The sequence below is a fragment of the Christensenella intestinihominis genome (assembly GCF_001678845.1).
Classification (GTDB): Bacteria; Bacillota; Clostridia; order Christensenellales; family Christensenellaceae; genus Christensenella; species Christensenella intestinihominis.
This window is the reverse complement of record NZ_MAIQ01000007.1, coordinates 1-57,671: the sequence shown is the minus strand read 5'-3', so window position 1 is coordinate 57,671 and position 57,671 is coordinate 1. Positions and strand designations below refer to the sequence as shown.

The following is a 57,671-nucleotide window of genomic DNA, read 5'->3' as shown; positions in this document are numbered from 1 at the left end:
CGCGCCTGCAAAACATATTTTCACACACATCGAATGGCATATGACCGGGTACCTCGTAAAGGCCGCCGCACAAACCGGCGGATTCACATGGTGCACGCTGGCCGGGCTCAAGCAATCGCACGCGCTTCCTTCCGCCTTCCGCGCCTATACAAAAATTGCGGAGCGGGAACTGAAAAGCCCGGGAAATTAATTTCCCGGGCTTCCTTACCACAGTTTCTTTATGCGCGATCCCACGCTTCCTTCACAAAGGCAAGCGAACGCCGCGCCTCTTCGTCAAAATCCGCACCCGGCATAACATCACGCCAAATCGAGCAGGCGTCGCCGATCTCCCCGCCCCTTTGCACAAGCGGTTCAAGCGTTATTTTTCCTTCGTAACCAACCTTTTTGAGCGCGCCGAAAATTTCCGCCCACGGCAGGAAACCGCGCCCCGGCGGACGGCGGTTGTTTTCCCCAAGGTGCATGTAGCCAATATGCTCTCCCGCATCGAGAATGGCCTGCGCAAAGCTGTCCTCTTCTATATTCATGTGAAAGGTATCAAACTGGATTTTAACATTCCCGCTGCCAACGGCTTCCAGGTATGCCAGCGCTTCCGCTCCCGTATTGAGCATAAAATGTTCATAGCGGTTTACCAGCTCGAGGCATATCTCCACGCCCAAGCCCTCCGCATACGGGGCCAGCGCCGCCATGCTTTCAACGGAGCGCGCGGTATGCGCTTCCTTGCTGTCTATGATTTTTGAATTCCATATGCCGTTGACAATTCCGCAGGCGGTTTTCGCGCCAAGCTCCGCCGCAATATCAAAATACCCTTTCAGGTACTCGATTGCCGCCGCCCGCGTCGCCGCATCCGGCGAAGAAATATCATATTGCGCCGGGGGATCGGACGCAAGTACAAATTCAACCTCAAGGTCCCTTCCCGTCTTTTTTAAAACCTCGCGTTCCTGCGGGTCCATCTTCCGTACGGATTCCGCAACAAGCTCCACCGCTCCAAACCCAAGCCCCGCAATTTTCTTTGTGAACGCCACATAATCCACATCAAAATCGCGCGCCCAGAACCCATAGAAAATTCCTGTTTTATTCTTCATCCTTCTGCTCTCCCGCCCCTCCGTGGGCTCCTTTATAGGAAAGCATCATCAGGTTGTCGTCAATATGCACATTTTCGATGAAAACGTCTCTTTCAAATTCAAAGAAAACCGGATTGAAATTCAGGAACATCGTTACTCCATACTCGCTGATTTTACGCGCAATCTCGCTCGTCCCTTCCGTGGGCAGCGCCAAAATTGCCGCAACGATATTTTCCGCCCCGATATATTCCCCGAGCTGGTCCATATCGAAAACCCTGATCCCGTTGATTACCGCGCCTGCCAGCTTCGGATTGATATCAAAGAACGCCTTGATTTCAAATCCGCAATTTTTGAGCTCATCATAATTGCTGAGCGACTGTCCCAGGTTCCCAGCCCCGATGATAATGGTATTTTTCTTTGTTTTCAGGTCCAGCAATTCGGTTATTTGCTCGAGGATCGCCGAAACGTTATAGCCCACGCCATGATACCCGTTGTATAAAAAACGGTTGAAATCCTGCCGCACCTGCGAGGGCGATATCCCCATCAGCGAGGCCAGTTCGTTCGATGAAATATATTCCCTGCCGAACTGTTTCTGTTCATTTAAATACCGATAATATCTGGGAAGTTTCCTGATTAAATGCTTCGGATAATCCCTGTATTGTCCCGACATACAAAACAGCTCCCTTTCTTTTGACTCACTTAAGTATCTCTTAAATCAGTTTGCCTGTCAATATAATGTCCTTGTCACCGGTTCCCAAAAAAATGAAAATATTATTTAAAAGCGTATTTCTTCATGGCCGTGTTGTTTCAAATTCTATTTTATATGAAAATATGCAATTTTACGTTATTTTTCTGATGCTTTCATGAAGGCTTTTCCAGGCGGCCTTAAGGCCGCCCTTTCCTCTTACTGCTTATTGCTTTTTTTGCGTTTTTCGCGCGTCATCAGCGACTGCAGCACCACCGCAATCACCAGCACAATCCCCTGCACCATCATTTGATAGAAGGAATCCACGTTAAGCTGTACTAGCCCGTTGTTGAGGATTCCCACAAAGATACACCCGACCACTACGCCCGGCAGGCGCCCGATCCCGCCTGAAAGCGCCGTGCCCCCGAGTACGCAGGCCGTAAACACGTCAAACAGGTAGGTGCCGCCTACTTGCGCAGAGCCCGCGTTTGTACGCGCGGCGACGATCAATCCTCCCAAGGAGGAGAACAGGCCGCCCAGGATATATACAAGAACCTGAATCCTGTTGACGCGTATCCCGGAAAGGCGCGCCGACTCCTTGTTGCCGCCAAGCGCATAACAATAGGTGCCGAATTTGGAATATTTCATGAACAGCGACATGAAAATGTAGAGCGCAGCCAAAATGATTACGGGAATTGGAATCGGCCCCAAATATCCCCTGCCAAGTTCCACAAAGCTTTCCGGGAAATTGGAAATCGGCGTTGCCTGTGTAACGACATATCCCGCTCCCTGGCAAATCTGCATCGTTCCGAGTGTCACGATGAAGGACGGAAGGTTCAGGTAGGTTGAAAGCGTGCCGTTTAAAAGGCCCGCCAGGAGTCCAACGCACATTCCGGCCGTAATAGAGAGCGGCATCGGCACATTCATGTCAATGGTCAGCTTCGCCACCACGATGCCGGTGAGCGCCGCAACATACCCGACCGAGATATCCATCCCGCCCGTCAATATAACCATAAAGCCGCCAATGGCGATAATCCCTACAATCGATACCTGGCGTATGATATTCAGTATGTTTTCCGCGTTAAGGAACGCCGGGGATGCAATCGAAAGGAATATTATCAGCGCCACCAGGGCAATATACAATCCCGCTTCCTGTTTGGATGTCGCATACCAGTTTTTGATTGAATTTAGTGCTTTAGACTGACTACCATTACTCATGACTACTTCCCCCCATCGCATATTGCATAATGACCTCTTGTCCCGCTTCTTCCTTGGTAAGCTCCGCCACAATGCGCCCGTCGCGTACAACAAGTACCCGGTCGCTCAGCTTAAGAACCTCCAGCAGCTCCGAGGAAACCACAATAATACTCTTTCCTTCTTTTACCATTTCATCCAGTATCGCATGGATTTCTTCTTTTGCGCCCACGTCCACACCGCGCGTCGGCTCGTCAACCAACAACACCTTGGGGTCGGCGCTCACGCATTTGCTGACGACGATCTTCTGCTGGTTTCCGCCGCTGAACAGCTTTGCCTTCCGCAGCACGTCCGGCGGGCTGATTTCAAATTTTTTGACCGCTTCATACGCTCTTTGCCTTACCTTTTTATAGGAAATCATACCGGCTTTATTCGTCGTCTTGAACAGGCTTGCGCACGCATTGTTATATTCCATCGTCATTTCCATCATCAGCCCTTCGGATTTCCGTTCCTCGGGCACCAGCGCGATACCTGCCTGGTACGCGTCATAGGGCGAGTCGATTTCTACCCGTTCCCCTTCGATCCATATTTCACCGGAATCCTTCCTGTCCGCACCGAATACGGCCCGTATGATCTCGCTCCTGCCCGCTCCGGCAAGACCGGCGAAGCCTAAAATTTCACCGCGTTTCAGGTTGAAATTGATATCATGGAGTTTTCCTTCCACGTTCAGGTCCTTCACTTCCAGAACCACTTCATCCGTCGCGATCGATTCCCTTGGCACGCTTTTTACCTCGCGGCCGACCACCATCTTAATCAGCGTTTTTTCATCGAGGTTTTCCCGTTCCTCCGTGCCGATATATTGCCCGTCGCGCAGCACCGACACGCGGTCCGCCAGCTCGAATACCTCTTCGAAAATATGCGTGATATAAATGATACCCACGCCCTGCTCCTTCAGGGCGTTTACAACCTGGTAGAGGTTTGCCCGTTCCTGCTGCGCAAGCGCCGCCGTCGGTTCGTCCAGTATCACCACCTTGGGATTCGTGCTGATAACCTTGGCAATTTCCACCATCTGCTGCTCGGCAAAGGACAGCATCTGCATCTTTTTGGTAACGTCGATGTCAAACTCGAGCCGTTTAAGGCTCTCCTGCGCTTTTTGTATGGAATATTTTTTATCGATTATATGCAAAAATTTCTTTGTTTTTTCCTGCCCCAGCATAAAATTGGTCGCAACGTCCAGCCACGGTACGATGTTCAGTTCCTGGTGCACCACGCTGATTCCCGCCTCCACCGCATCGGCCGGGCTTTTGACGTCGATTTTCCGGTCGCCCATAAATATCTCGCCTTCATCCGCGCGGAATACACCCGAAACAATCTTTATGAATGTGGACTTACCCGCGCCGTTCTCTCCCAGAAGGGCGTGTATTTCCCCACTTTTTACATCAAGGGATACGTCGTCAAGAGCCTTTACGCCGGGAAATGATTTGCTGATATTTTTAACGCTCAATATCGTTCCCATATGCTTATCTCCTTTTGGCTGCGGGAGGCCCGCAGGCCTCCCGCAATATTCAAGACTATTCTTCTTTCATCAACTCTTCTACCGTCGTCTTGTCACACAGCTCGAACGGCACCTTGATCTCATATTCAAACTCTTCCCCATTGACCGCTTTGAGCGCCATATCAACGGCAGTATCCGCCATCACGCGCGGCGGCAGATGCATGGTGACCTTAAACATCGATCCGTCCGCCTGGATTAATTCCATAACGTCCGGGTTGGTATAAAACGCGCACGCCACCGCGTCGTCCTGCGTCATCCCGCGCGACTCCATCGCCGCCACTCCGCCAAGGGTGCACTCGACATTCGCGCCCCACAGCATATTAATATCATCGTTTGCGGACAGGATGTTTTCCGTGACGGTCATGCCCTTTTCCGTTTCCGCCTGGCCGTTCATGATTACCGCCTTCACATTTTCTTCCCCAAGCTCGCCCTTCAGTCCTTCCAGGAAGCCGTTTTCCGCATCGAGGCACGGCTGTTCCGCCGGATAGGAGAGTACGGCGACGTTTGCTTTTCCATCAAAATGTTCTTTCGCGTAATCTGCCGCCCATTTTCCTTCCAGCTTGCCCGTTTCATAGGTTTCAATTCCAACAAGTCCGGAGGCAACGTGGTTTCCGTCCCCGTCAACAACGTCAAGGTCGCTTAAAATCACGCGTACGCCCGCGTTTTCCGCTTCCTTAATAACAACGCCCACTCCACCCGGGTCCACCGGGCAAAGGATAATCGCGTCGCAGCCCTGGGCGATCATGTCCTCCATGAGGTTCACCTGTTTTGCGGCGTCGAATTTACTATCCGCGGAGATTACCTCGAAGCCCTTTTCCTCGGCCAGCTTTTCAATCTCATCAACCCAGGATACCCAGTACGTGTGCCCAAGGTTGAAAACCGGGACGCCAATTTTAATTTTTCCATCGCCGTTGGTGTCCTCTACCGCGGCAATACTTTCCTTGGCGGATTCTTCAGGAGCCCCGCTGTCCTGAGTCCCCGCAGGCGCGCACGCAAACAGCATACCCGCCAGCATAACCACAACTACAACAAACGCAAACCGCTTCATTTTCCTCATCAAATTTTCCTCCTTGTTATTTGATTGTAGAATTGTAATCAGGTCTTTCCTTATATGAAGTTTTAAAATTCAAGAATTTTTGTCGAACCACGCAGCAGGCTTGCCGCTTCCGACCTGTTCAAAAGTTCTTTTTGCCGGATCAATTGGGTGCAAATGTTGCCGATCGCCGTCGCTTCCACGGGACCCGCGTACAGTCTGAGTCCTGTTTTTCTTTTTATCTCATTGCAAAGGTAGGCGCTGTTCGCGCCGCCGCCCAGTACGTAAATACAATCGAATTCCCTGTCGTTAAGGATGCGGACAATATCTTTTACCGTCCTCGCTGCGGTATTTGCAATCCCGTTCAATATTGCCGCATAGATTTGCGCCCTTCCGTCAGGCTTCGGCTGCCCCGTGCGTTCCATATATGCCAGGATTTTTTCCTGCATTCCGCCGGGCCTGGTAAATTCCGGGCTGTCCGGATCGATATATCCCCCGTAACGGGCTTCCTTTGCTCCCCGTTCCAGGAACCCGTAATCCATTTCCCAGCCTTCCGTTTTCCATTCCCGCGCACACTCCTGCACAATAAACAGTCCATTGGAATACCTCAGGAAATTGATCTCCCCGTCAAAGCCGTTCTCATTGCTGAGCCCCGCTTCAAAAGCCTCCCGGGTAATCACAGGCTCTTGCAGGAAGCAGCCGGTCATAACCCAGCTCCCCGTGCTCACGTAGAGGGCCTTCCCTGCATGGCAGGCGGGCACCGCCATAAGGGCCGAAGATGTATCGTGCCCGCAAATTCGCATCACCGGAATTTTCCCGCCCCCCTCGGGGACCCCCGTCATTCCCAGGATATCGTTTCGCTCCGCTGTCTGCGGCAATATGTCGGGAAGCCCGAGCCGCTCCATGATCTCCATGTTCCAATCGTCCCGCGCAAGGCTGTACATTCCGGACGGGCTGGCTAAGGTATTGTCAAAGGTCGCCTCCCCGGTAAGCAGATAACAGATCAGGTTGGCCATCAGCTGGATCGTCCGCGTCTTATTGAACCAGTCCGGCGCATATTTTTTCCAATAGCACAGGTGCACAAGCGGACAGATATCTTCTATTATGGTGCCGTTGCTTTCAAAAAGCTCATACTCTGAAATGGTGGAAAATACTTCTTCCGCAAATTCCTGGACCTGCGGGTCGCGGTAGGTCCGCGGCAGGAACAGGAGCCTCCCGTTCCCGTCCAGCATTCCGAAATCCGCGCCCCATGTGTCGATTCCCACCGAATCTATGTTTTCCGCACATCCGATCGATTCCACCGCGAACCGGTGCATCGTCCCGATATCCCAGAAAAGGTTCCCCTTCACGTGCACCAACTCGTTCCCACGGCGCAGCAGCTCCCGGCATTCAAGCCGGCCGCCGTCAAAATTCCCTTCTATGCTCCGCATACTGCCGGCGCCGTAATCAAGCGCCAGCACTTTTTTTGCCGCTGCCATCGCTTTTACAAAAGCTTTTGGAATAAACCGACCATCGCATTGACCTCCGCGTTGTCAAGAAGCGTAAACGCCTCGTCGAGGTCCTTTGCCGCAATCACGATACCGTGATTAGGAATCAGCGCGCCAACCGCCCGTTCCGGGATTTCACTGCGCCGGTTGTAAAAGTGCGCGATCACCTCTTTTGCGAGTTCAGGAGACGTACCCGCAACCTCTTTGACGCATTCCATCGGGCCGCCCGCAAAATATTCAAAATTTTCCGTGTAGACGTCCAGTCTTTTTTTCGCCGCCGCGTAAACAAGGCAATACCTCGGATGGGCATGCAGCACCGCGCCGACCTCGGGAATCGCTTCGTAAATGCCAAGATGCATCATGCTTTCGCGCGTCATCATGGTCGGGTCGTTCTCCACAACCTCCAATGTATTTTCGTCGAGCGCAATCAAATCATCCGGCTGGAGCTGCCACCGTAATTTCTCTCCCGCCATCATCGGCGTGACATAAATCAGTCCGTTATGCCGCACGCTGATATTCCCGCCGCCCGCGTCGGTGAGCTGCCTGTCGAACATCAGCCGTCCTGTATTGATGATTTTGCACCTCATATAATCATTGCCAAAATTGCACATAACCTTACCTCCAGAATATTAAGTCCCAAATAATGTTTTACATGTCTGCTCATGCGGATTTGTCACAACCGTGCCTGCTATAAACTTATTCCGCGCCCTGCACAGCAGGGAGGCTTTTTCCACCGCGGCGGCGGCTTCCGCAATACCGCCGCAAAGGATTACGATCCCTTTGCCGCCGATTCCATTCGCCAGCCGCAATTCCCGTATCCATACGCCGGATGTCTTTACCGCCTCATCCGCGGCATAGACTGCGCTTGCCGCGTCCGGCGTCTCGATTATGCCCAGCGCATCGGTGTTCGCCCCTTCCGGCCGGCGTTCCAGGATTCCGTTGCTCAGGTTTCCGATCACCACCGAGTCCCTCAATACCGGAAGATGCTTTGCGCGCAGCATATGGACCGCGCCATAAACCTCCGCATACCTTCCGCCAAAAACCAGCAGGTAACCCCCCGGGCATATCATCCCCGCACGCAGCAGGCGAATATCGTTATTTTTCACTGCATGGTCGAGGCCCGCGATTCCTTCGGCAATGCTTTGGAATTCGGCAATCCCGACCGCAACCCCCAAATTTTTCATGTCGCGTCCCCAAGCACGGATTCCGGTTCGTCAATAATGCCCACGATGGCCGCGTCTACCGGCGCGCTTTCCCGGCCGGTTCCGATGCGGGCCGCGCTCCCGAACGCCACGAGCACGACCTCGCCTTCCCCCGCTCCCACGCTGTCGATCGCCACAGCATAACGCCCGGTAAGCTGCCCGTTTTCAATCATCTGCACGACCAGCAGCTTGCAGCCCGTCAGCTTTTCATTTTTCTTCGTCGCCACGACATATTGGACAACCTTGCCAAGCTGCATAACGGCACTTCCCTTCTAACTTATTTGATTACGGGGAGTATTTTTTCCACATCGCCGTGCGGACGCGGAATTACATGCACAGCTACAAGCTCGCCAAGTGTCCCGACCGCTCCTGCGCCTGCTTCCGTAGCCGCCTTTACCGCCCCGACGTCGCCGCGTACCATCACCGATACGTAGCCCGAACCAATTTTGTCCACGCCGATAAGCTCTACATTTGCCGCTTTCACCATCGCGTCCGCCGCCTCGATCAGCGCCGTAAGCCCTCTGGTTTCAATGATTCCCAGTGCTTCTTTCGTCATGATTTTTTCCTCCGTTTTTTATCCGATTTCTTCCACTTTAATTTCTGCCGCCTGGCTCCCGGGCAATATTTTTTCCACATCCGCATGCGGACTGGGAATAATATGCGCGGCAACAAGTTCGCCGAGGCCGTTTACCGCTGCCGAGCCTGCTTCTACAGCCGCCTTTACCGCGCCTACATCGCCCGTTACCATTACGGTCACATAGCCCGAACCGATTTTTTCCATTCCCGCAAGCTTCACATTCGCCGCTTTCACCATCGCGTCCGCGACCTCGACCAACGCCGTAAGCCCCCGCGTTTCTACCATACCCAACGCTTCCTTCGCCATTTTTTCGCTCTCCTTTCTTATCCTGAAATAATTTTTACGATCTCGAATACCACATCCTCCGGCCGCGGCATCACGTGCGCCGCATAAAGCTCGCCCAGTCTCCGCGCCGTTTCGCCTCCGGCTTTTACCGCCTCCCGGACCGCGTCCACTTTCCCCGTAACAACTGTATAAATCAGGGCGTTTCCTATCTTTTGGGTCCCGATCACTTCAACATCCGCCGTTTTCACCATGCTGTCAGCCGCTTCAATTGCCGCCGTAATCCCCCGGCATTCCACAATTCCAAGCGCATCCCCCGTCTTTGCCTCCGGCGTCTTCTTCCGTTCGGCGGCGGATGTTCCTGCCCTTCCAACGCTGGTGGTCCTTTTTTTCTTTGCCATCTTCTCAGTCACTCTTCAAGTTGGTGTATTGGATCATTGGGTAAATCCCCTCCGACGGAAGCGCATTCACGTTTGAGGAAATCACGTCCCCAACCTCACGCGCCGCCAAAAGCCCGGCGTCCACCGCGCTTTTGACCGCATCCGGAATTCCCGCCAATTTCAAGGCCACGATCAGGCCTATGCCTTCTTCCCCCTTCGTACGTTCCATGCCTACCAGCCGCACATCCGCCGCTTTTACCGCCGCATCTGCGGCTGTCATTGCACATACGAAGCCATAAACCTCAATGATGCCGCAGGCTTCCCGTCCAAAGGTAATTTGTTTCCCGCGGTAGGAATTATCGAGATACATGCGCGTCTGCGAGTCGGGATTCGCCATAATCCGATACGCAATCACTTCGCCTGTTTGCTCCGCCGCGGCCGCTCCTGCCTGCACCGCCGCCGAAACCGCGCTTGTATTTCCTTCCACCACGATCGTCACAAGGCCGCCGCCCATATCCTTTTTTACATCGATCAGCAGCGTATCCGCCGCTTTCATCATTGTATCCGTTACCGTAATACTCGATGCAAGCCCCCGTACTTCGAGCAATCCAAGAGCGTTTCCCATTCCCGTCATACTCCTTCAAGATTCCTGTCCTGCCAAAAGTCCCGGCTTGTCCCCGCTGTTTCATGGCCGGTAATCCCCAATAAGCTTCATTGCAGCGCGGCAGGGTCCCGTACTGCCCGCATTGGGTAAGTTTCCCATGCTTTTTGTATATATTGTTTTAAAATCCGTTTCGTTTTCGCTGCTAAAAAGTTATTGAATTGCAACCGAATCTTTTTGTATAATAATTTGTAAAGATACGAATTTTTGAAACATGGAACCTGCCCGACGATGCGGATTTTCCTTCGCGCCTTGCCGCCCGATACCGCATATCGTATGTCGGGGGACACTCGATCCAGGCGCTTGTATTAACCGCTGCTGCGTCCCGGCTTTGACAGCCTTTTCGTTCCGATTGTAATTAAACCTCTTCGATGGAAAACGTAACATGGTTATCCGGGTCCGGGCAGCCGAGCCGGATTTTTCCCTTGACCGGTTCCCACCAGAAATCCGCATTGCAGATCATTGCATTGATATAAGGCAGCAGCCCGGAAAAGGCAGGAATGCAAATTCCTTCAGGCGTTTTATCTCCTTCCATATAAAAGGTCTCGCCTTCCGAATGGCGCGCAACGCACGTGCCCTCTACGCGCTCCACCGTGATCTTGAATTTCTTAAGCGGCGGCGGCGTTACCTTCCCAATCAAAGATTTAACCTCTCCGATTGAAGAATCGTCCGCAAATTTAGGAGTATCCGCATTGCGTACCGAGCCCGAACCAATCGCACTTTTTACCAGCTGGTCGAGTTCCGATTTGTTTACTTTCATATCAATGGCCCCCTTGTTTATTTGATACTTGTATCTTACTACTAAGTTATATTTATGTCAATATTATTTTTATAAAATATTTATTCAAACACTAAAAGTTATAATAATATCCATTATTACGGTGTTTTTATGATATTTCTAATTATTTTTCATTAAATTTTTATTTTTAACAACGTTATTATATTAACTAATTGTCGGGAATATATAGAAAAAGGCCCGCTCCCAAAAGGGAACGGGCCTTATCCGGTTATCCTAGCTAACTACAGCTTAAACGCCACCTCGATCTCTTTAACCTCTTCCGGCGTGATGGTGCCCGGTTCGCCGAGCTGCCTGGCCGCGAGTACAGACTTTGCGGAATACTCCAACACCTCGAGCCGGTCAAATACATTGAGGAGCCCGGAACCCGCGATCACCACGCAGTCATTGTCAATGATTTCCACCGGGTTTTTCATGGAAATCGTATCGACCACCTGGTTGTGCTCGAGAAGGTTGGAACCATACGGCAGGCGCTGTACCTGCTTGAGCATAATATAGCTTTCCGGGATCAGCCGCGCGTCAAATTCCGCTCCCGTGACCGCAAACGCCATAATATTGGGCGGATGGGCGATGGCAACGGCATTGATATCCGGATGCTTTTCATAAATCGCCTGGTGCATCTTCACGGCCCGCGAAGGATTTTTGCCCTGCTCCTTACGCCTATTGCGGATATTTACGATATCCTCGGGTTCGAGGTACATCCTGTCCTTATTATAGGGCGTAATGATAAACGAACCGTCGGGCAGCCTGCGCGAAAAGGTCCCCTGGGTGGAGGTGAAGAGCTGCTGGTTATAGGCCCGGCGGATAAATTTGCACATTGCCGAGCGGTAATACCGTTCTGCCGAGCCGTATTCCCCCGGGTAATAATCCTCGAGCTGCGGAAAAGACCGCATATAATACATATTCAGCTCCTCCGGCGTAAGGATACGCGGCTTTCCAAGGGGCGCGGCGTTGATCTCGATGCGCGCGCAATAGTCCAGCGTCTCAAATTTCATGAATGCGTCAAACAGGTTTTGCGCACCCACGACAACGCCGTGGCTCGCCATCATCACGATATCCGAGCCTTCCTCGAATTTCTGCGCAATAAGGTCGCCGAGCTTCTTGGAGCCCGGGAGCGCATAACCCGCCGCCTGCACATTGTTGCAGACATAATTCACGCTTGCGATCATCTCCGTCTGCGGCTTTTTATCAAGCGCGGAATAGGCCACCAGCGCCGGTGGATGCGCGTGCAGCACCGCCTTCAGGTCCGGCCGTTTCTCATACACCATTTTGTGGAACGGCAGCTCCACCGACGGCTTATGCGGGCCGATCACCGTACCGTCCGGCTTTACCTGCATAATATCCTCGCGCGTAAGCGTCCCCTTGTCGATTGATCCGGGCGTGATCCAGATATCGCCGTCCGAATCCTTAATCGAAAGGTTCCCGCCCGAAGTCGTCGTCATACCAAACGCATAAATGCGTTCCATCATCATGCAAATCTGGTCTGCGGGATGCAATAAATGAAAATTCATCAGGATTCTCCTTTTTTATACCGCGGGTGGCTTATTCCCCGCGGAAAGCATTTTGTTTGTTGGCGCGGGCCGCCGTCCCTTCATCCATTAAGCGCCCAGCGGTATACGCCGAGAATGCTTTCTTCCGTCATATCCTTGGGGTTTCCGCCCGTGCATACGTCGCAGAATGCCGATTTTGCGAGCTCTTCAAGGTCTTCCGCCCTCACGCCGATTTCGGCAAGCGTCTGCGGTATCTCCACCGCCCGCGAGAGCGCGCGCACCGCTTCCACCGCCGCCCTGCGGTATTCCTCCCGGCTCATGCCGTCCACATCGGCAACGCCCATCGCCCGGGCGATTTCACGGTATTTTTCCCCTGTCGCGTCCTGGTTATGTTCCATCACATACGGCAGCAGGACCGCATTGGCAACGCCGTGCGGCGTATCGTAAAACGCCCCCAAGGGATGCGCCATGCCGTGCACCACGCCAAGGCCCACATTGGAAAAGCCCATCCCCGCAATATACTGCGCATTCGCCATTTCCTCCCTGGCCTTCATATCGCCGTCCACCGCGTTTTTGAGGTTTTTCGCGATCATCCCGATCGCCTGCAGGTGGAACATATCCGTCATTTCCCACGCGCCCCTGGTAACATATCCCTCGATGGCATGCGTAAGCGCGTCCATCCCGGTGGAAGCCGCAAGCCCGCGCGGCATGGAGGCCGTCATTTCCGGATCGACGATTGCAACCTGCGGAATGTCATGCACATCCACACATACAAATTTCCGTTTTCTTTCCTCATCCGTAATCACATAATTGATCGTCACCTCCGCCGCCGTTCCGGCGGTTGTCGGGATGGCAATCGTCGGCACCGCCTTGTTTCGCGTATTCGCCGTTCCTTCGAGGCTCACAACATCCGCAAACTCCGGATTGCTGATAATAATCCCCACCGCCTTCGCCGTATCGATCGACGAGCCGCCGCCAATGGCGATCAGGTAATCCGCGCCGCTTGCGCAAAACGCGTTCACTCCCCTTTTGACAATTTCCACCGTTGGGTTTGCTTTTACCTGTGAAAAAATATTATATGCCATACCGTTTGCATCGAGGATATCCGTGACTTTCGCGGCAACGCCAAATTTTACCAGATCGGAATCCGTTATAACAAGCGCTTTGCGAAAGCCCCTCCTCCTGATTTCTTCCGGCAGGTTCAGGAGCGCGCCCTGCCCAAAATATGATGTTTCATTCAAAATAATTCTTTGCGCCATATTAAGTTCCTCCTTAATTGGAAATAGAGACCCATAACTCTTGCCTTTGTCCTTATTCTATTCTTTTTATACCTTGTATACAACAGGAAATCCCGCCTAATATTCATTGGGCGGGATAAAAAGTTTTTCGTGTCCTGATCGCCTGTTTTATATTGCCCTGCGGCTTTCCATTTTCCTCCGCGGACCGGCAAACAAAAACAGGGCGGCTGAAAAGCGGCGCCCTGTCCTTCGCATCTATCTTCCGGCTTATTTCCTGTACTTAAGTCCAATTTCCTTAAAATGCGCCACACGATCCTTAAGCTGCGGATACTCCCGTTTCATTTTTTCCGAATAAATGCTTTCCTCCGGGTTGAGCGTCGCCGCATTTTCATGCCCCACAAGCGCCCATGTATTATCCGAAAGGTGCCTGAACGCATCGTCGCGCTGCTTCATGCAAATAAAGCTCTGGCGCGGCTGGTTAATATCTTCCCCGGAAATTTCAAAAAAGTCGAGCTCCCTGCATTTGTCCATCACGCGCGCAAGCTGTTCCATTGTGTTGCGCGACGGCATATAGGAAAGCGCTTCAAAGCCAAGCTCCTTCACATAAGGGAAGAGGTCGTCGAGGAATTCGTCCTCAAATTTCTGCGCCTTTTTATCGCCGGTCGGCGATTCGGCCACATCCCCAAGATAACAATAGGTGGGAATCACTCCCAGGGTGCGGGCATAGTCCACCACTTTTTTCACCGGGAAGCTGTCTTCCCCCTGCGCGATAAAGAACCTCGGCACAAGCTCCGATTTCAGGACGTTCAGCACGTCGTATTCATAGGCAAAAAATTCCGTATCTTCGAGCATCTTTTTTACGTTCGGCTTAAGGCCGATTCCCATGTCGTTCTCAAGGAAACGAATCAGTTTTTCTCCCCTGCCATACTTCTCAATCAGCTTTTTCGTGAGTCCGAATAATATGTGGCGCTCCGTGACGCTTCCCCCGTCGTGCGCCATGGAAAGAGGCTCCACATCCGCTTCAAAATCAAGCACGAGGCCGTAGGGCTCCATGATTTCATTGAGCTTTTCCACTTGTTTCCGGTTCCGTTCGTTGCGTTTTATGCGTATCTGCGCAAGCAGCCCGTCCATCGCGTCGATCTGGTTATGCGGCAGTCCGTGCAGGGCAATATAGGCCACCGTCGGCTCGTCGGGGTTGTTCAGCGTACGCCCTTTAAAGGGGGTGTCCGCAAAGCTCACGCGTACTTCACAGCCGATTGTCGTGGTAATCCCCATAATTTCTCCCGCCTCGATAAATTCCCGCGCCCCGCTGATCGAATCATGGTCGATGATTCCCACCGTGCATAGTCCGCTCATATAAGCGTGATAGACCGCCGCCGCCGGCGAATAGGGCGAAAAGGAATACGTCGTATGGACGTGGTTATTGGTGTCTGCCGTACGCAGGGGCTCTTCAATTTCTCCCGCGTTAAGCAATGCGCGCAGGCCGCGCAGCGCTTCAAGCCGGTTTTCTTTTTCCGGGGCGTTCAATTCCTGTAGCAGTGTTTCCTTGTTCATTGGTTTTTCCTCCCTGTTTCGCGGTTCCTCAACATTTTGTTATTTTTTCACATTATTTTTTGTTGAAAAGCACAAAAGAATCACATATAATCAAGAAGTAGTGTGCAATTTGTTCAAATTATTTTTACTATACCATGTTTACTATGATTTTCAAAGGAAAATCTGAATAAAATTCAGGAAAAGAGGGAGCGAAATTGAATCTTACGGAACTGGTAAAACTTTCAAATGACTACGGCAGCAATGAGGACTATGTTCTCGCCGGCGGCGGCAATACTTCCCTGAAAGATGACAGCGAAATGTATATCAAGGGCTCGGGCACAACGCTTGCAACCATAACGGCGGACGGCTTTGTGGGGATGGACCGTGCAAAACTCAATGCCATGATGACGGCGGATTACCCGCAGGGCGACAAGGAACGCGAAGCGGCTTCGCTCGCGGACATGATGGCCGCACGGCTCCCCGGCTTTGAAGATAAACGGCCGAGCGTGGAGACCACGCTGCACAACCTGTTTCCCTTCCGGCTGATTTTGCACGTGCACCCCGCCCTGGTAAACGGGCTCACCTGCGGGCAGGACGGAGAAAAAATCGCGGCGGAGCTTCTGCCCGGGGAACACGTGTGGATTCCGCTTTCCCGTCCCGGCTATGTGCTTTCCCTTCTCTGCCGGGAAAAGCTTTCGGAATATAAGGCGGCGCAGGGCAAGGAAGCACAAATCCTGCTGCTCCAGAACCACGGTATTTTCATTGCGGCCGATACGCGCGAAGAAATCGACGCGCTGATGGAGCATGTAATGGAACGCTTACGCAGCAGGCTCGGCCGTACGCCGGATTTTTCGGCAGCGTCCTGTGATGCAGGTAAGGCGGAATCCCTGAAGCGGGAGCTGGCGGCGCTCTATTCCCCAAACGGAAAAGCCGACCTTTTATGCAATCAGGAAATTCTTTCCCTCGTGGCCTCAAGGCATGCGTTTTCGCCTCTTTCCGCGGCATTCACGCCCGACCATATCGTCTATTGCAAAGCGGAATTCCTGTACACGGAATCCCCGGAGCTTATGGATGTAAAATTCAAGGAATTCACGGATAAAACCGGCTATGCGCCCAAGGTTGTCTGCGTAAAAGGGTTCGGCGCTTTTATCCTCGGCGATACGGATAAGGATGTGTCGACCTCTAAAATGCTGTTCCTCGACGCGGTCAAAATTGCAGTTTATTCGGAAAGCTTCGGCGGACCGCTGCACATGACTCCTGAACTCATTGATTTTATTGCCAACTGGGAAATGGAGGCATACCGCCAGAAGGTAAACAAGGAATAAATAATGGGTAACAGGTAATAAGCGGCCGCGTTTCGCGGCGGATCATAGATTGGCAAAACAGAAAAAGAGGCGCTTCAGGAATTTTACCCCGGGCCGCCTCTTTTTGATTTTGGACGAAAAGCGCGGTATAATAAACGGGTATTTTAACAGAGAAGGACAAAGCAATGGAAAATTTACAGCAACTGGTATTAAAACTTCGCTCGCTCGTCTTATTCCGCGGGCTTCTGGAAGACCCTGCCATACAAAGGTTCATCACGCTTGCGGAGACGGCCGAGCAGGGCGATCCGCAAAAATGCGTGGAAGCCTATTCAGATTTCTGCGCACAGCTTTTCAAATTCAAGGTTAATTTCAGCGATTACATTTTAAATGCGGTTCTGGAAAGCGAAAACCTGTATGCCCTGAAAAAAGGCCGTGGGGAAAAGCTGGAGCCCCAGCTTGAAAGGTGCCTCAAAAACGAGCTTTCCGTTCTGCAGGAGCTTTCGGAGGTCTCCGCCGCACAGGCCAAACGGCTGGTCCCATATGACGGTTTCCTGCCCGACTGGGAAACGGCAAAGCATGATTTTTCCGCCGTATACAAGGACCGCATGGCGCACATCGGCACATGCGGCTACGGTCCGTTCGCAAAATACCATTTCTTTACAGTCGCGGACGGCAAGCTCGTCCCGGTAAAGTACCCGGATGAAACGCGGCTTTCCCAGCTTTCCGGCTATGAATACGAACGCGGATGCGTGGTCAAAAACACGCTCGCCCTGCTTGAAGGCAAGCCTGCCGCCAACGCGCTCCTCTATGGGGACAGCGGCACCGGAAAATCCTCCACTGTAAAAGCGGTGGTAAACGAATTTGCAGACCGGGGGCTGCGGCTGGTGGAGATTGATAAAAAGCAGCTTCGGGCGATTCCCGCGCTGGTGGGCAGCCTGGGAAAAAATCCGCTGAAATTTATTTTGTTTATCGACGACCTTTCCTTTACCCGGGACGACGACGATTTCGGGGCGCTCAAAGCGATTTTGGAAGGCTCCGTTTCCGCGCGCACGAAAAACCTTGCAGTTTATGCGACGAGCAACCGCCGTCACCTGGTACGCGAGACATTTTCCGACCGGGAGGGCGACGAGGTGCACGCAAACGATACGGTGCAGCAGCTGACTTCCCTCTCCGACCGATTCGGGCTTACGATCACATTCTCCCGGCCCAACCGGGAGCAGTACCTTAGCATCGTCGACCACCTTGCGGAACTTTACGGGGTCGGGATGGAGCGCGAAGAGCTGCACCGGCAGGCGGAAATTTATGCGCTCGAACGCGGCGGACGTTCACCGCGGGTGGCGAAGCAATTTTTGGAACAGGTGCAGTCAATCGGCGTATAGGAAGCATGAGCCCGGCGCGAAACATGCGTATTTACAGTTATAAAAAAACCGCTCAACAGAGCGGTTTTTCATTTTTCTATCCCGGGCGCACGCCGGTGCAATCAAAGGGCGGGATGAAGCTTTCGTCCGCCGCTTTTCCTTCCTGGAGAAAACCGTTTTCCACGCCAAGGGCGATTGCATAATTCACGAGCGCTTCATATTCTTCGGGGGTAACGGGCCTGCGCAATTCCGGCGGAAGGCATTCCGCATGCACAGGGGTATACTGGCTCATCAGGCTCAGCCATATCCCGTCTTCATGGGTTTCATAAAGATAACGGACCGCCGCTTTCGCGTCTTCGAGGCAGCCGGGCAGGAGCAAAAGCCGCACAATCACGCCCCGCCGCATCAGGTCTTTTTCGTCAAATTCCGCCTTCCCCGCCTGGCGCGTCATTTCATGCAGGGCGCGCTTCGCCGCACGCGGATAATCCGGCGCGTTCGAATAACGCTGCGCAAGGGCGCTGTCCATGTATTTAAAATCCGTCAGGTAAATATCGACGAGCCCGTCAAGGAGCCGGAGCGCTTCCACGCTTTCATAGCCCGAGCAATTGTATACGACAGGAAGGGAAAGGCCGCGCCCTTTGGCACGGGTAAGCGCATCTATGATGTGCGGGACATAGTGGGTGGGCGTAACGAGGTTGATGTTAGCCGCGCCCTGCCCCTGCAATTCCAAAAAAATGTCCGCAAGCCGCCCTGCGGTAATCTCTGCCCCGGCCCGTCCATCGCTGATTTCGGCATTCTGGCAATAAACGCAATGAAGCGGACAATGGGAAAAAAAGACCGTGCCCGAACCGACGGTACCCGAAATACACGGTTCCTCCCAGAAATGGAGCGCCGCGCGCGCCACGAAAAGCCGCGCGTCCGCCCCGCAGATTCCCTTTTCCCCCGCCGTCCTGTCTGCCCCGCAGGCATGCGGGCACAGGCGGCAGTGTTTCAGCAATGGTTCCATAGCAGTATTATAACATGCAAGGGCCAAAACAGCACCTTACGTCAGGAATTGAACCCGCCGGAAAAATTTTTTTGTTTTGTTGTGTTTTCCGTATATAGCGTCTATAATGAGTTATAACGAATTAAAAAGTCTTTAAAGTTTGCAGAAAGGAGACGGTATGGAAACAAACAGTGAAAGCAGGTTATGGGTCACGTTTAAGCTGAATAACGCAGATTACTGCATTACCAGCGAATATGTCGATTCCATCGTAATTCCTGAAAAAATTACGAAAATACCTGGAACCCCGCCTCACTGGATGGGCGTCATGAACTACAAGCAGCAGACGATTCCCGTAATCGAGATGCGCACGTTATTCAGGATGATGAACCTTGCGGAATATGTGGACCAATTTGCGGAAATGAAGCAGATGCATCTGGATTGGATCAAGGCGCTCGAGGAATCCGTGGAAAACCGCGTTACTTTTACAAAAGCCGTCGATCCCCACAAATGTAAATTCGGCATGTGGTATGATAATTTCCATACGGATAATATCAGCCTGAACTTTGTCCTGAAAAAAATCGAGGCGCCGCACGCGACGATTCACCTCTGCGGCGGCCAGGTGAACCAACTGATTGCAAAAAAAGACTGGGAAAACGCCGCGAAAAAATTGGAAGAAGCGAAACGAATCTGCTATAACGAGGTCATTCCGCTGCTCGACCAGTTGATCGATACCTATAAGGAAGTCAACCGCGGCGTTGTGATCGTGCTCAACCGCGGCGACAAATCCGTCGGCATTATGGTCGATGAAATTACAACGCTGATCGCCTGTTCCAAAACGGAATTGCAGGATATTCCTTCGGGAATGGATTGCAGCGAATATGTTGACGACATCGTTCTTTACGACCAAAAAACGATGATGGGCGTGAGTGCGGAACGTATTTTAGCCCTTGCCTCTGCGGCGCCCGGAAGTGAAACGGAAGCGGATTTCTTTGACGAGATCAAGTCTGCGGCCATCTGAACTTTTCATAGCCCGCAACAAAAAAATAAAACAAAACTGACCCGGTGGGCCCAAGCGCCGATATTTCCAAAACGGAACCGGGTTTTTTTGTGCCCTTTTTGCTTTTTCCAGGGAAAAAAACGCCGGTCTATGATATAATGGTGCTATTCATTTGAACTTATCATAAATAATAGGAGAAAGATTTATGAAACGGGAAACTTGGGGGTCTCGCTCTAACTTTATTTTCGCGGCAATCGGGTCTGCGGTGGGCCTTGGGAACGCATGGCGGTTCGCCGGGCAGGTATACCAGAACGGCGGCGGCGCATTTTTGCTGCCGTATATTATTGCGATCTTTGCTATCGGCATCCCGGTGCTGATGATGGAACTGGCCATCGGTAAAAAATACCGTTTGGGCGCGCCTTCCGCATTTGCGGCCATGAACAAAAAATTTGAATGGATCGGCTGGGCCGGCGTGATTATCGCCTTTATTGTCGCCGCATATTATTCGACGCTGGTCGCGTGGGTCGTGAATTACATTTTCGCTTCCTTTACGATGGCCTGGGGCGGCGACCCCGCCGGATATTTCAACAACACCGTGCTCCATCTGTCGGAAAGCCCCGGACACCTCGGCGGATTTTCCCTGCCCGTGCTGATCGGCCTTTTGATTACATGGCTGGTCGTTATTTTTGCGATGCGCAAGGGCGTGGAAAAAATGGCAAAGCTTGTAAAATGGATTGTTATTATCCCGGTGGTGATCCTGATTGTCATGTGCGTCCAGGCGGTGAGCATGCCCGGCGCGGCGGAGGGAATCCGCTATTACATTACGCCGGACTGGTCGGCGCTCGGCGACTTTGACGTGTGGCGCGCGGCCTTCGGGCAGGTCGCCTACAGCATGAGCATCCTTTTTGCGCTCATGATTACATATGGCAGCTTCCTTGAAAAAGGAAGCGATATTCCCAAGGACAGCATTGTGATCGGCCTTTCGGATATGGGAATCAGCCTGCTTGCCAGATTTGTGGTGTTCTCCACGCTCGGCTATCTCTCGTTCCAGAGCGGCGTGCCCATCGATGAAATGAATTATCAGGGCGTGATGCTGGCGTTCGTAACCTATCCGCAGGCGCTTTCCGTATTCCCGGGCGGGCAGGTTGTGGGGATTGTCTTTTCCCTGCTGTTTTTCATCATGCTGTTTGCGCTTGCCATCGACTCCCTGTTCTCCATTGTGCAGGCGGTTTCAACCGCATTTTCGGATAAATTCAAGCTTCCCCCGCGCAAGGCGCTGTACATTACGTGCGCCGCGTGCGCCGCGCTTGCGCTGTTGTTTGCGACCAATGCGGGGCTCTACTGGCTGGATATTGTCGACCACTTTGTAAACGACGGCAACCTCCTGTTTATGGGTATTTTTGAGACGATTGCCGTGGCATGGCTGTTTGGCATCGGCAAGCTGCGCGACTTTATCAATTCCACTACGACCATCAAAATCGGCAGGTGGTGGAACGTGCTGCTGAAATACATTTGCCCTGCGGCGTTCCTTGTGCTTGCCGCAAGCTTCCTGTACTCCAACATCAGGACACCATACGCCGGATATGACCAACAATATTTGTTTATTGGCGGCTGGGTGCTGGTGATCGTTACCTTTGTGCTCGCGCTTGTCATCCCCAAGATGACGGGCCGTAAAAAAGAAACGGGTAAAGCGGCTTCATGATAACGGTCCTGCAAGTCATCCTTGCCGCCGTATTGATTGCGGTGGCAGTCAATTTTGTCCTATATGCGGGGAAGAATGAGCGCGTGCTGGCAATTGATGCGCATCAGGATTTTACGGTGCGTCATCCGCGCGTATTCGTATGGCTTGCGGTTGTGTTTTTCTGTTTTCTTTGCTGTGTCTTTTTACTCCTGCTGATCTGGCACAGCCTTGACTGGATCAGCATTGTTTTGCTGGCGGTGCTGGCCGCTTGCGGCGTTTATGTACTGCTTCTGGCGCTTGTATGGCGCATCAGGGTGTTGGAGGAATATATTGTCACATACAGTGTGTTTGGTGTGAAAAAACAGGTTTATTATAAAGACATCAGGCGCGCCGTTGTGACGAAAAAGCTTTTCTTTATGGAAACGGCGCTTAAAAAATACAGGTTCAGCGCAAATGTAGTTTACCGCGAGGAATTTTTGCTTCGCCTGCGCGAAAACCATGTGGACATCGAGCGGTATTTCTAATCATCCCACGGATTCACGGGAGCCTAGCCGCCGATGGGCGGAAGGGGGTTTTCCCATGGAATTCAATGATAAAAAAATCGTAATCACCGGCGCTTCATCGGGCATTGGCTTCGAGCTTTTAAAGAGGCTTGCGGCTGTGCCGGGAACGCAGGTTGCCGGAGTGGCGCGTCATACGGACGCGATCAGCGGGCTGGGGCTGGCAAATGTGACCGCCCTTGCCTATGATATGTCCGGCCCCGGGCAGATCGACGAGATGCTTGCCGAGGCCATGCGCCTTTTGGGACGGATCGACGTATTTTTTGCCAACGCGGGGTTTGCGTATTACGGCGAAGCGGCGCAGGAAGACTGGACGAAGGCGCAGGACATTTTTGCAGTGAACACCTTTGCGCCTATCTATACCCTGCAAAAGCTGGTCGCGCTGCAAAAGGGCGCGCCCTTCCACTATGTGGTGACGGACTCCGCGCTTGCGAAAGCGGCGATTCCGGGGTTTGCGTATTACTCCGCGACAAAATACGCGCTTGACGGCTTCTTTGAGGCCTACCGCTACGAGCAGCCGGACAATATAACGCTTTCCGTTGTTTACCCGGTGGCGACCAAAACAAACTTTTTCAAACGTGCGGCAGGCGGAGCGCCCCTGCCCTTTCCCACGCAAACGCCTGAGAAGGTTGCTCGGGCGGTTATCAAAGGGGTGCGCAGGGAGAAAAGGAAAATTTATCCGTTCGCAAGCTTTGGGTTCTTCAACTGGCTGTGGAATTTCCTCCCTTTTTTAAAGACCGGATACCTTGCGCTCGAAAACAACAAATTCCAAAAGTGGCGGAAACGGCAGGAAAACAAGACTTGAGGCAGCAAAAAACGGCATGCACGCATGCCGTTTTTTTTATGAAAGAAACCGGCCCGTCGTAACCGCCGTTAAAGCCCGACCGTCTTTCCTTCCCCCATATAGTCCTGCGCCGTATAGGGCGAGCTCTTGGCTATGACCATGATGTCGATCCGCCGGTTCTGCGCGCGGCCCTCCTCCGTAGCGTTCGTGTCCATCGGGTCAAGTTCGCCCATCCCAAGCACTTTGATTTTTGATTGGTCAAGCTCAAATTCCTCCGCAAGGAAGGAGGCGACGCGCCGGGCCTGCGCCGCGGAAAGCTCCATATTATTGTTATAGTCCGCGGAAGTGGCAGGCGTACTATCCGTATAACCCCTTACCAGGATTTCTTTGGTGGCGGGCATATATTCTTTAATGATTCCGCCTATCTTCGTTAGGGTGTTTCCGGCATTTTCATCCCGCAGCTCCGCACTGCCTTTATCAAAAAGCCCGTCCGCAGGAAGATAGATGATATTGTTATAGTCCGCGCCAAACGAGCCGCAGGAGAAATTCTCCTCCCGCATTAATTCCTTGACGTCATGATACATTTTTGAGAGCGGAACGGTTGCACTTAAAAGCTGTTCCTCCGCTTCCGCGGCGGAGACGGGGTAACAGGCCGTTGTGAAGCAGCAGACGCCGAGAACGGCAACCAATACCAGGGACACGGCCTTTGCGGAAGCCTTGCTTTTCGCGGAATAAATACTTTGGATACGCTGCCGCATATTCCTCTTTCCGGAATGCGCCAGCCCCATCATAAGCTTGGTTTGCGGCCGTTCGGTGGAAAGATATACCAACGTCCGGGCGTAGCTGTTTTTGGTTTCGGGCAACAGCCCCTGCGCGACAGAATAATCGCACGCGCCTTCCATATCCGCAACCAGGCAACCGCCCGCAAGCCATACGACGGGATTGAACCAGTAGATTGCAGACAATATCTGCCAGACCAACAGCAAAATATGGTCTCCCCGTTTGTAATGCGTCAGCTCGTGAAGGAGCGCAAAATACAATTGTTCGTCGCTCATGGCGGAAACCTTCCGGGCTGGCAGTAATATTCGGGGGCATCCCGCGACCGTAAGGGCCGGGGAGGGTAAATCGTCCATCAAAACCACATCCGGTTTTTTGCGGATTCCCAGTTCTGCCATGCAGCGCCCGAGTATGCGGGATATTTTTCCGTCCATTTCTTTGGGAGGGCGCTGGCTTTGCCGTTTCAGCCGGTGGCCCGCAGCCGCAAGGACAACGCAGCAGACCCCGGCGCCGCCCAGCCAGGCCAGCACAAATATTTGCTGCCAGGTTGCCCGGAAGGGAACCGCCGCTTTCGTTTCCGCACCCGCCGCTTCCGCCCCGGGCCCTGCTGCCGGAATTACCTCCATTGACATACCTTGCACCTGCACCTCCCCCTGTCCCGGAGGCAATATGACAAAGTGCAGGCCACTGTCAAACGTCACCGGGAGGCAAAGCCTCACAACCAACACGAGCCAGAGAGCCGCCCGGAATACCGGAGACAGCTTGCCCCGAAGCAGCGTCCGGAGCAGCATAATAACAAGGAACACCAGCGCGGCATAAAACGTTATCTCCAGGAGGGTTGATACGATATGGTTCATCTGATTTACCTCGATTTCAGTTCATCAATGAGTTCCAGAAGCTCGTCCTTATCCTGATCGGTCAGCCCGGCATCTTTAATCATATGGATCAGCAATTTCTTAGTGCCTACTTTAGCCATACGCTCGCTTATGCTATTGCTTTCCGCCTGTACGCAATCGTCAATGCTTACCGCCGGGTAGTAAAGGCGCCGTTTTCCACGCTCTTTATAGGTCAGGATTCCCTTATCGCAAAGGCGGCTGATATAGGTAGCGACAGTGGAATAACTCCAATTCGTTTCCTTGCCGATTTTTCCCGCAATTTCAGAAATCATCAGCGGTTCGTCATCCCATAGCGCAGACATAACCGTCCATTCCGCCGCCGAAAGCGATTTTACCTTATCCATTGGTTGTTCCTCCTGGCTTATTTACTACAATTGTAGCAATCGAAATTCGCATTGTCAATATAAATACTACATAATGTATATTTAATGATTCGATTTGCGAAACGTATAAAAATGGAGCTGTCCCGGGATAAAACCGGGACAGCTCCTTATGGTTTCGTGCGGCTGCGGGTATATTCACTCCGTCCGCTTTCGGTACATCTTTCGCAGGAACACCCCGAGGGCCGCTGCCATCACGGCAAAAATCGCAACCGGGATAACGAAATCCACCCAATCTGTAAAGCTGTCGGGGACGGCGAAGCGGGCGATGACAACCGCCGCAATGCCCGCGAGCATGACCACAAGCAGAATACGCAGCACATTGATCACATTCATGTTCCGCTTTTCAAGGCTCGCCGTGTCGGTAAACGCCTCGGGCCGTTCGCCCGTATATTCCCTGCGCCAGATGTATTCGCTTGCCATCTTGCCGACAAATTCCCAGCCAAACGCCTCGTAAGTCGCCATGTAATCCTTTTTGGGAAACGCGTTCAGGTCCATGACATACCTGTATTGTTTGGGCTCCGTTTTGTGGAACACCATACGGAAGGAACTCCTTTGTTTGATTTTATCCACGTTCCAGCCCTGCGCGGCCATATCTTCCATATAGCGCTCCCAATCCGAGGGCGCGGCATATTTGTACGGCGTCCACCAGACTGCCTTCACATTCTTATTTTTCATAGCAATTCCTCCGCTGCTTCAAAAAGGTCCCTGATCCGCTGCGCCTCCGCTTGCAGGATGTGCATGCCGAGCGCAGTAACCTGATACTTTTTCTGCCTGCCTTCCTCGCCCGCCGCGGCAATCAGCCCGTCGCCCGCAAGCTTGGAAATACTTTGATACATGGTTCCCGCCCCGATCTTTACCCGTCCCTTCGTGATCTCTTCCACGTGCAGCATCACGGCGTAACCGTGGCGCTTTTCACGCAGGGAGAGCAGGATATAGAACATGGTTTCGCTCATGGGCAGATACCGTTTTTCCGCTTTTTTTACATCCATGCCGCCCCTCCTTTATATCGCGTTAAACTATATCACGTTATGATATATTTATCATATATCACATCGTGATATATGTCAAGCGGATTTGGAAAATTTAAGTTGCGGGGAGAGCCGATCCAATGTATATTGAAAAAACAGCATTTTTTTGTCACACGCGGCGCTTTTTTCCGTCTAAACAGGTAAAGACGTCTTTAAGGAGGACAAAATATGGATACAAAAACAGACGCGCTCGTCTCGCGGGCGCTCGAAGGCGACAGGGATGCGCTCGAGGCGCTGCTGGCCGAGGTACAGGACACCGTTTTTAATCTTTCGCTGCGCATGCTGGGCACGCCCGCGGACGCGGAGGACGCGAGCCAGGATATCCTGGTGCGCGTGATGACGAACCTCGCCTCCTTCCGCAGGGAAAGCAGCTTTTCCACATGGGTGTACCGGATCGCGGTCAATTTCCTCATCGACTACAAAAAATCAATGTTCGCCCACGCGCCGCTGAACTTTGATTTTTACGGCGCGGATATCGCATCGGTGCAGGACGCCCCGTACACGGGAAGCGCCGATGCGGAGCTGCTTGCCGAGGAGCTCAAATTTTCGTGCACGAACGTGATGCTGCAATGCCTTTCCCCGGAGGACCGCTGCATCTTCATATTGGGTACGATGTTCCGCGTGGACAGCCGGATCGCAGGCGAGGCGCTGGGCATTTCCGCGGCGAATTACCGCCAGAAGCTCTCGCGCATCCGCAAGCGGATGTCCGCTTTTCTCGCGCAATACTGCGGGCTTTCGGGCACTGGGATGTGCAGCTGCAAACGGCGCGCGGGCCATGCGGTAAAGCAGGGGCGCATCGACCCCGAAAAACCGGCATATACCGCGCTCGAGACGCTCGACAGCGGGCTGCTCGCATCGTGCAAGGACGAAATGGAGGCGATGGACGACAGCGCGGCAATATTCGCTTCCTTCCCCGCTTACCGCTCCCCCATGAGCGCGCGGCAGTTCCTGCGCGAGCTTTTGGATTCCAGGGGCATGGACGCGATCCGCGCGTTTTAGGAGGGCAGGATGGATACAAAAAGCATTCTGGATTATCTTTCCGCCCTTGCGGCACACAACGACCGCGATTGGTTCCACGCGAACAGGAGGCAATATGACGAAGCGCGCAGCGAATTTGAAGCGCTTGTGCAGGAGCTTTGCAGCCGCATTGCCGCTTTTGATCCCTCTGCGTGCCTGCCGCCCCCGAAAAACCTTATCTTCCGCATCAACCGGGACACGCGGTTTTCCAAAGACAAATCGCCGTACAACCCCTGCTTCCGCGCACACATTTCGCCCGGCGGCAGGAGCCCCTTCCCCGCCGGATATTACCTGAGCGCAGGCCCGGGCCGCGTCTTTCTCGGCGGGGGTGTGTTCGCTTCCGTTTTCCCGGAGGCGACGGCGCTGGTGCGCGACAGGATCGCGGAACGCTGCGGGGAATTTACGGCAATCATTACCGCAAAGGAATTTGCGGAGCATTTTAACGTGCTTGGGGAAAAGCTGAAGAACGTGCCCCGCGGGTACGAAAAGGAAAACCCGTGCGCGGAATATTTGAAGCACAAGGCGTGGGACATCGAATATGACATCCCGGCGGAGGTGTTTTGCGACGCGGGACGTTTCGTAAACGAGGCCGCGCATATCTTCCGGTTGATGAAGCCGTTCAACGACTTCCTGAACGAAGCCTTAAAAGGGTTCAGGATGCCCGAACGCTGAACCGATTGCGTTTTCCCCCGCGGCATGCTAGACTGTGAGCAAAAGGGGGGATGGGTATGAAAAAATGGATCGCCTTGCTTCTCGGCATATGTATGATGTTCCTGTGTGTGGGCTGCGGCGCGGAAATGCGCCTTGAGCCCGCGCAGCTTACGGACGAGGACAGGATAAACCCATTGCTTGTGCAGGACGGAATCATTCCGGGACAGGTATATGCCTATCATACATCCGACAGGCTGGAGTCCATCCGCAGCGTGTTGTATAAACTCGGCATCGACGGAAAATGGGAGGTCCTCGGCAGTTCGGAAGGGGTTGCGGAAGCTCCGGACGGACGGATCATGTTTTTTCTGCCGTCGCTTCCGGCGGATCAGTTTCGCGTAATCGTCGAAAACGGGGACGCAAGCTATGGATTTACCCTGACGGAGAACGACGACGCGGCAGCAGGACTGCCGTCCGCCGCCCAGTGGCAGGACCCGATGGATATTGCCTATGAGCAGGAGGTCCCGGTTGTGATCCTTTCCGTTACGGACGGCGAATCTTCTCCCCATGGTATCGGCTTTTTCGGGGAACCGCAGGGCCCAAAGGAGGACGAAAGCGTATACGCCATAACCGTAACCTTTTCAGAGCATCCCCTCGGTTCCTGACCGATTGAAGATGGCACTGAAATTATAGGGATTTAAAAAGCCGCCCCGGAAATTTTCCCCGGCGCGGCTTTTTGGTTGGTTCTGTCATACCGTAAAACGCTTGATCGATTTTTTTGTCGTTTTTTCAAATTCATGGTCGCGCACGTGGATTTTTTGGATGCGCTTGAACGCAGGAAGCGCACGGTTGGCCTCCGCAAGGTCGTGTTCGAGGCTTGCCTGCGCACGTTCCCGTTCCGCCGCCTCGCCAAGATATAGCTCGGCGCACAGCGTCCTTTCGTTCATTCCGTCTTCGAGCGGTGCATAAACCACAATCTCCACGATGTATGGAATCCTCTGCCTGATGAAATCCTCGATCTCCTCGGGATAGATGTTTTTTCCGTTCTGGAGGACGATCAGGTTTTTTTTGCGGCCCGTGATATAGAGGTAACCGTCGCTGTCCAGGTGCCCGAGGTCGCCTGTATAGAACCACCCGCCGCGGATTGCTTCCGCTGTGGCGGCGGCGTTTTGGTAATACCCGAGCATTACGTTGTCCCCACGCACGAGTATCTCGCCTTCACCGTTTTCATCCGCGTTTTCGATGCGTACCTCGCAGCACGGAATCGGCCTGCCGACCGAGCCGTCTTTGTACGCGCGGTTGCCGTTCACGGCGACCAGCGGAGAGCATTCGGTGATTCCATAGCCCGTGACCAGCAGGATTCCCAAATCGCGGAAAAATTTCATCAGCCGCTTTGGGAGCGGTGCGCCGCCGCACAAAAGGAGGCTCAAATTCCCGCCGAACAGCGCGTGGATATCCACAAAATATTCATTTCGATGATCTTCACCGCGCGCAAGCTCTTCCCTGCTTTTTTCAAGCAGGGCTGTGAACGCTTCTTCCCCGCCGTCCTTTTGCTGCACGTATTTGCGGATCATATATTCCAGCCGTTCGATGAACAGCGGCACAAGGAACACCGCGTCCGGCTGGAACAGCTTCAGGTTTTCGGCAAAATAGCGCAGGCTGTTGTTGATGCAGATCGTCGTCCCGTTTTCGATCATCATGACGATTCCGTGCGTACATTCAAAGGAATGGTGCACAGGCAGGACGGAAAGGCACACCCGGCCGATCTCAAGGTAGGCAAGGCCGCCCTCGGATGCGGCAAGAATGCTTTTATGGGTGAGCATGACGCCTTTGCTTTTTCCCGTCGTCCCCGAGGTGAAGAGCAGGGCGCACATTTTTGTTTCATCGATCACGCGCTCTTCATAACCATACTGCGCCCTTTGGTCGGTAAATTCGTAAAAGCTTTTGGAAAACGAATCGAGCTGCCCGCCCATATTGATAAAGTGCCGGACCCCGCGCACGGAGGATTTGATATTCCTCATTGTATCGAGGTATTCATCCGCAAAGACAATGCATTCCGCCCCGCTTTCGCGGAGGATCGCCGCAATTTCGTCATCCTGTAATTCCTTATCGATCGGCACAATTACGCCAACGCCGCATACCACCGAAAAATAGGAAACCAGCCATTCATAACTGGTCGGCCCGATCACGGCTATTTTTTTATCAGCAAGGCCAAGGCCCAGCAGTGCGTTCCCAAGCGCGTTCATGTCGCGCATAAACGTTTCGTGCGAAATTCCTTTTACCTTTCCGCCTTCCGTGCGGATTCGGAGCATATCACGCCCCGCGTAGGCTTCCCCGGCATGGCAAAGCATATCCCTCAGGTTTTTTTCTTTTTTTATTGGAGCAGTTGTCCGGCAATCGTCCACATTGGTTCCCCTAACTTTATAGTATTCATAATTTTTCTCCCGTCTCTTTCTTTCATTGTAGCACTTATCCCCCGCAAATACGCTGATTCCCTGAAAAAATAAATATATATATTTTCCGGAATGAATTGACAAGGCTATGGCATTATGTTATGGTAATAAAGTATTAATGTATTTGATTGACCTCGTATTTGTGTAAATCGTTGTTCATCATGGTTTACAGAAATATGGGGTTTTTCTTTTTGCATTGGATATAATTTTATTTTGGGAGGTACCACAATGAATAATGGTACAGTAAAATGGTTTAACGCAGAAAAAGGATATGGCTTCATTACAAATGACAGCACAGGCGAGGACGTATTCGTACATTTCTCGGCGATCCAGACGGAAGGCTATAAAGCTTTGAACGACGGACAGCAGGTTACGTTTGATACGGAAATCGATGCGAGAAGCAACAAGGTAAGGGCTTGCAACGTGTGCGCACTCTAAACCGAAATGAAAACAGCCGGAAAATTCCGGCTGTTTTTTTGTTTGCGGATTTTGCATATCCGGGAAAAACGGCTGCATATCGACACAAAAGAGACCGCGGGATTCCCGCGGCCTCTTTTCCAGGCGGAGGAGTTCTTTTTCGCCCGGCAGTAGCTCTATTTGTTTTGTGGATTCTGCGGCCCCTTTGCCGCCGTGCTTGCAGCAGCCCTGGCTGCGCCTGCCTGCGCCGGCTGCGCGGCATCCTCTTCGTCATCCTGTACCGGAGGCATTTTCATGCCCGCTGGAAGCGGATTTTTCTTTCTCATGAAGTGGTATATGATAAACGGTATGAATACCACCACGACAAAGCTTATGATGAGGATTGTCAGGTACTCCGTGGATGCGTTTGCGCCCGTAAGCTGGGCCGGGGGAACGAAGGAAATCACCAGTGCGAAGATCGACATGATGAGGCCCACGATGGCCATCAGCAGCTTGACCCCCTTCTTCTTCGAGATTTCAAACGCCCTCGGCAGGTCGCTGTGCTTCCTTGCCAGCTTAATATAGGCCAGGAAGAAGATGATATAACCCACGATGTAAATAATGACCGTAAGAGAGATTGCCGTGAAGAACGAAACGTTGCTTCCGCCGCCGCCAAACGTCAGGACTGCCGCCCAGATCGTTACGATCACGCCCTGCAAAAGCAGGAACTTGGTCGGAACGCCGTGCTTGTTCGTCTCGGACAGCTTCTTCGGGAGAAGCCCGTTTTTACCGGCTTCGAGCATGCCCCAGGAAGGGCCGACCACCCATGCGGATACTTCCGCGATAACGCCGACCGCAATCAGGATTGCGATGATGCCGACGATCCAGTCCATACCGCTTCCAAAGTGGTGCACCAGTCCTTCAAAGCCCTGGATTACGCCGGTGGAAAGGCCAAGCTGGCTTTCCGGCACGACCGCCGCGATGGACGTTCCGCCGATGGTATTGAGGATAATCGCCAGGATAACCAGTATGATGATCGCGAGAGGATAATCCTTCTTTACGTTTTTCATTTCGTTGGCATGTGTCGCGGAGGCCTCTATGCCCGCATAGGCGAGGATGAAGGACACGAACACAACCAGCGTGTTGAGCTTTGTGAAGTCCGGCACCAGCGCCTTTGCATCAAGCGGCACAAGGCTTTTGCCGCCTGTTGTAAAGAAACCGATGGCAAGGGCGAACAGCACGATCGCAGGGATCATAATACCGAATATAAAACCGATTTTTGATATCTTTGCCGTGAGCTTCGTCCCCTTGAACTGGGAGAACGTGAGCGCCCAGAAAATAACCAGTACGCCGATGAACTTGATTGCCGGATTATTGTTGAGTGCATCCCAGTGGAGCACATAGGAGAGCGCGCCGAGGATGAAATAGATCATCGTCACGAAACCTACCGTGATTTGGAACCACTGGAAGAATATATTTGCAAAGCCCCATTTTTCACCGAGCATATTCCCCGACCAGGTATAGACACCGCCGGTGTCCCACCCTTTTACCGTCGCCATTTCAGCGGACGACATTGCGACCGGCAGGAACCACAGGATGCCTGCCAGTACCAGGAAAAATACCAGTGAAAAACCGGAGGATGCAAACGTCGGATATTCGTACACGGTCATAACCATGGACGCCGTGATTGCAAAAAATCCAAATAATGTCAAATGCTTTTTGCCGGATGCGGCGGGTGCAGCACTTTTCATATCATTACCTCCTTTGGAAAAGGGATTCTTTTCCGTGTTCTTTCTTTCTCATTTTTTATGTTAGAACCTGTATCCGCGGCATTCCTGCCGCGGATAACCGGTCCTGTTTGCTTTGCAGATTGCCCTTTGGGAAGAAATGCGTTGGGCGCAGGCTTTCCAAAGTTAGTGGGTGAAGCCCTGCGCGCCTGTCTTCTGCTTTCCGGGCGCTTCTTCCTTGGTGTTCTTCTCCAGGTATTCGATTGCCATCTTCATATCCTGGATCAGCGAGTCCGCCATGTTGTACGAGAGGTCCGCGCGGACAACGTAGCGCTGGATCAGGACGTTGGTCATGTTCTCGGGCAGCGTATATGCCGGAACCTGCCAGCCCTTCATTGCGAGCCTGTCCGCCAGTTCGTACAGCGTCCATTTATGCTTGCCCGGGTCTTTCAGCTTATAGCAGATGACCGGGATGTTGCTGCCGTCGTTATATATCTCAAATATGCCAAAGTCCTTGATGGCTTCCGTCAGGTGCAGGCCGACGTCCCTTGTGTGGCCCTGGACGAGCTTGAGGCCCTCGAGGCCATAGCGCATAAAGATATAATACTGGCCGATAATCTGGCTTCCCGAACGCGAGAAGTTGATTGCCATAGTCGGCTGTTCACCGCCCAGATAGTTTACATAGAAGATCAGGCGTTCCGGCAGGTATTCCTTATTCTTCCACAGTACCCAGCCGATACCGGGATATACGAGGCCGTATTTGTGGCCGGATGTATTGATGGAATGAACGTTCTTAAGACGGAAATCCCACTCGAGGTCCGGGTGGACAAACGGTACGAAAAGGCCGCCCGAAGCGCCGTCTACGTGGATGCCAATCGGCACCTTTGCCGTCTTGTTGTGCTCTTCCACAAGCTGGTCGAGCTTCTTGATATCATCAAATTTGCCGGTATAGGTAATGCCGAGGATGCCCACGATGCCGATTGTATAATCGTCGACATAATCCATTACCACATCCATATTCATGCTCATATGCTGTTCATCGAGGGGCACAAGGCGCATTTCGATATCCCAGTAAACACAGAATTTTTCCCAGCAAACCTGGTAGCCAGAGGAAATAACGAGGTTCGGTTTCTTGGCATTGATGTCAATGCCCGCCTTTTCAGCGAGATCGCGCCAGCGGAATTTCATTGCCATGCCGCCGAGCATGCACGCTTCGGAGGAGCCTACCGTCGAGGTTCCCATTGCCTCGCCTTCGGGCGCGTTCCAGATATTTGCGATAATATTCACGCAGCGGTTTTCCACTTCCGTCATTTGCGGATATTCGGATTTGTCGATGGCGTTTACCGCAAGGGTTTCAGCCATCAGCTGCGTCGCTTCGGGTTCCATATACGTCTGGCAGAAGGTCGCGAGGTTCTGCCGGGCGTTTCCTTCGTCGATCAGTTCGTCTTTGATGAGGCGGTACGCCACTTCGGCCGGAACCGATTTTTCATTCAGCGCATTTTTCGGCATTGCTTCATCTGCCTCGAACACTGCAAGGTTGGGAGATACGATTTTATCTTCTTTCAAGGGTTTGTTTGTGTGTAACATTTTTTATCACTCCTAAATTAGTAATAGATTTTGGACTGCGCTCACGCTTGTGAACTGTTCATGAACAACTATGCTATATTTAACGCAGGCAGGAAAATCTAAACGGCTTTGCGGGAATTTTAATTTATTACCTTTTCGGTCAAAAATCCCAATCATGTACTGTTTCCCGTTTCTTATGGGAAAAGGCTTCATTTTCAATTCATAATAGTGCTATACTATTATAAAAAAGGGATATCGCCCGGACGGCTTGGAATTGGAAAAAGCCTTTGTCCCGACTATTATTTTTTATCCGGGCAATGCAATAACAAATTTGATTGATGCGGAGTGTTTTTTATGTTTCACATACTCGTTGTGGAAGACGATAAAAATTTAAGGCGGCTGATGGCCGCCTACCTTGAGCAGGGCGGATATGAGGTGTACCACGCCGAGGACGGCGAGGCCGCGCTTTCTATCCTCGACTCCACGCATATCGACCTCATGATCAGCGACATCATGATGCCGAATATGGACGGGTACGAGCTTGTGGAAGAGCTGCGCAGCGCGGGGTTTACCCTGCCCGTATTGATGGTGACCGCAAAGGAAACCTTTGAGGACAAGAAAAAAGGCTTTCTCGTAGGGACGGACGACTATATGGTCAAGCCCATCGATATGGATGAAATGCTGCTGCGGGTGGCGGCGCTGCTGCGTCGGGCAAACATTGCGAACGAGCACAGGCTGCAGATTGGCGACGACGTATTGCTCGATTACGACAGCCTTACGGTGCGCGCGCACGGCAAGCTGTTCGAGCTGCCTAAAAAGGAGTTTTACCTGCTCTTCAAGCTGCTCTCCTATCCGAAAAAGATTTTTACGCGCCAGCAGCTGATGGACGAAATCTGGGGAATGGACGCGGAAGCGGACGAACGCACGGTGGACGTACACATCAAGCGCCTGCGGGAAAAATTTGAGGACCTCCCCGAATTCAGGATTATTACGATTCGCGGGCTTGGCTATAAGGCGGAACGGTACGTATGAGGCATTTTCGCTCGATCCAGATAAAATTCATGTTCGTCTTTATCGGCATCCTGCTGGTTGCATGCATTGCCGCGATGCTGCTTGCGTCCGGGTTCGTGCAAAAATCTATTTTAAATGAGATGAAGACCCAGATTATGACGACCGCAAACAACATTGTGCGGCTGGCCGATACCGACCTTGGCATGGAAGAAATCATTGAAACGGTATCCAATCCATTTTATTCCATCCGGGTTTACGACGCGGACAAAATCACGCTTCCCAAGGGAGTAACCGATGAGACGCTTTCCACCCTTGAACAAAATACGGTTTATTTTGCGTCGCAGGAAGGGAACGTTTTTCCTTACGCGCTTCTTCATGTGCGCGATTCCTATGTGATTATGACCCCGCATACGGATAATAACGAATTGGTAAATTTCCGCAGCAGCGCAATTACGGCGCTGTTCTTTTGCGCGACCATCGGCGCAATGCTGATGATGGTCGCCGTAACCCAGGTTACCAAACCGGTGAAGACGCTTACGCGCGCGACCAAAGAGGTTGCCAAGGGAAATTTCGACGTCATGGTCGACTATGAATCGTGCGACGAGGTGGGACAGCTTGCGCACCACTTCAACCTGATGACGCGGGAGCTTAAAAACATGGAATATTTGCGCAAGGATTTTGTGAGCAACGTTTCGCATGAATTCAAAACCCCGATTGCCTCCATACAGGGCTTTGCGCGCCTTTTGAAATCAAAGGACCTTACCCGCGAGGAATTTGACGAATATACGGACGTGATTATCAGCGAAAGCGACCGCCTTGTGAAGCTGTCATCCAATTTGCTGCGGCTGTCGCGCCTGGAAAACCAGGCCATTCCCGAGCAGGAGACGGAGTTTTCCCTTGACGAACAAATCCGCAAAACGATTCTCCTGCTGGAAAACGAATGGAGCAAAAAGAACCTCGAACTCGATATTGACATGCAGGGCGTAATGTATGTGGGAAATGAAGAGATGCTCCAGCAGGTTTGGATCAACCTTATCTCCAACGCAATTAAATTTTCGCACGACGGCGGGGTGCTGTGGGTTCGCCTCGAAAAGGACGGTAATTTTGCGAAGGTGGAAATTGCGGACAACGGCACGGGCATTTCCGAGGAGGCCCTCCCCCGCATTTTCGAAAAATTTTACCAGGGAGACCCATCGCATTCGAGGCAGGGAAACGGCCTCGGGCTGGCGCTTGTAAAGCAAATCCTAAACAGCTGCGGCGGCGAAATTTCCGTGGAAAGCAAGCTCGGGAAAGGAACGCGGTTCACCGTGCGCCTGCCCCTTCCGGAAAAACCAAAGAAAAAAGCATGAGCTTTTTTTCACAATTTCGTCTTGCAATGAAATCTGTTTTTCTGTATAATAAAACTCGCTGATTGGTATCGTGTGCAGTTCAAGACACATGATTTCCGAGTCGTGAAACACTGTTTCCGGTATACGTACCGCTCGAGAAGTACCGATATTTGCTGTCTGCAACAAATATTAAACTTTTTGGGAGGTATTTTTTTATGCAAAACAATTCCAATGCAACGGCAGCCATCAAAAAATATGCAAAACGCTGGTTCATCGACGGGATGGGCGCGATGGCGCTCGGCCTGTTTTCAAGCCTGATTATCGGCCTGATTATCTCTCAGCTTGCCACGATCCCCGGCCTCTCCGTGCTTTCGCAGTTTACGGAGGTGCTGAGCGCGCAATCGCCCGTGGTGGGCGCCGCAATTGGCGTAGCAATCGCTTACGGACTCAAGAACAAGCCGCTGGTCATTTTCTCGTCCGCCGCAACCGGCGCGTTTGGATACGCAATGGGCGGCCCAGTGGGCGCGTATGTCGCCGCCCTTGTCGGCGCGGAGATCGGACGGCTCGTCGCCGGTAAAACCCCTGTGGATATCATTGTATCCCCGATCGTAACAATCCTCGCGGGTGGCTTTGTCGGTCTTTTGGTCGGGCCGCCGGTGGGCACGTTTATGACATGGCTTGGAGAAGTCATCAATTCCGCAACGGTGCTCGCCCCGCTTCCGATGGGAATCATCGTATCCGTACTCGTGGGTATGGCGCTTACCCTTCCCATCAGCAGCGCCGCATTATGCATCATGATGGGGATCAGCGGCCTCGCGGCCGGGGCGGCGGTTGCCGGATGCTGTGCCAATATGATCGGTTTTGCGGTCATGAGCTTTAAGGAAAACGGCTGGGGCGGCCTTCTTGCGCAGGGGCTTGGAACCTCTATGCTGCAAGTGCCGAACATTTTACGCAGACCGCAAATCTGGCTTCCGCCGATCATTGCGTCGGCCATTGTCGGCCCCATTTCAACTATCGTATTCCAGATGACAAACACGCCGACCGGCGCGGGCATGGGAACCTCCGGCCTGGTCGGGCAGTTTGGCGCGTGGGCGGCGATGAGCCCCACAACACCCGCGCCGATGCTGATTCTGGAAATTATTTTGGTCCACTTTGTGCTCCCGACCATTATTACGCTGATTTTTGCGGCCATCCTGCGCCGCGCCGGGTGGATTCGCCCACAGGATTTGAAGCTCGAAATGATGAAATGAAAACCGCCTGCGAAGGGCAGGAGATAAAAAAGAAGCGCGGGCCCGCGCTTCTTTTTTATTAGCCCTATGTTAAGAAATATTTCAGAAAAAACCACGTTGTTTTGTAAGAACCCGGCTTTATACTAATGGAAAAGCACGGAGGTTCTTATGAAAAAACAGATAACGCTTTTTACAGCGGTTTTATTATGCATAGTGCTGATTATGGGATGCGGGACTTCTTTGGGGAGCGAAATCCATATCTCTTTTTCGGGCGCTCCCGAGATTCACGAACGGCAATTCGTAAGCGACAGCGAGACGATAGGTTTCCACGGTACAATTTCCGTAATTGGCGGCGTAGGACTAAAAATCCTTTCCGCGGACGGCGGCGAGCTTTACTGCGAAAACTTCCAGGATGTGCGCGGCAGGGAATTTTCCGTCGAGGTTACGGGGCTTACGCCAGGCGGCGAGTATACGCTGGTGCTCGACGGGTCTGCAGCCATTTCCTGTACGCTCGACCTTTCGACGAACCAAAAGCTTATCGCCGACGTTCCCGCCCCAGCGGTTACGCGGCCGGAAAAATAAAATTATAGCCATAAAAATCCCTGCCGCCAGCAGGGATTTTTTCTTCCGGGAAAAGTGCAATATCGTTGAAAAAGGGAATCACAGGTTCTCCCTTTTATACTCATCCTTTGTGGCGAATCCGGTCCCATACGACCGCGATGATAATGATCGCGCCGGATATGACATTCTGAAGCCATTCCGAAATTCCCAAAATAACCATACAATTGATAAGCACCGCCAGAAGTATTGTCCCAAAGACGGTGCCTGTGACGTTCCCGTCCCCGCCCGTAAAGCTTGTCCCGCCGATAATAACAGCCGTGATGGCATCTGTTTCAAGAGCGGTGGCGCAGGAGGGCACACCCGAGTACATCCGTGTCGCCATAATAGCCCCGGCAAGGGCAGTGAGTAAACCGGACATCCCGAATGCAAATACAGTGGTTTTGGGTACGCTGATTCCCGAAAACCGAGCCGCTTCCGCATTTCCGCCTACGGCAAACACATCCCGTCCAACATTGGTCTTGTTCAGAATAAACCAGCAGATTACAAAGGCTGCGATTGCAATAATCAGCACATTGGATACGCCCAACACATTTCCATTCCCAAATTGCAAAACATCGCTTTCCGATGCAATGGAAACCGGATATCCGGAATTGAACGCAATCGCAATTCCCCGCAGAATTGTCGTCATGCCCAGCGTTGCGATAAAGGAATGGATTTTCCCATACGCCACAATGAGGCCGTTTACGATTCCGACCAAACCGCCGGCGGCAATTGTCAGCAGGATGGCAATCCAACCCGGTACTCCTGCCTGTACGAGCATTGCCAACACCATTGTGGCAAATGCCGCCAAGGCCCCCTGCGAAAGGTCAATTCCGCCGCTGATGATGACAAACGTCATGCCAAGGCCGGCCAGAAAGATTGTATTGTTATTAATAAGCAGTTGCAGCAGGTTACTGCCTGTTAAGAAAACCGGATTGATAATGGTGGTGAAAACCATCATTGCCAGTATGACGACAATCAGCCCCCCGTATGATTTTAAAAACTTGCCGAACATCGTATTTTTAAATTGAGACTTCGTAATTTCCTGATTCATTTTTTACCTCCCGCAGCAAAATGCAATATGCTTGGCACGGTTACTTCCTTACCTTCAATTTCTCCGACAATTTCCGAATTTGCCAAAACCAGAACCCGGTCGCACACGATTGGTATTTCCGATACGTCTGAGGTGAAAAGGATCACGCTGAGTCCGTTTTTTTTCAATTTCCGTATCAGATTGTAAATGGTCGTTTTTGCGCCTACGTCGATTCCGCGCGTAGGTTCGTCAAGCATCAGGATGCGCGGAGCCGCCAGAAGCTCTTTGGCGATTACACATTTTTGCTGGTTGCCTCCGGAAAGATAACGAACCTGCTGCTCCAGCCCCGCAACCTTAATGGCCAGTTCCTCCAGCATACGTTTTACGTCTTTTTGCTCGTCCTTTCGTTTGATGACACCGTACTTTGTAATTTTGCTCCGATAGGTTCTGCACATTGAGATGTTTTCCCGTACACTGCGCACAAGTACAAGTCCCTGCAATTTCCGGTCTTCCGGCACGACGCAGATGCCATGCGCAAGCGCCTCGCGCATATTGGAAAACTTCTGTTCTTTACCGTCCAGCTGCACAGTAAACCCTTTGTACTTGTCCACTCCCGTGATTGCCCGAAGGGTTTCTGTTTTTCCCGATCCAACAAGTCCGGTAATCCCCAGCACTTCCCCCTCGTGGAGTTGGAAGCTGATTGGCTGCCGTTCGGGAGAGAGATGCAAATTTTCCACAGAAAAGATAGCCTCTCCATTTTCTTGTCCGGTTTGCGACTCGATCTCGCTGCGCAGCGCCTGCTGCGTATGCAGGAGTTCTTCCCCAACCATCAGCGAAATTACTTCCCTTTGACTGGTCTGGGATTTGGGCTTTGAGTCGATAAAATATCCGTCCCGCAATACGATAATGGTATCAGCGACTTCAAAGACCTCATCCAGCAGGTGGGAGATATAAATAACGGCCACACCGCGCTGCTTCAATTTGAAAATAATCGATTGGAGGCGTTTAATTTCCTCACTGCTGAGCGATGACGTCGGTTCGTCCATAATGATTACATTGGCTTCTTCGGCGATCACTTTTACAATCGACACGAGCTGCCTGTAGGAAATCGGCAAAGAATCCACTCGGGCTGACGGATCGAGATCAAATCCGAGTTCGTCGATGATTTCCCGGGCCTTTATGCACATTTGCTTTAGACTGAGCGCCCCCATTTTTCCTTTGAGCCGATTACTTAAAAAAATATTTTCCGCCACTGTGACCGCGGGAACCAGGGCCAGTTCCTGCGGTATGATTGCAATCCCGTTTTTGCGGGCCGTATTGATATTGTATTCCGTAAATTCCTGTCCGTTGATTTTAATTATACCGCCGTCCTTTTGATGAACCCCCATCAGGATATTGACCAGCGTAGATTTTCCGGCTCCGTTTTCACCCATAAGCGCGACGATTTCGCCCCGTTGCAGCGCAAGGTCTACGCCTTTCAGCACAGGAACTCCGGAAAAGGATTTCTTGATCCCCTGTAAATCAACAATCTTTTCGTTTTCCATATGGCACCTCGTTTTTATGCAGCGCATGCCGGCCTTTGGCGGCATGCGCTGCAAATTATATCTCCAGCAAATTAATCGAATGTTGTAGGAAGCGTTATTTCACCATATTTTTGTAGGAAAGCGATCGAATCTGCGCTGAACTCTTCCACATTATCTTTCGTTACAGGAAGAACGGGCAGTTTAAGCACCTCTTCCGTCTCAAGACCCTGGATGGACCGCAGGCATTCGTATACACCGAAATATCCAATCGCGTACGGGAACTGGGTAACACCGCCCTTGATTGCCGTATCGTTTTTGATTGCCTCTGCAACTTCGTCTTCCACGTCGTAGCTCACAATCGTAATCTTATCGGCCATGCCCGCCGTATCGACCGCAGACAGTGCGCCGATCGCCGGGTCGCCCTGTGTGCAATAAATTCCTACAAGACTGTCATATTTTGTAAGCAGAGGTGAGAGCTTTGCGAGCGTATCCTCACGGGTTCCATCCTGTTCAATCGTATCAATGATATTAATCGGCGAGCCTTCAATGGCATCCTGAAAACCCTGATAACGTTCATCCATTGCGACGGAAGCAAATTTCAGTTTCGTCATAATGATATCCCCGCCATCCGGCAGCAGTTCCTTCATCAGTTCACCTGCCGCATGGCCGCCTTTATAGTTGTCGGAGGTCACCGTACCTGCTGCAAGGTCAGTACGCTCCGGCGTTGTATCTACGGAAACCATGGGAACGCCCGCTTCCTTTGCTTTCGTCAGGCAGCCCGTAATTGCCGCGCTATCGCTGGCATTCATAACCAGTCCATCAAACCCTTGGGAAATATAAGTATCTGTGAGGCTTTGCTCTTTATTGAGGTCCCTTCCCGTATACTGTAGGTCGATCTTGCAGCCAAAGGCGTCCCCCGCCGCCTGCATTCCTTCGGCAACCGCCTGGAAAAAGCCAACGGAAGCATCTGCCGGCATCGCGCCGATCTTAACGTCTGTGAGACTCTTGCCCGTGTCACCCGTCGCTTCCTGTGACGCTTCTCCCGCAGCGCTCTCCCCGGCGGATGCGGACGCTTCCGCCTGAGACGCCTGCGATTGGGTGCATCCTGCCAGTGAAGCCACCATGGCCAACGCGAGAATAACAGCTATAATTTTTTTCATGGTACAATCCTCCTCTAAATTTTGAATGAGTAATATTACGCATTTGCGCAAACTTAAATTACTGTTGGTATAATCCCCATGCGTTCAATCCGTTTCAGCCGATCTTCCTGTCCGGACTGCGTATAGGCGGGGAAGAAGTGGGGCTCCTGTCCAAGTTCTCTGTATTTTTGTGTCCCAAAATCGTGATAGGGGCTTACTTCCAGATGTGTGATCCCGTACTCCAGCAACAAGGCACACATGCGGGAAATATTTTCGTCGTCATCGTTTGCTCCGGGGATCATAGGATACCGGACCTGAAGGGGGATGCCGCTCGAAACGGCAGCCGCAAAATTTGCAAGTATCTTTTCGTTCCCGACCCCGGTCAGTATTTTATGCTTTTCATTATCCATGTGTTTGAGGTCAAACAGCACGCCATCCATATGATGAAGCATTGTAAAAAAAATTTTTTCATCGCAATAACCGCAGGTATCGATGTATATGCTGACTCCTTTAAGCATGCCCGCAACCGCTTCTATGAATTCATATTGGAGCATCGGCTCCCCGCCGGAAAATGTCACGCCCCCGCCGCTTTTTTCATAGTAAATTCTATCGGCAAGAACGATATCCGCTGTTTCCTCCGGCGTACGGTCCGAACCGATCAGCGAAACGCAACCATAACAGCATGCATTTTCGCATTTTCCACAACCAATACACCTTTCCGTATGCAGCGTATGAATGCCGTCTTTCAGCACATGAACGCCTTGCGGGCATACTCTGCCACACAGACCGCACTTCCGGCAAAGCCTGCCGTTTATTTTGATCTGCGGTTCTGGCGAAAGGGCCTCGGGGTTGTGGCACCACTTACACCTTAAAGGACATCCCTTTAAAAATACCGTGGTACGCACTCCCGGACCGTTGCCTATGGAAAACCGCTGGATATCGAAAATTCTTCCTGTCATTTTTCTAAAGCTCTGTGCGGTCGATCATTTCCCGCTGCTGTTCCGGCGAAAGGGAAACAAAATAAGCGCTATAGCCCACTACCCGCACAAGCAGGTTTTTATGCTTCTCCGGATGCTCGACAGCATCCTCCAGTGTTTCTCTTCCAATGACATTAACCTGCGCGTGCATACCGCCCTTATCGAAATAACCTTCTAGCAGCGTCCCAAGATTCCGGTAGCCCTTTTCGCCCTGGAACAGCCGGGGCTGGAATTTCACGTTGATGCCACCGCTCGGCGTTTGGTCGAAAGGTAGCTTGGCAACACTGTTGAACATCGCGGTAGGACCGTTTGCTTCCGTTCCGTAGACAGGGGACTGGCTTTCGCTTATTTCCTCTCCCATAAAGCGGCCATCCGCACTGGCGGCGCATTTTTTACCAAACTCCCTGTGATGCCAGAGTGAATAAATACTGGGATAGAGCTTTCTTCCGGTATCGGTATGAGCTGCTTTTTTCAGTTCTTCCACAAATATGCGAGCCACACGACAGGCTATTTCGTCAACCTCGCTATCATCATTTCCAAACTTAGGGAATCGTTCCTTGACATAATTTCGAAGATATTCTTCCCCTTCCCAGTTGCTTTTCAGAAGCTCGACAAACTCCGTGAGGGTAAACCTTTTCTCTTCAAACACAAGCCTGTTAACCGCATAGAGGGAATTGGCTACCGTTGCCAAGCCTACAAAATGATTATTGATATGTTTTTGCAGGCTTCCTTTATCGTTCATACTGGAAGCGCGGTCGATGCAATCCGTCATGAGGATCGATTCAAAGCTGAATGGTTTGAGTTCCATCCAATATTGGTCGCTTCGTTCCACATGGGCCACCGTTTTACGAATCCCGTCCCGCATCTGTAGACGAAGCGCATCAAAAAGGTCTTCCATATTTTTTAGTTTGCAAGGCGATGCCGTGACCGCGCCCTGCACGCGTCCTGTTATCATACAGGCTCCGCTGTTCATTGCGTATTCAAGATATTTGGGGCCGCAATGCCACGCCTCGCGCAGTTCATCTTCATGGCCGGGCAAAAAACTGTTGTTACAGCCGTAATATCCGTAATCGTATGCAATTTCACGCGATACTCCGCTATTGATAAGGGCAGGAATCACCACATGGTCATTAAAATAGCTTGGATACCCAAGACCGGAGGCCGTAATCTCAACCGCCCGGTCAAAAAATGCCCGGTCGATATTTTTGTGGTAACGTATATTTACCGTAGGTTGCTTGACCTTCAATTCGTTCACCGCTTCGATCGTCAGCCAGGAAACATCATTGGTCATATCATTCCCGTGTTCGTCCATTCCTGCCAGAATCACATACTGTAAGCTATTGACGCTTAGAACCCGCTTTGACTTATAAGCTTCCCAGCTATAGCCGATTACCTCGTTCGTTTTGATGAACAGGCATTCCAGGAGCTCGAGGGCTTTTTCGCATGTTAACCGTCCTTCCCGGATGTCCTTTCGGTAATAAGGATACAGGTACTGATCCAGCCGCCCATAAGCATAATCTCTGGCGCCGCATACCGTTTGCAGCACCAGCATACAAAACCATACCAACTGGAGAGCCTCACGGAACGTCGATGCTCCACCTCTTGAAAGATTCCTGCATATTTCCGCAATTTCTTCCAAACGTGCTTTCTCCTGCCCCGTTGCCGTTCGGCTCTCCTGTTCCGCACAAGCTGCGTATCTGGCAATGAACGAGCTCATGGAATTTGCAGCAATTATTGAGTTTTCCAGAAATTCTATCTGCTCTTCCGTTAAATTTCCTGCCGCCATTCGCCTTTCGGCTTCCTGCCCGATACCGTAAAAGCCTGTTTCCAGAACGTGCTCCCAATCAGGTATGCAGTGTCCATAGGAATTGAACCATGCAGGCGCAAACCTCTCGTCACTGTCGGTAATTTCTATAATTTTAAGTGGATCGAATGTAAAAAGTTCGGTTACTTTAAAGTTATACCGCGCACATTGCCGCGCAAACTCTTCCTCCTGCTGCTCCGACAGCAGCTCTTCTCGGGCCATGCCGACAATCAGTTCCTGTTCACGGATCGCAACCGTCATTCCGTCCAGCATATGCCGGAAGCACATCACATATTTTTTCCCGTTATCAGCATTTCTATATTTTTCCTCCGCTTCCAAAAGAAGCTTCACCCGTTCAAAAAAAACGTTCTGATCGCTGATGGATTCCATCTGCTGTTTCAAAAACCTGACTCTGTCAGTCATTTTCCTGCTCCTATTAACTTTTGTATTTGGAAATTAAAATGTTTGCGCAATCGTTAAGCTTAACGTTAAGCTTAACGATTGACTATAAATTATCACATATTTAAATACTTGTCAATATGTTAAATTCCGGAACATGAAAAAAATTACGCAATCGTTAACATTGCCTATTGACAGAACCTTCCATGCCTCCTATGATAAAAAAAGAATCAGTCATGATTCGATAAATGAAATGGAGGATTCTAAATTCCATCCCATGGACAAAAAGACAACTTTAAAAGATATTGCTGCGATCTGCAATTGTTCTGTTACCACGGTTTCCCGGGCATTGAAAAAAAGCCCTACGATTTCCAAGGCGATGCAGCAAAGGGTCAGCGAGACAGCGCAAAAACTGGGATATATTCCCAATTCCCTTGCAACGAGCATGCGGACGGGTTCAACCAATACCATTGCAGCCTGTCTCCAAGATTTCAGGAATCCATTTTTTGCGGCGATTGCCAAATATATCGAAAGCTATTCACGTAAACAGGGATATTTTTCCCTGTTTACCACGACAAACGAGCAACCGTCTCATGAATACGAGGTTTGTAAATCCCTTTTGGAAAAAAATGTAGACGGGATTTTGTTTTTCCCCATCCAGCGGGATACCAAGGCGGTGGAATTATTGATTCAGCAACATATCCCACTTGTTCTCGTAGGCCGTTATTTTGATGAGATCGATACGGATTATGTAATTTCTGACGATGCTCAGGGCGCTTATCTGGTGACGAAGCACCTGATTTCTAAAAATGCTAAAAACATTCTATTTATGAACGTATCGAATTCAATTTCTTCTGCCCGGAACCGTGAAATCGGATATTTGCGCGCACTTTGCGAACACGGACTTACCCCCCATGTCTTAGAAGGGTCCATGGAATACGGCAAAACACGGGAAGCGATTATGGATATGGCGGATTCTTTGCGCCATTATGACGCGATTATTACTTTCTGTGATATTATGGGATTTGAGGCGTATCATACGCTTTCTGGAATGGGTTACCGGATTCCGAGCGATATTATGCTTGCAAGCCTTGACGGACTCCAGCAGGATATCATTCTTCCCATAGAGCTGACATGCGCGGGAACCAATCGGCGCTTGATGGTGGAAAAGTCCGTCAATCTGCTACTTGACAAAATCAAGGGATGTTCCACGGATGAAAAGCAGCATATCATGATAGAACAATACCTTCTGGAAGGCAGTACAACCTAGGGTTCATGGTTCCGGAATCCGCAAGAGCAAAAACGTCCCGCCGGTTATGCGGGCGTCACAAAAGCATAAACGGCGTAATCCTCTTGGGTTGCGCCGTTTTATACTGCAGATAAAATCCGAATCATATTGATTTGTGCCGTCCCTGATGTTATAATTATATGGCATAGGTTCCAAGAGCGGGCAAGCGAATGCTTCAACCGGTTGGAAGGGCCCCTGCAGGAAGAATAGCCGCAGCAATGCCGCGTTTTCCGCAGGTTTTCTTTCCCGGTGGAACACCGCCCTGCTTTTGGTAACTTGGCGCATTAAAACAATACTATACTTGTATTATTTTATTTTTTGCTGCATAAACGAGAGTTGAAATTCGTGTCAAAGCGTGCTATGCCCGCATGGGCAGGGATTATGGGAGACGTATTCCACATAACGGGCCCAGGGAGGCGAAAACTTTTATGAAAAAAAACTTCCAAACCAGAAACAGCAGTGCTTTCCGGATATCTTTTTCCCCGATCCTGCGCTACAGCGTCGTGTTCTGCCTGCTGGTAGTATTGGTTATTATGCTGGGCGGCGCCGCCCTTACCTTCCGGCAAATGAAATCCGACGCCACGGCTTCTCTGGCCAGCGTACATGCGCAAATTTCGCAGCGGATCGACGAATCCATTACCCTCCTGGAATCGCTCGCGGCCCTGCCGGAATTTTATGATCCCGGGGTTCCTCCGATTGAGAAGGTGCAAAAGCTGGACCAGATGTCCCCCTATTTCGGATATTTGATGATCTGTTATGTGGATTCGGATATCACGGTATATTCCGACGGCTCCGAACCGGCCAGCCTTGCGAGCCGTGACTATATGCAAAGGCTGTTCTCCACAGGAGAGAGGCAGGTTACGGACAGCTTTGCCGCCGGCGCAGACGGCGTAACGCTCAATTACACCGTAGCCGTTCCTCTGTTTGACAAGCAGCAAAATATTACCGGATGCCTGTTTTGCGCGATCTATTTTGATGAAATTTCCGAAATCCTGGAAAAATCCGCGGCCATCAACGGTTCCGAAGCGACGTTGATCGGAACCCAGGGCCAAATCATGTCTTCCACCGCCGGTCTGCCCTATGGCGACCCGATGATGAATGAAATACAGGACGCCACCCTGTTCGGCACCACGGCGGACCAATTGCAGGAACAGCTTCTGGCTATGGTTCCCGGCGATTACTGGAGCATCCAAAACGGAGGCGTTTACTATACCGCTTACCAGCGCGTGGAAAATACGGGATGGGACATCCTTTGCTCGGTCAATTTCTGGACGGCGTTTTCAGGAATCCTTCCCTCCCTGCTGCTCGTTTCGGGGCTCACCGTGCTGCTGTGCTTAAGCCTGCTTCTTGTTTTGCGGCGTTATATCGCCAGGCAAATGGAGGTCGTGGACGTCCTCGTACATTCCGTGGAGGAACTGGAGAAAAAGATTTACCAGGACGAACGCCCGGACGATATGGACTTCAATGAAATCATACGCCTCACGGGGAACGGCCTGTCCGACTCCCTGACAGGTGTGGTGACCCGGTCCGTTTTCCTGAGCCAGGCGGATGCGCTCCTGAAAAAAATCGATCCCGGCCTGGTCAGCGCCCTATGCTTTGTGGATATGGACAACCTGAAATATATCAACGACACCTACGGCCATAACGGCGGCGACGTAGCGCTCAAAAGCATTGGCTATATCCTGCGCGAATATGAAAAGAAATATAACGGCGTAGTCGGCCGGTACGGCGGCGACGAATTTGTACTGTTGCTGACCGACCTGGACGATGAAACCGAGCTGCGCAGCGTGCTCGACGAGCTGGCGCTCCGCCTTCATTCGGAAATCGGTTCGGCAGGGCAGCATATCTCCGTCCAGTGCAGCATCGGCGTAGCCCTGTACCATCCCGGTACGGATTTGCAGCAGCTGATTGCCAGGGCAGACGAGGCATTGTATTTCGTCAAGAAAAACGGAAAAGGATATTATAAGATTCATAACAGTTGAGGTGCGCATGAAAGCAACGGGTAAAAGGCGGCTTTTCGCCTGTATTATAATTGCGGTAATCCTGGCCCTGACCGCGGCGCTGGGCCTTGCCGCCGCGGGGGCTCTGGTCGATATACGCCGCGAGGAAGCCGGGAATATCCTCCGGTTTTGCAACGACAGCATGATGCTCAGGCTGCAAAAGGACCTGAACGCGGCTGATACGTTTGCCCAAATTGCCCATACAATGAATGGTTCCGACGCCGCATGGTTTGAAAAAGCCACAGCGCCGCTGCTTCAGCGCGAAGAAGTGCGTTATGTTTGCCTCGTGGAGGGGGATACCGTCGTAAGCGCGCTTCCCGCCGACGTTTACGGCGATCAGGCCGGGCGCGATTTAAAGGACTTTTCTTATATTTATACGCTGTCAAAGGTTGTTAAGGAACCTGTGGTCGAAGGGCCGGTTTCCCTCGACGGGGACAGCAGCGGACAGCAGGTGTTTTTATTTTTACAGCCTTTTGTGGAGGAGGGCGCTTACCTCGGGCAGGTGATTGTGGCATTGGACCGCGACTATGTCCTGCGGCAGCTTGGCCTCGGCTACCTGTCTGAACACGGCTACGATTATGAGCTGTGGCGGGTTGAACCGCAGGACGGCGTAAAAGACGTGGTCGCCGCCTCCCGGCAGGATATCGATTTTTCCCAGGCCGTAAAAACAAGTTTTTACCTGCCGACGCAGTGGACGCTCAGCATCCAGCCTTCTTCCGGCTGGATCAGTCCGGCCCAAATCTCCGGGATTACTTTGAACTGTCTTTTGATGGCGGGGCTCGCGCTTTTCCTGGCCTATTCACTGGATAAACTGTTCCGCTGTAACCATACCCTAAAACGGCTTGCATCAAGGGACAGCCGAACCGGCCTGTACAGTAACGCGGGTTTTACCGCCGAGCTCGACCGCTGGCTTTCCGAAGATGGGAGCCCCATCGTATTGTTTTATTTTGTTTTCGAGGGATATAACCAAGCCGCACAAATAATCGGCTATGAGGAAGAATCCGTCTTTTTGCAAAGTATTCCCCAGCGGTTACAAAATTTTATCGAGAGTCCTTTTATTGCCGGGCGCCTGGGCGACGGTAATTTCATATTGGCTGTCCGGGAGGACATGAATGAAATGCAGCAGGAGGATTTTGCACGGGGCTTATCGATTGAGCTCCTGCTGAAAATCCGTCTGGGCAATGAAAAAAGCTTTTTAACGGCCCGATACCAGTATAAACCGTGCCAGGCTGGCAAAGACTGGGCGGAGGAGGAAATCACTTCGCTGGTCCGCGCTTATTACGCCCACCGCTCCCAGGAGTCCCCCGTGCGCAGGCTGACCGAAAAATGCCGCCGGCTGATCGAAGGAAAAAACGACGTTACCTTTGACGAATATACCGACCTCGAAATGATGGAACTGTCAAAAACCTTTAACCAATACCGCAAGCAGGTCGAACAGCTTGCATATTTTGATCCTGTATTCAACGTGGGCAACCGTCCAAAATTTTTACGGGATGCGCATATGCTCATCTCTTACGACAGGAAACGGCGGTTCCAACTGTTCTGCATCGATATCTGCTCCTTCAGCCAATATAATGAACTTTTCAGCGCAGACGTCGGGGACGCGATCCTGCAGGAGGTTATAGACCGTTTATCACAGTTGTTCGGAACCTATTTATACCGGATCAACGGCGACGTGTTCCTCGGGATTTCCCTGTCCGGTGAAAACGGGGAAGCCTTTGCGGGCAGGCTCCAGGCGCTTCTTTCCGCGCCCGTTTCAGCCGGGAACGCTTCTTTTACCCTGCAGGTGCGCGTCGCTGTCTGCGGATACCCGTCAAACGGCGACAGCCCCGAGCTGCTGCTTGACCGAATCCAGTCCGCGCTGCGCTACGCAAAGGAATTAAACAAAAAGGTAGTGGTTTATGACGATGCGCTCGACCAGCTGGTCCGTACGGAAGCCGATATCCTGCACCGGCTCCATGCCGCTATTTTGCAGGAAACGCTGGAAGTATGGTACCAGCCGATTATCCACGTAGAATCCGGGAGGTTTATCGCGGCGGAAGCGCTGGTGCGCCTGCCGGACGGGAAAGGAGGTTTCTTCTCTGCAGGGCAGGTGATCGCCCTCGCGGAACGCGGCGGAATGGTGGAAGATTTAGGAGATTATGTGCTCGGCTGCGCCTGCCGGTTCATGGCCGGGCACGGCCGCAAAGCGGGACTGGAGCATATAGGCGTCAACATTTCCGTCCAGCAGCTTCTCGTCGGGAACAGCGCCGACCATCTGCTTGGAATTATTCATGCTTCGGGCACGCCCGCCTCACAGATTACGCTGGAAATTACGGAGAGCATCCTGATCCAGTCCATCGAGCATGCATCCGCCACCCTGGATAAGCTGCGGCAGGCGGGCATTCGCATCGCCCTCGACGATTTTGGCGTAGGATACAGCAGCCTCAACTACCTCTCCAACCTGCCTGTGGATGTGATTAAAATAGACCGCTCGCTCACGCGCCAGATTAACACAAGCCCCAAACAGCACGCGCTTCTGCATTCCATCGTGGAAATGGCGGAAATCAATTCATTGACGGTTGTTTCCGAGGGCGTGGAAACACAGGAGGAGCAGCGGCTGATCGCCGCGTCCGGCGTGCAATATATCCAGGGCTTCTATTATGCACGTCCGCTGACGCAGGAAAAGCTGATTCAATTTTTGGACGAACAGAAGAATAAAGGTGAATAGCAAAACCCGGTAAAACCGTTTTTGAACCTGCGAATATGGTATAATAAACAAAACAGGCAGGGGAACTATGAAAAACGGTATCGTGCTCTACGAAAGAATCTACCATATCTTAAAAAATAAAATTGAATGCGGACTGCTTCCAAACGGCTCGAAGCTGCCTTCCCGTACGGAGCTATGCCGGGAGTTCGGCACCTCGGAAAAGACGATTCGGCGGGTGGTGAAGCTGCTTTCGGATCATGGCCTGGTTGAAACCGCGCAAAGGAAGCGGCCGACCGTTACCTGTCCGGATACGCCGGTGAAAGATCGTCCGGCTTCCCTGCACGAAGCCGACGCTACGGCCGCCGGCGACATCCTGAAAACAGGTATTTTCCTTTGTTATCCAACGATTCAACATGGAATGGAACTTTGCAGCGGCGCCGAATGGAGTATTCCCGGGGCCATCCTGGAAAAAATGAATCCGGGCCAGCCGACCGAATTCTGGCGGCTGTCAAACCGGTTTTGGCGTTTTTTTGTCGCCCGGATCGGCAACGACTTTATCCTGCGCGCCGTGGACAGCCTTGGGCTTTCCGAGCTGGACCCGCTTCCCGGCACCCTTGGGATCAGGACGGAGTATTATTCAAAGCTAAAAGAGCTTTTTCGCACCGTCAGGAACGGAGGAAGCCCGGAAAAAATCCATTTTGCGGACCTGTCGGAGCTTTACAGGTTCCTGCCGGACGGGGATAATTATACGCCGGTCTGCAAGGTTGTGTCCGATTCTCCGTTCCGGCTTGGTACAAAAGAACTGGGGCGCAGGATCAGCCGGGCGGAAGAGCGGTATTCCCGCGTTTACCTGGATATCCTCGGCTTGATCGTCATTGGCAAATACCGCCCCGGGGACCGGCTTCCCTCACACGCCGAGCTGCGCCGCATTTATGGGGTCAGCGTCGATACCACAATCAAAGCGATACAGTTGCTGCAAAAATGGGGGGTGGTTTCCGCCGCGCGGGGCAAGGGCATTTTTGTGGTAATGGGTCCGGAAGCCCTGGGCAAAATCCCCATTGACCCGGATTTGGTTTCCTATCATATCCGCCAGTACCTGGACAGTTTGGAGCTGCTGTCGCTTACCATCGACGGCGTCGCCGCCCATGCGGCATCCCGCGCCACAGCGGAAGAGGCAAGGCAATTGCGGGGCAGGATTGAAGATTTGTGGGAGCATTCCTACTTATACCAGCTTTCCCCCATCGTTTTGCTGGAATTCCTGACCGCCCATATTGAATATGGCGCGCTTCGGGCCATTTATAAGGTAATCCAGGAAAACTACCACATCGGAAGAAGCGTACCTGGGCTTTTGAGCCACACGAAAAACAGGTATAACCGCGAAATCCATGAACAGTGCATGCAGGCGGCGGAAGCTTTGGCAAGCAACGATTCCGGCGCCTTTGCAAAAAAGGCCGCAAAAATGTTCCGTTATACACACCAATTGATTACCGGTGAATGCAAACGCCTGGGATATTGGCAGCCCGCTATGCGGGTATATGACGGCTCTCTTTTATGGAAATAATTCCGCGTTTAAGCCTGTCGGCGGTTCATTCCGCATGATTTTTTGATGTGCATTTTTCTTCCGGCCCCGTCCGTCAGCGCCGTTTCTCCTTTTGGCAGCGCGGGCAGAATATGCTGCCCCGGCCCGCGATTACCGTGCGGCAAAGGGGCGCGCCGCATACGGGGCAGGGTTCGCCTTCGTGGCCGTAAACCTGCAAAAAGGGCGTATTGCGGTACTCGGTTCCGTTTCCCGCGAGGTATTCTTCGGGAGTGACGGCGTTCTTTTCAATAAAATAGCGCAGCCGTTCGGGAATATTTTCCGCAAGCCGCTTCCATTCCGCTTTGGAAAGGGAGTTCGCGGGCCGTTCCGGACGGATTTTTGATACAAAGAGAATTTCGTCGGCGTAAATATTTCCGATTCCGGCAACGATGCTTTGGTCGAGCAGGCATTCCTTGACGGCTTTCTTCCTTTGCCCGCACGAGGCCTGCAAATAAGCCGCGCTGAGCGCGGGGTCAAAGGGCTCCGGCCCCAGCTTATGCACGCCGCTTTCGGTATCCTCTTCCCCGTCCCGGACCAGCCAGAAGCGCCCGAAACGGCGGGGATCGACAAAGCGGAGCTCTGCCCCGTTATCCAGCCCGAACACGATATGCGTATGTTTTTCCTCCGGGAAAGCGGACGGCACAAGGAGAAGCCTGCCCGTCATGCGCAGGTGAAGGAGGATGCTCTTTCCTTCAAGGCGAATAAAAAGGAACTTGCCCCGCCTGTCCATGCCCTTGATACGGGCGCCGGCCACGCTGCTTTGGAACGCTTCCGCCGACGGATGGCTGATAATATCCGGGCGGTTCAGCCGCAGGCCTGTAATCGTCCGCCCGGCAAGCTGCGGTTCCAATACCCGCCTGATTGTTTCAACTTCCGGCAATTCCGGCATGATTTTCCCATTCCTTTCACATCCGGCTTACCAGCCGCGAAAAACTCAGCCGATTACGATATGCTCGGCCCCTTCCACGGCGGCGTCTACAAGCCCGTCGATATCGAGCACGCTTTCCGCTTCCACGATACGGTCGAGGTGCGGGCGCGTGAGCGGGTGCTTGGGCACAAACACCGTGCAGCAGTCCTCATACGGCAGGATCGAAGTTTCGTAGGTGCCGATTTTTTCCGCAATATCAATGATATCAATTTTATCCATGCCGATCAGCGGCCGGAAAACAGGCATCGACGTCACGCTGCTCGTGACATAGATGCTTTCCATCGTCTGGCTCGCGACCTGGCCGATGCTTTCCCCCGTAACGATCGCCCGGGCGCCGCATTTCTCCGCAAGCTTCTGCGCGATGCGCATCATGAAGCGGCGCATAATAATAACAAGCGCTTCGTGCGAGCACTTTTCATAAATCTGCATCTGGATATCCGTGAAGCTCACGACGTTCAGGTGAATTTTCCCGGCGTATTCCGAAACGATTTTCGCAAGGTCGATCACCTTTTGCTTGGCGGCTTCGCTGGTATAGGGGAAGCTGTGGTAGTGCACCGCGTTGATTTCCACACCGCGCTTTGCGATCATATAGCCCGCGACCGGACTGTCGATACCGCCGGACAGCAGGAGCATGGCGCGCCCGTTGGAATGCTGGGGCATGCCGCCCGCGCCGGGGATGATGTCCACATAGCCGTAGCATTGTTCGCGCACCTCGATATATACGTTAAAATCGGGATCATGCACATCCACCGCAAGCCCGGGAACGGCTTCCAGGATGCGCCCGCCGAGCTCGGCCGCAAGCTGCATGGAGGAAAGCGGGAACCGTTTATCAGCCCGTTTCGCCTGCACCTTGAAGGTCGCCGTTCGGAGGCCCTTTTTCGCCATATAATCCTGCGTGAGGCGGATCATCGCTTCAACCATCGAATCGATGTCCTTTTCCATTTCCACAGCGGGCGATACGGAATGCAGGCCGAACACCTTGGTGACCGCCTCGATTGCGCGGGGCATCTCTTCCTCCCCCAGGCCCGTTACATAAAAACGGCCGTAGCCCTTTTGTGTAACCGCGTTCGGGAAGTCCTTCAGCGCGCGTTTAATGGCTTTTAATTGCAACGACTCAAAATGAGGCCTGTTCTGGCCTTTCAGGTGTATTTCTCCGTAACGAACCAATAGTATCATATGATTTTCTCCAATACAAAATTTAACTTCATTTATCTTCGGAATCCTGGTTTTTCCGCAGCATATATTATTTTCGCATAAATTTTCGCAGCACGGCGGCATTTTTTGCGATTTCCCGCGCGGCAAAAACGGCTTCCTCTTCCGTATTGAAGGGCGAGAAGCTGATGCGCACCGCGCCCGCCGCTTCCTCCTGCGTGAGGCCGAGGGCCGCGGCAATCCTGCTTTTCCCCTTTTTGGAGGAGCAGGCCGAGCCCGTGGAAATGTATACGCCCGCCGCTTCCAGCGTATGGAGAAGGGTTTCCCCATTTACGCCCAGCACGGAAATGTTGACGATATGCGCGCATGCGTCCGCCTCGTTTTCCGGCGACAGGATCGTCACGTCCGGGATATTCCGGCATTCGTCCAGGAAGGCGTTCCGCAAAAGTTTGAAATGCCCGGGGGCGACGTTTTTCCCGAAATAATCCGCGGCCGCCGCAAAGGCCAGGATTCCAAGCGTGTTCTGCGTTCCCGAACGCAGGCCGTTTTCCTGCCCGCCGCCAAGGATATAAGGCTTCAGCGGCGCATGGTCCTTATAAAAAACAGCGCCCGTTCCCTTATGCGCGTGCAGCTTATGCGCGCTGACCGTATAATAGTCGATATTCGACGTGTTTTGCAGGCGTTCCTTGCAGAATGCCTGTACCCCGTCCGAGTGAAACATGGTTTGCGGATTTTTCGCTTTTACGAGCGCCGCAATCCGCTCGACGTCATTTTTGGCCCCGGTTTCATTATTCACGTGCATAACGCTGACAAGCGCGGTATTTTCGGTTACCGCCTCCGCGACCGCCTCCGGCGGCACCACGCCGTTTTTATTCGTCTTTACAAAGGTTACGCCGCAGCCCGCATTCTGCAGGAATTTGAAGCTTTCCTCCACACAGGGATGCTCCGCGCCGCCGCACACATAGTGCATATCTTTTTTCTGTTTTGCGCCGCGCAAAATAACCGTGTTCGCGCTTTCCGAACCACAGCTTGTAAAAAAGCACTTGTGCCCCTGCGCGCCGAACGCGTGCAGCAGGGTTTCTTTGGCCTCGTCGATCTGTTTTTGCACGCGCGTCGCGCTCGCGTACAGCGCGGAAGGATTCTGCCATCCGTCCGCGGCGTAGGCCGTATAAACTTCCTTTAATTCCTCGAGCGGCTTTGTGGTCGCCGCATTATCCAAATAAATTTCTTTCATCATCAAAAACAGCCCATACGATCCGTTTCAATTTTCAGGCCACGGGGCCCGTTACAAAATATTATAGCATATCCGCGAATCAAATTCTTTACCGTTTCATGCGAAAATTCCAGGGGAAGGCGGCGGACAAAAAAAGGCACGGTTTCCCGTGCCTTTTCCTCCAGTACTCTTTCCCCGCCGGGGGAAAGAAACGATTTACTTTTTTTAACCGAGGTTGTTCATATCCGCAAGGGTAAACTCTACGGAATATTCCCGGCCTTCCCGCCATACCTTGGCGCCGACCTTTTCCCCAACCGCTTTCTGGGACAATATGGGCATATCCGCACCGTTGGACAGGTCTACGCCGTCGATTTCCGTAATCACGTCGTTTTGCTGCAGGCCCGCCTGGTCCGCCGGGCCGCCTGCCGTCACATCCACCACGAGCGCGCCGCGCGGCGTATCCCACAGCTTCGCGTCCACATCGGAAATCAGGCTGTAGGTGATGCCGATGCCCGCGCGCGGAATGCTGCCGTTTTCAATCAGCTGCTGCGCGGTCTCGATTGCCCTATTGATCGGAATCGCATAGCCGACGCCTTCCGAGGTGAGCAGGTTCCCGTTTGCGTCGATCCCGGAGTAATATTTTTTAGCCGTATTAACGCCGATCACTTTACCGTCCTCGCCGACGAGCGGTCCGCCGGAATTACCCGCATTGATCGCCGCATCCGTCTGGATCATCTGCATTTTATTCCCGTCGAGGGCAATTTCCTGCTGCGCAATGCTTACATGCCCCACCGTAACGGAATTATTAAAGGTTTCCCCCCGGATATTGCCAATCGCCACCGCGAGTTCACCCGCCTTGACCGAATCGCTGTCGCCGATCGGCACCGCTTTGATGCCAAGGTTTTCCACCTTAATGACCGCGATATCCGTGGTGGAATCGCCGCCGATTTTTTCCGCGACATGCTCCTCGCCGTCCGGCGTTGTTACCTTGATAAGGTTGCCGTCCGCAACAACATGGTTGTTTGTGAGGATATATCCTTCCGTTTCGGAAATGACAAAGCCCGTCCCCGCGTCAAGCGCCTGTTCCACGGGTTCCTGCCCGGAAACAAGCTGCTTGTTGTAGGCCGTGATGCCGACCACGCTGCCCGAAATGTTTTCCGCAATTTCTACCGCCGGGTTCTGTATGTTCTGGATCGACTGTGCGTCTCCTCCGAGGGACGGCGTATCGCCGGTGCCCTGTTCCTGCGCCTGTTCTTCCTTGGTGGGAAGCTGCTGTACAGGCAGGGCGCTTTGCCCCGCGACTGCCGGCATAATGACGAAAGCCGTTAAAAGGCCGCCCGCAACGATTCCGGCGACCGCCGATACAAATACCTTGGGAAATTTCCGTTTCTTTTTCGGCGGTTTTGGCGTTCCGCCCTGCTGCCCGTCCATATTGGGCTGCGCCGTTTCCGGCTGCGGAGCCGCCCCGTAGCCATACGGAGGGGTTTGCTGCGGCTGTACCGGCGGCATATTGGGTTGCGCCGGCGGGACATTTGGCTGATTATTTTGCCCGTTAAAATTGTTGAATCCATTTTCGTTCATGAGCGTTCTGTCCTCCCTGTAAAATTACCATCAGAAATAATACCGAATAACCGTTCGATCTTTATTCATTATGTTACGCGGATTATGTGAAAAATATATGAACAAATTTTAAAGAAATATCAAAAACATCCATCGTTTTTCCCGCTGGCTATCATCATACCACAATTTCCGCCGTATTTATACAGGCGGACCGTTCCGCTTATGCCGCCGCGGTAAAAAACAAAGGCCCTCCCAAGGAAGGCCTTTGTCCGGAAATTATTTTCCCTGTTATGATGAGAGAGTGTTATGAGCGATTCTGTCTTTCGTAGGAGGAAAGCGCCGCCGTACTCATTCCACAAACTGTTTTTTCACAAATTGCAGCGATTCCCGGATGTCTGCGTCCATCTGTTCCTCGCTTGCACCCTCCGAGAGGTCCCGCCATATCTTGATGTCGCTTCCCACCGTGCCCCCCGGCTTCACGAACG

General features: G+C 52.2%; 53 protein-coding genes and 1 pseudogene (1 of these 54 running past the window's edge). 19 read left to right on the top strand and 35 right to left on the bottom strand.

The genetic code is table 11. From position 1 onward, the window contains the following. Positions 1-190, top strand: partial view of an A/G-specific adenine glycosylase gene (gene mutY, locus BBD38_RS10180; protein WP_066687787.1) — the 3' end only. The gene continues 893 nt to the left of window position 1, outside the view; only the last 190 of its 1,083 coding nucleotides appear in the window; the start codon falls outside the window, past its left edge; the stop codon is at positions 188-190. A gap of 28 nt (positions 191-218) precedes the next feature. Here the strand turns inward: mutY and BBD38_RS10175 are convergent, their stop codons facing one another. The 17 genes from BBD38_RS10175 to BBD38_RS10095 all read right to left on the bottom strand — a co-directional run bounded on the left by BBD38_RS10175 (position 219) and on the right by BBD38_RS10095 (position 15,195). Beyond that, positions 219-1,082 carry a sugar phosphate isomerase/epimerase family protein gene (locus BBD38_RS10175; protein ID WP_066687785.1) on the bottom strand — a complete coding sequence of 288 codons (864 nt, stop codon included), beginning with the start codon at positions 1,080-1,082 and terminating at the stop codon, positions 219-221. After that, a complete protein-coding gene (locus tag BBD38_RS10170; RefSeq protein ID WP_066687783.1) occupies positions 1,072-1,731 on the bottom strand; it encodes a redox-sensing transcriptional repressor Rex in 660 nt (219 codons plus the stop codon). Before BBD38_RS10170 ends, BBD38_RS10175 begins: the two co-directional genes overlap by 11 nt. 234 nt (positions 1,732-1,965) lie before the next feature. After that, positions 1,966-2,964, bottom strand: a complete 999-nt coding sequence (locus tag BBD38_RS10165) for an ABC transporter permease (RefSeq protein WP_172807816.1) — start codon at positions 2,962-2,964, stop codon at positions 1,966-1,968. Beyond that, the gene (locus tag BBD38_RS10160; RefSeq protein WP_066687782.1) at positions 2,957-4,456 is read right to left on the bottom strand and encodes a sugar ABC transporter ATP-binding protein; all 1,500 of its coding nucleotides are present in this window, start codon (positions 4,454-4,456) and stop codon (positions 2,957-2,959) included. The genes BBD38_RS10165 and BBD38_RS10160 overlap by 8 nt, the downstream gene beginning before the upstream one ends. Positions 4,457-4,511: 55 nt before the next feature. Next, positions 4,512-5,552 (bottom strand): sugar ABC transporter substrate-binding protein, encoded by a 1,041-nt coding sequence (locus BBD38_RS10155; RefSeq protein ID WP_066687781.1) that lies wholly within the window; start codon positions 5,550-5,552, stop codon positions 4,512-4,514. A 62-nt stretch (positions 5,553-5,614) separates the two neighbouring features. Next, complete coding sequence (locus tag BBD38_RS10150; protein ID WP_066687779.1) at positions 5,615-7,006, bottom strand: rhamnulokinase; 1,392 nt, start codon at positions 7,004-7,006, stop codon at positions 5,615-5,617. 5 nt (positions 7,007-7,011) lie between these two features. Continuing rightward, the gene (locus tag BBD38_RS10145; RefSeq protein ID WP_066687776.1) at positions 7,012-7,626 is read right to left on the bottom strand and encodes a class II aldolase/adducin family protein; all 615 of its coding nucleotides are present in this window, start codon (positions 7,624-7,626) and stop codon (positions 7,012-7,014) included. Positions 7,627-7,644: 18 nt separating this feature from the next. After that, positions 7,645-8,199 carry a BMC domain-containing protein gene (locus BBD38_RS10140; RefSeq protein ID WP_066687773.1) on the bottom strand — a complete coding sequence of 185 codons (555 nt, stop codon included), beginning with the start codon at positions 8,197-8,199 and terminating at the stop codon, positions 7,645-7,647. Next, positions 8,196-8,474, bottom strand: a complete 279-nt coding sequence (locus tag BBD38_RS10135; RefSeq protein WP_066687771.1) for a EutN/CcmL family microcompartment protein — start codon at positions 8,472-8,474, stop codon at positions 8,196-8,198. Before BBD38_RS10135 ends, BBD38_RS10140 begins: the two co-directional genes overlap by 4 nt. Positions 8,475-8,494: 20 nt before the next feature. After that, positions 8,495-8,773, bottom strand: coding sequence for a BMC domain-containing protein (locus BBD38_RS10130; protein WP_066687769.1), 279 nt, complete (start codon positions 8,771-8,773; stop codon positions 8,495-8,497). An 18-nt stretch (positions 8,774-8,791) separates the two neighbouring features. Next, the gene (locus BBD38_RS10125) at positions 8,792-9,148 is read right to left on the bottom strand and encodes a BMC domain-containing protein (protein ID WP_407919651.1); all 357 of its coding nucleotides are present in this window, start codon (positions 9,146-9,148) and stop codon (positions 8,792-8,794) included. Beyond that, on the bottom strand, positions 9,118-9,477 hold the full coding sequence (locus BBD38_RS10120) for a BMC domain-containing protein (protein ID WP_082989608.1): 360 nt from the start codon (positions 9,475-9,477) through the stop codon (positions 9,118-9,120). The genes BBD38_RS10125 and BBD38_RS10120 overlap by 31 nt, the downstream gene beginning before the upstream one ends. A gap of 4 nt (positions 9,478-9,481) precedes the next feature. Then, complete coding sequence (locus tag BBD38_RS15085; protein ID WP_082989607.1) at positions 9,482-10,090, bottom strand: BMC domain-containing protein; 609 nt, start codon at positions 10,088-10,090, stop codon at positions 9,482-9,484. A 385-nt stretch (positions 10,091-10,475) separates the two neighbouring features. Next, a complete protein-coding gene (locus tag BBD38_RS10110) occupies positions 10,476-10,877 on the bottom strand; it encodes a TIGR04076 family protein (protein ID WP_066687761.1) in 402 nt (133 codons plus the stop codon). A 260-nt stretch (positions 10,878-11,137) separates the two neighbouring features. Then, the gene (locus tag BBD38_RS10105) at positions 11,138-12,424 is read right to left on the bottom strand and encodes a class II aldolase/adducin family protein (RefSeq protein ID WP_066687755.1); all 1,287 of its coding nucleotides are present in this window, start codon (positions 12,422-12,424) and stop codon (positions 11,138-11,140) included. Positions 12,425-12,504: 80 nt separating this feature from the next. Further along, entirely contained in the window at positions 12,505-13,662 is a 1,158-nt protein-coding gene (gene fucO / locus BBD38_RS10100) for a lactaldehyde reductase (RefSeq protein WP_066687753.1), read from the bottom strand. A gap of 246 nt (positions 13,663-13,908) precedes the next feature. Then, positions 13,909-15,195, bottom strand: a complete 1,287-nt coding sequence (locus tag BBD38_RS10095; RefSeq protein WP_066687751.1) for a PHP domain-containing protein — start codon at positions 15,193-15,195, stop codon at positions 13,909-13,911. 194 nt (positions 15,196-15,389) lie between these two features. Between BBD38_RS10095 and BBD38_RS10090 the strand changes: the two genes are divergently transcribed. Together BBD38_RS10090 and BBD38_RS10085 are read left to right on the top strand one after the other, a co-directional pair. After that, on the top strand, positions 15,390-16,499 hold the full coding sequence (locus tag BBD38_RS10090; protein ID WP_066687749.1) for a class II aldolase/adducin family protein: 1,110 nt from the start codon (positions 15,390-15,392) through the stop codon (positions 16,497-16,499). 164 nt (positions 16,500-16,663) lie between these two features. Continuing rightward, positions 16,664-17,857, top strand: a complete 1,194-nt coding sequence (locus tag BBD38_RS10085) for an ATP-binding protein (protein ID WP_066687746.1) — start codon at positions 16,664-16,666, stop codon at positions 17,855-17,857. A gap of 76 nt (positions 17,858-17,933) precedes the next feature. On the opposite strand, the gene BBD38_RS10080 is transcribed toward BBD38_RS10085, so the two are convergent. Next, the gene (locus BBD38_RS10080) at positions 17,934-18,842 is read right to left on the bottom strand and encodes a radical SAM protein (RefSeq protein WP_066687743.1); all 909 of its coding nucleotides are present in this window, start codon (positions 18,840-18,842) and stop codon (positions 17,934-17,936) included. Between the two features lie 157 nt (positions 18,843-18,999). On the opposite strand from BBD38_RS10080, the gene BBD38_RS10075 reads away from it, so the two are divergent. The 4 genes from BBD38_RS10075 (at position 19,000) to BBD38_RS10060 (ending at position 22,864) form a co-directional block, all read left to right on the top strand. After that, on the top strand, positions 19,000-19,839 hold the full coding sequence (locus BBD38_RS10075) for a chemotaxis protein CheW (RefSeq protein ID WP_066687736.1): 840 nt from the start codon (positions 19,000-19,002) through the stop codon (positions 19,837-19,839). Positions 19,840-20,023: 184 nt separating this feature from the next. Continuing rightward, positions 20,024-21,520, top strand: coding sequence for a sodium-dependent transporter (locus BBD38_RS10070; RefSeq protein WP_066687733.1), 1,497 nt, complete (start codon positions 20,024-20,026; stop codon positions 21,518-21,520). After that, on the top strand, positions 21,517-22,023 hold the full coding sequence (locus tag BBD38_RS10065) for a DUF6560 family protein (protein WP_066687730.1): 507 nt from the start codon (positions 21,517-21,519) through the stop codon (positions 22,021-22,023). The genes BBD38_RS10070 and BBD38_RS10065 overlap by 4 nt, the downstream gene beginning before the upstream one ends. 55 nt (positions 22,024-22,078) lie before the next feature. Then, complete coding sequence (locus BBD38_RS10060; protein WP_066687721.1) at positions 22,079-22,864, top strand: SDR family NAD(P)-dependent oxidoreductase; 786 nt, start codon at positions 22,079-22,081, stop codon at positions 22,862-22,864. Between the two features lie 68 nt (positions 22,865-22,932). On the opposite strand, the gene BBD38_RS10055 is transcribed toward BBD38_RS10060, so the two are convergent. From BBD38_RS10055 to BBD38_RS10040, 4 genes are all read right to left on the bottom strand, one after another. Further along, complete coding sequence (locus tag BBD38_RS10055) at positions 22,933-24,477, bottom strand: M56 family metallopeptidase (protein WP_066687718.1); 1,545 nt, start codon at positions 24,475-24,477, stop codon at positions 22,933-22,935. 5 nt (positions 24,478-24,482) lie between these two features. Continuing rightward, entirely contained in the window at positions 24,483-24,860 is a 378-nt protein-coding gene (locus tag BBD38_RS10050; protein ID WP_066687715.1) for a BlaI/MecI/CopY family transcriptional regulator, read from the bottom strand. Between the two features lie 174 nt (positions 24,861-25,034). Then, positions 25,035-25,574 (bottom strand): DUF2812 domain-containing protein, encoded by a 540-nt coding sequence (locus tag BBD38_RS10045; RefSeq protein ID WP_066687713.1) that lies wholly within the window; start codon positions 25,572-25,574, stop codon positions 25,035-25,037. Beyond that, positions 25,571-25,888, bottom strand: a complete 318-nt coding sequence (locus BBD38_RS10040) for a PadR family transcriptional regulator (RefSeq protein ID WP_066687711.1) — start codon at positions 25,886-25,888, stop codon at positions 25,571-25,573. Before BBD38_RS10040 ends, BBD38_RS10045 begins: the two co-directional genes overlap by 4 nt. Positions 25,889-26,095: 207 nt before the next feature. On the opposite strand from BBD38_RS10040, the gene BBD38_RS10035 reads away from it, so the two are divergent. From BBD38_RS10035 to BBD38_RS10025, 3 genes are read left to right on the top strand one after another with little or no spacing between them, the layout of a single operon-like run. Further along, entirely contained in the window at positions 26,096-26,926 is an 831-nt protein-coding gene (locus BBD38_RS10035; protein WP_066687708.1) for an RNA polymerase sigma factor, read from the top strand. Positions 26,927-26,935: 9 nt separating this feature from the next. Next, a complete protein-coding gene (locus BBD38_RS10030; protein WP_066687705.1) occupies positions 26,936-27,616 on the top strand; it encodes a DUF2461 domain-containing protein in 681 nt (226 codons plus the stop codon). A gap of 56 nt (positions 27,617-27,672) precedes the next feature. Beyond that, on the top strand, positions 27,673-28,257 hold the full coding sequence (locus BBD38_RS10025; RefSeq protein ID WP_066687703.1) for a hypothetical protein: 585 nt from the start codon (positions 27,673-27,675) through the stop codon (positions 28,255-28,257). Positions 28,258-28,341: 84 nt separating this feature from the next. Here BBD38_RS10025 and BBD38_RS10020 read toward each other — a convergent pair whose 3' ends face one another. Further along, the gene (locus BBD38_RS10020; protein WP_066687700.1) at positions 28,342-29,997 is read right to left on the bottom strand and encodes an AMP-binding protein; all 1,656 of its coding nucleotides are present in this window, start codon (positions 29,995-29,997) and stop codon (positions 28,342-28,344) included. A 276-nt stretch (positions 29,998-30,273) separates the two neighbouring features. On the opposite strand from BBD38_RS10020, the gene BBD38_RS10015 reads away from it, so the two are divergent. Continuing rightward, positions 30,274-30,483, top strand: coding sequence for a cold-shock protein (locus tag BBD38_RS10015; RefSeq protein ID WP_066687698.1), 210 nt, complete (start codon positions 30,274-30,276; stop codon positions 30,481-30,483). Positions 30,484-30,638: 155 nt separating this feature from the next. Here BBD38_RS10015 and gadC read toward each other — a convergent pair whose 3' ends face one another. Both gadC and BBD38_RS10005 read right to left on the bottom strand, forming a co-directional pair. Continuing rightward, complete coding sequence (gadC, locus tag BBD38_RS10010; protein ID WP_082989605.1) at positions 30,639-32,192, bottom strand: glutamate:gamma-aminobutyrate antiporter; 1,554 nt, start codon at positions 32,190-32,192, stop codon at positions 30,639-30,641. Between the two features lie 162 nt (positions 32,193-32,354). Beyond that, positions 32,355-33,755, bottom strand: coding sequence for a glutamate decarboxylase (locus BBD38_RS10005; RefSeq protein ID WP_066687696.1), 1,401 nt, complete (start codon positions 33,753-33,755; stop codon positions 32,355-32,357). Positions 33,756-34,088: 333 nt separating this feature from the next. Here BBD38_RS10005 and BBD38_RS10000 point away from each other — a divergent pair, with 333 nt between their 5' ends. From BBD38_RS10000 to BBD38_RS09985, 4 genes are all read left to right on the top strand, one after another. After that, positions 34,089-34,766 (top strand): response regulator transcription factor, encoded by a 678-nt coding sequence (locus BBD38_RS10000; RefSeq protein ID WP_066687695.1) that lies wholly within the window; start codon positions 34,089-34,091, stop codon positions 34,764-34,766. Continuing rightward, positions 34,763-36,094, top strand: coding sequence for a HAMP domain-containing sensor histidine kinase (locus BBD38_RS09995; RefSeq protein WP_066687691.1), 1,332 nt, complete (start codon positions 34,763-34,765; stop codon positions 36,092-36,094). Before BBD38_RS10000 ends, BBD38_RS09995 begins: the two co-directional genes overlap by 4 nt. 194 nt (positions 36,095-36,288) lie before the next feature. Next, a complete protein-coding gene (locus tag BBD38_RS09990; protein WP_066687683.1) occupies positions 36,289-37,323 on the top strand; it encodes a PTS transporter subunit IIC in 1,035 nt (344 codons plus the stop codon). 147 nt (positions 37,324-37,470) lie between these two features. Next, positions 37,471-37,884 (top strand): hypothetical protein, encoded by a 414-nt coding sequence (locus tag BBD38_RS09985; protein ID WP_066687680.1) that lies wholly within the window; start codon positions 37,471-37,473, stop codon positions 37,882-37,884. A 100-nt stretch (positions 37,885-37,984) separates the two neighbouring features. On the opposite strand, the gene BBD38_RS09980 is transcribed toward BBD38_RS09985, so the two are convergent. From BBD38_RS09980 to BBD38_RS09960, 5 genes are all read right to left on the bottom strand, one after another. Next, positions 37,985-38,956, bottom strand: coding sequence for an ABC transporter permease (locus tag BBD38_RS09980; RefSeq protein WP_082989604.1), 972 nt, complete (start codon positions 38,954-38,956; stop codon positions 37,985-37,987). Next, complete coding sequence (locus BBD38_RS09975) at positions 38,953-40,479, bottom strand: sugar ABC transporter ATP-binding protein (RefSeq protein WP_066688036.1); 1,527 nt, start codon at positions 40,477-40,479, stop codon at positions 38,953-38,955. Before BBD38_RS09975 ends, BBD38_RS09980 begins: the two co-directional genes overlap by 4 nt. A 71-nt stretch (positions 40,480-40,550) precedes the next feature. Then, positions 40,551-41,618 (bottom strand): sugar ABC transporter substrate-binding protein, encoded by a 1,068-nt coding sequence (locus BBD38_RS09970; RefSeq protein WP_066687678.1) that lies wholly within the window; start codon positions 41,616-41,618, stop codon positions 40,551-40,553. A gap of 53 nt (positions 41,619-41,671) precedes the next feature. Next, entirely contained in the window at positions 41,672-42,556 is an 885-nt protein-coding gene (locus BBD38_RS09965; RefSeq protein WP_066687673.1) for a glycyl-radical enzyme activating protein, read from the bottom strand. Positions 42,557-42,560: 4 nt separating this feature from the next. Continuing rightward, positions 42,561-44,801, bottom strand: coding sequence for a pyruvate formate lyase family protein (locus BBD38_RS09960; RefSeq protein ID WP_082989602.1), 2,241 nt, complete (start codon positions 44,799-44,801; stop codon positions 42,561-42,563). Between the two features lie 133 nt (positions 44,802-44,934). Between BBD38_RS09960 and BBD38_RS09955 the strand changes: the two genes are divergently transcribed. From BBD38_RS09955 to BBD38_RS09940, 4 genes are all read left to right on the top strand, one after another. Next, positions 44,935-46,047 (top strand): LacI family DNA-binding transcriptional regulator, encoded by a 1,113-nt coding sequence (locus BBD38_RS09955; RefSeq protein WP_082989601.1) that lies wholly within the window; start codon positions 44,935-44,937, stop codon positions 46,045-46,047. A gap of 446 nt (positions 46,048-46,493) precedes the next feature. Beyond that, a complete protein-coding gene (locus BBD38_RS09950) occupies positions 46,494-48,047 on the top strand; it encodes a sensor domain-containing diguanylate cyclase (RefSeq protein ID WP_066687665.1) in 1,554 nt (517 codons plus the stop codon). Between the two features lie 7 nt (positions 48,048-48,054). Continuing rightward, complete coding sequence (locus tag BBD38_RS09945) at positions 48,055-50,775, top strand: putative bifunctional diguanylate cyclase/phosphodiesterase (RefSeq protein ID WP_066687662.1); 2,721 nt, start codon at positions 48,055-48,057, stop codon at positions 50,773-50,775. Between the two features lie 67 nt (positions 50,776-50,842). Beyond that, on the top strand, positions 50,843-52,315 hold the full coding sequence (locus BBD38_RS09940; protein ID WP_066687658.1) for a GntR family transcriptional regulator: 1,473 nt from the start codon (positions 50,843-50,845) through the stop codon (positions 52,313-52,315). A 73-nt stretch (positions 52,316-52,388) separates the two neighbouring features. Here the strand turns inward: BBD38_RS09940 and mutM are convergent, their stop codons facing one another. From mutM to BBD38_RS15200, 5 genes and pseudogenes are all read right to left on the bottom strand, one after another. Then, entirely contained in the window at positions 52,389-53,222 is an 834-nt protein-coding gene (gene mutM / locus BBD38_RS09935) for a bifunctional DNA-formamidopyrimidine glycosylase/DNA-(apurinic or apyrimidinic site) lyase (RefSeq protein ID WP_066687656.1), read from the bottom strand. 45 nt (positions 53,223-53,267) lie between these two features. Then, a complete protein-coding gene (gene thiI / locus BBD38_RS09930) occupies positions 53,268-54,437 on the bottom strand; it encodes a tRNA uracil 4-sulfurtransferase ThiI (protein WP_066688033.1) in 1,170 nt (389 codons plus the stop codon). 67 nt (positions 54,438-54,504) lie between these two features. Further along, entirely contained in the window at positions 54,505-55,650 is a 1,146-nt protein-coding gene (locus tag BBD38_RS09925; protein WP_066687654.1) for a cysteine desulfurase family protein, read from the bottom strand. Positions 55,651-55,851: 201 nt separating this feature from the next. Then, positions 55,852-57,207, bottom strand: coding sequence for a S1C family serine protease (locus BBD38_RS09920; RefSeq protein WP_066687651.1), 1,356 nt, complete (start codon positions 57,205-57,207; stop codon positions 55,852-55,854). A 327-nt stretch (positions 57,208-57,534) separates the two neighbouring features. Beyond that, positions 57,535-57,671 (bottom strand): annotated as a pseudogene (locus tag BBD38_RS15200) (sugar phosphate isomerase/epimerase family protein); the annotation flags it as partial.

What these genes read in the sequence shown, in the direction of transcription:
- BBD38_RS10175 (WP_066687785.1), bottom strand. Translation starts at nt 1,082, where the DNA reads ATGAAGAATAAAACAGGAATTTTCTATGGGTTCTGGGCGCGCGATTTT.
- BBD38_RS10170 (WP_066687783.1), bottom strand. Translation starts at nt 1,731, where the DNA reads ATGTCGGGACAATACAGGGATTATCCGAAGCATTTAATCAGGAAACTT.
- BBD38_RS10165 (WP_172807816.1), bottom strand. Translation starts at nt 2,964, where the DNA reads ATGAGTAATGGTAGTCAGTCTAAAGCACTAAATTCAATCAAAAACTGG.
- BBD38_RS10160 (WP_066687782.1), bottom strand. Translation starts at nt 4,456, where the DNA reads ATGGGAACGATATTGAGCGTTAAAAATATCAGCAAATCATTTCCCGGC.
- BBD38_RS10155 (WP_066687781.1), bottom strand. Translation starts at nt 5,552, where the DNA reads ATGAGGAAAATGAAGCGGTTTGCGTTTGTTGTAGTTGTGGTTATGCTG.
- BBD38_RS10150 (WP_066687779.1), bottom strand. Translation starts at nt 7,006, where the DNA reads ATGGCAGCGGCAAAAAAAGTGCTGGCGCTTGATTACGGCGCCGGCAGT.
- BBD38_RS10145 (WP_066687776.1), bottom strand. Translation starts at nt 7,626, where the DNA reads ATGTGCAATTTTGGCAATGATTATATGAGGTGCAAAATCATCAATACA.
- BBD38_RS10140 (WP_066687773.1), bottom strand. Translation starts at nt 8,199, where the DNA reads ATGAAAAATTTGGGGGTTGCGGTCGGGATTGCCGAATTCCAAAGCATT.
- BBD38_RS10135 (WP_066687771.1), bottom strand. Translation starts at nt 8,474, where the DNA reads ATGCAGCTTGGCAAGGTTGTCCAATATGTCGTGGCGACGAAGAAAAAT.
- BBD38_RS10130 (WP_066687769.1), bottom strand. Translation starts at nt 8,773, where the DNA reads ATGACGAAAGAAGCACTGGGAATCATTGAAACCAGAGGGCTTACGGCG.
- BBD38_RS10120 (WP_082989608.1), bottom strand. Translation starts at nt 9,477, where the DNA reads ATGGCAAAGAAAAAAAGGACCACCAGCGTTGGAAGGGCAGGAACATCC.
- BBD38_RS15085 (WP_082989607.1), bottom strand. Translation starts at nt 10,090, where the DNA reads ATGACGGGAATGGGAAACGCTCTTGGATTGCTCGAAGTACGGGGGCTT.
- BBD38_RS10110 (WP_066687761.1), bottom strand. Translation starts at nt 10,877, where the DNA reads ATGAAAGTAAACAAATCGGAACTCGACCAGCTGGTAAAAAGTGCGATT.
- BBD38_RS10105 (WP_066687755.1), bottom strand. Translation starts at nt 12,424, where the DNA reads ATGAATTTTCATTTATTGCATCCCGCAGACCAGATTTGCATGATGATG.
- fucO (WP_066687753.1), bottom strand. Translation starts at nt 13,662, where the DNA reads ATGGCGCAAAGAATTATTTTGAATGAAACATCATATTTTGGGCAGGGC.
- BBD38_RS10095 (WP_066687751.1), bottom strand. Translation starts at nt 15,195, where the DNA reads ATGAACAAGGAAACACTGCTACAGGAATTGAACGCCCCGGAAAAAGAA.
- BBD38_RS10085 (WP_066687746.1), top strand. Translation starts at nt 16,664, where the DNA reads ATGGAAAATTTACAGCAACTGGTATTAAAACTTCGCTCGCTCGTCTTA.
- BBD38_RS10080 (WP_066687743.1), bottom strand. Translation starts at nt 18,842, where the DNA reads ATGGAACCATTGCTGAAACACTGCCGCCTGTGCCCGCATGCCTGCGGG.
- BBD38_RS10075 (WP_066687736.1), top strand. Translation starts at nt 19,000, where the DNA reads ATGGAAACAAACAGTGAAAGCAGGTTATGGGTCACGTTTAAGCTGAAT.
- BBD38_RS10070 (WP_066687733.1), top strand. Translation starts at nt 20,024, where the DNA reads ATGAAACGGGAAACTTGGGGGTCTCGCTCTAACTTTATTTTCGCGGCA.
- BBD38_RS10065 (WP_066687730.1), top strand. Translation starts at nt 21,517, where the DNA reads ATGATAACGGTCCTGCAAGTCATCCTTGCCGCCGTATTGATTGCGGTG.
- BBD38_RS10060 (WP_066687721.1), top strand. Translation starts at nt 22,079, where the DNA reads ATGGAATTCAATGATAAAAAAATCGTAATCACCGGCGCTTCATCGGGC.
- BBD38_RS10055 (WP_066687718.1), bottom strand. Translation starts at nt 24,477, where the DNA reads ATGAACCATATCGTATCAACCCTCCTGGAGATAACGTTTTATGCCGCG.
- BBD38_RS10050 (WP_066687715.1), bottom strand. Translation starts at nt 24,860, where the DNA reads ATGGATAAGGTAAAATCGCTTTCGGCGGCGGAATGGACGGTTATGTCT.
- BBD38_RS10045 (WP_066687713.1), bottom strand. Translation starts at nt 25,574, where the DNA reads ATGAAAAATAAGAATGTGAAGGCAGTCTGGTGGACGCCGTACAAATAT.
- BBD38_RS10040 (WP_066687711.1), bottom strand. Translation starts at nt 25,888, where the DNA reads ATGGATGTAAAAAAAGCGGAAAAACGGTATCTGCCCATGAGCGAAACC.
- BBD38_RS10035 (WP_066687708.1), top strand. Translation starts at nt 26,096, where the DNA reads ATGGATACAAAAACAGACGCGCTCGTCTCGCGGGCGCTCGAAGGCGAC.
- BBD38_RS10030 (WP_066687705.1), top strand. Translation starts at nt 26,936, where the DNA reads ATGGATACAAAAAGCATTCTGGATTATCTTTCCGCCCTTGCGGCACAC.
- BBD38_RS10025 (WP_066687703.1), top strand. Translation starts at nt 27,673, where the DNA reads ATGAAAAAATGGATCGCCTTGCTTCTCGGCATATGTATGATGTTCCTG.
- BBD38_RS10015 (WP_066687698.1), top strand. Translation starts at nt 30,274, where the DNA reads ATGAATAATGGTACAGTAAAATGGTTTAACGCAGAAAAAGGATATGGC.
- gadC (WP_082989605.1), bottom strand. Translation starts at nt 32,192, where the DNA reads ATGAAAAGTGCTGCACCCGCCGCATCCGGCAAAAAGCATTTGACATTA.
- BBD38_RS10005 (WP_066687696.1), bottom strand. Translation starts at nt 33,755, where the DNA reads ATGTTACACACAAACAAACCCTTGAAAGAAGATAAAATCGTATCTCCC.
- BBD38_RS10000 (WP_066687695.1), top strand. Translation starts at nt 34,089, where the DNA reads ATGTTTCACATACTCGTTGTGGAAGACGATAAAAATTTAAGGCGGCTG.
- BBD38_RS09995 (WP_066687691.1), top strand. Translation starts at nt 34,763, where the DNA reads ATGAGGCATTTTCGCTCGATCCAGATAAAATTCATGTTCGTCTTTATC.
- BBD38_RS09990 (WP_066687683.1), top strand. Translation starts at nt 36,289, where the DNA reads ATGCAAAACAATTCCAATGCAACGGCAGCCATCAAAAAATATGCAAAA.
- BBD38_RS09985 (WP_066687680.1), top strand. Translation starts at nt 37,471, where the DNA reads ATGAAAAAACAGATAACGCTTTTTACAGCGGTTTTATTATGCATAGTG.
- BBD38_RS09980 (WP_082989604.1), bottom strand. Translation starts at nt 38,956, where the DNA reads ATGAATCAGGAAATTACGAAGTCTCAATTTAAAAATACGATGTTCGGC.
- BBD38_RS09975 (WP_066688036.1), bottom strand. Translation starts at nt 40,479, where the DNA reads ATGGAAAACGAAAAGATTGTTGATTTACAGGGGATCAAGAAATCCTTT.
- BBD38_RS09970 (WP_066687678.1), bottom strand. Translation starts at nt 41,618, where the DNA reads ATGAAAAAAATTATAGCTGTTATTCTCGCGTTGGCCATGGTGGCTTCA.
- BBD38_RS09965 (WP_066687673.1), bottom strand. Translation starts at nt 42,556, where the DNA reads ATGACAGGAAGAATTTTCGATATCCAGCGGTTTTCCATAGGCAACGGT.
- BBD38_RS09960 (WP_082989602.1), bottom strand. Translation starts at nt 44,801, where the DNA reads ATGACTGACAGAGTCAGGTTTTTGAAACAGCAGATGGAATCCATCAGC.
- BBD38_RS09955 (WP_082989601.1), top strand. Translation starts at nt 44,935, where the DNA reads ATGAAAAAAATTACGCAATCGTTAACATTGCCTATTGACAGAACCTTC.
- BBD38_RS09950 (WP_066687665.1), top strand. Translation starts at nt 46,494, where the DNA reads ATGAAAAAAAACTTCCAAACCAGAAACAGCAGTGCTTTCCGGATATCT.
- BBD38_RS09945 (WP_066687662.1), top strand. Translation starts at nt 48,055, where the DNA reads ATGAAAGCAACGGGTAAAAGGCGGCTTTTCGCCTGTATTATAATTGCG.
- BBD38_RS09940 (WP_066687658.1), top strand. Translation starts at nt 50,843, where the DNA reads ATGAAAAACGGTATCGTGCTCTACGAAAGAATCTACCATATCTTAAAA.
- mutM (WP_066687656.1), bottom strand. Translation starts at nt 53,222, where the DNA reads ATGCCGGAATTGCCGGAAGTTGAAACAATCAGGCGGGTATTGGAACCG.
- thiI (WP_066688033.1), bottom strand. Translation starts at nt 54,437, where the DNA reads ATGATACTATTGGTTCGTTACGGAGAAATACACCTGAAAGGCCAGAAC.
- BBD38_RS09925 (WP_066687654.1), bottom strand. Translation starts at nt 55,650, where the DNA reads ATGATGAAAGAAATTTATTTGGATAATGCGGCGACCACAAAGCCGCTC.
- BBD38_RS09920 (WP_066687651.1), bottom strand. Translation starts at nt 57,207, where the DNA reads ATGAACGAAAATGGATTCAACAATTTTAACGGGCAAAATAATCAGCCA.